The organism is Paenibacillus sp. NPDC058071 (assembly GCF_042885235.1).
In the GTDB taxonomy this organism is placed as follows: domain Bacteria; phylum Bacillota; class Bacilli; order Paenibacillales; family Paenibacillaceae; genus Pristimantibacillus.
On the sequence record NZ_JBHVSK010000019.1, the window covers coordinates 1 to 57,671 of the forward strand.

General features: G+C 46.6%; 56 protein-coding genes and 2 tRNA genes (1 of these 58 running past the window's edge). 10 read left to right on the plus strand and 48 right to left on the minus strand.

Annotated features, from left to right (window positions below):
* Positions 1-1,584: 1,584 nt before the first annotated feature.
* The 4 genes from ACFVTB_RS23125 to ACFVTB_RS23140 form a co-directional block, all read right to left on the minus strand.
* Positions 1,585-2,898 carry an SEC-C metal-binding domain-containing protein gene (locus tag ACFVTB_RS23125; RefSeq protein WP_387754598.1) on the minus strand — a complete coding sequence of 438 codons (1,314 nt, stop codon included), beginning with the start codon at positions 2,896-2,898 and terminating at the stop codon, positions 1,585-1,587.
* A 63-nt stretch (positions 2,899-2,961) separates the two neighbouring features.
* Entirely contained in the window at positions 2,962-3,957 is a 996-nt protein-coding gene (locus tag ACFVTB_RS23130) for a hypothetical protein (protein ID WP_387754601.1), read from the minus strand.
* 793 nt (positions 3,958-4,750) lie between these two features.
* A tRNA-Ala gene (locus ACFVTB_RS23135) sits at positions 4,751-4,824 on the minus strand.
* A 129-nt stretch (positions 4,825-4,953) separates the two neighbouring features.
* Positions 4,954-5,298: a winged helix-turn-helix transcriptional regulator gene (locus tag ACFVTB_RS23140; protein ID WP_387754603.1), complete on the minus strand. Its 345-nt coding sequence runs from the start codon at positions 5,296-5,298 to the stop codon at positions 4,954-4,956.
* A 167-nt stretch (positions 5,299-5,465) separates the two neighbouring features.
* Between ACFVTB_RS23140 and ACFVTB_RS23145 the strand changes: the two genes are divergently transcribed.
* Both ACFVTB_RS23145 and ACFVTB_RS23150 read left to right on the plus strand, forming a co-directional pair.
* Complete coding sequence (locus tag ACFVTB_RS23145) at positions 5,466-6,053, plus strand: NAD(P)H oxidoreductase (protein WP_387754606.1); 588 nt, start codon at positions 5,466-5,468, stop codon at positions 6,051-6,053.
* A 689-nt stretch (positions 6,054-6,742) separates the two neighbouring features.
* Positions 6,743-7,450 carry a sterol desaturase family protein gene (locus ACFVTB_RS23150; RefSeq protein WP_387754609.1) on the plus strand — a complete coding sequence of 236 codons (708 nt, stop codon included), beginning with the start codon at positions 6,743-6,745 and terminating at the stop codon, positions 7,448-7,450.
* 2 nt (positions 7,451-7,452) lie between these two features.
* Here the strand turns inward: ACFVTB_RS23150 and ACFVTB_RS23155 are convergent, their stop codons facing one another.
* The 13 genes from ACFVTB_RS23155 to lpdA form a co-directional block, all read right to left on the minus strand.
* A complete protein-coding gene (locus ACFVTB_RS23155; protein WP_387754611.1) occupies positions 7,453-8,346 on the minus strand; it encodes a DUF6999 family protein in 894 nt (297 codons plus the stop codon).
* Positions 8,343-10,211, minus strand: coding sequence for a beta-ketoacyl-ACP synthase III (locus ACFVTB_RS23160; protein WP_387754614.1), 1,869 nt, complete (start codon positions 10,209-10,211; stop codon positions 8,343-8,345). Before ACFVTB_RS23160 ends, ACFVTB_RS23155 begins: the two co-directional genes overlap by 4 nt.
* A gap of 404 nt (positions 10,212-10,615) precedes the next feature.
* Positions 10,616-10,691 (minus strand) — tRNA-Ala (locus ACFVTB_RS23165).
* Between the two features lie 335 nt (positions 10,692-11,026).
* On the minus strand, positions 11,027-12,172 hold the full coding sequence (locus ACFVTB_RS23170; protein WP_387754617.1) for an amidohydrolase family protein: 1,146 nt from the start codon (positions 12,170-12,172) through the stop codon (positions 11,027-11,029).
* A complete protein-coding gene (locus ACFVTB_RS23175; RefSeq protein WP_387754620.1) occupies positions 12,162-13,235 on the minus strand; it encodes a pyridoxal-phosphate-dependent aminotransferase family protein in 1,074 nt (357 codons plus the stop codon). The genes ACFVTB_RS23170 and ACFVTB_RS23175 overlap by 11 nt, the downstream gene beginning before the upstream one ends.
* Positions 13,232-14,005, minus strand: a complete 774-nt coding sequence (locus ACFVTB_RS23180; RefSeq protein ID WP_387754623.1) for an ABC transporter ATP-binding protein — start codon at positions 14,003-14,005, stop codon at positions 13,232-13,234. Before ACFVTB_RS23180 ends, ACFVTB_RS23175 begins: the two co-directional genes overlap by 4 nt.
* Positions 14,002-14,757 (minus strand): ABC transporter ATP-binding protein, encoded by a 756-nt coding sequence (locus ACFVTB_RS23185; RefSeq protein WP_387754625.1) that lies wholly within the window; start codon positions 14,755-14,757, stop codon positions 14,002-14,004. The genes ACFVTB_RS23180 and ACFVTB_RS23185 overlap by 4 nt, the downstream gene beginning before the upstream one ends.
* Positions 14,754-15,620 (minus strand): ABC transporter permease, encoded by an 867-nt coding sequence (locus ACFVTB_RS23190; protein WP_387754627.1) that lies wholly within the window; start codon positions 15,618-15,620, stop codon positions 14,754-14,756. Before ACFVTB_RS23190 ends, ACFVTB_RS23185 begins: the two co-directional genes overlap by 4 nt.
* Complete coding sequence (locus tag ACFVTB_RS23195; protein WP_387754630.1) at positions 15,617-16,606, minus strand: ABC transporter permease; 990 nt, start codon at positions 16,604-16,606, stop codon at positions 15,617-15,619. Before ACFVTB_RS23195 ends, ACFVTB_RS23190 begins: the two co-directional genes overlap by 4 nt.
* Entirely contained in the window at positions 16,603-18,222 is a 1,620-nt protein-coding gene (locus tag ACFVTB_RS23200; protein ID WP_387754633.1) for an ABC transporter substrate-binding protein, read from the minus strand. The genes ACFVTB_RS23195 and ACFVTB_RS23200 overlap by 4 nt, the downstream gene beginning before the upstream one ends.
* A 339-nt stretch (positions 18,223-18,561) precedes the next feature.
* A complete protein-coding gene (locus ACFVTB_RS23205) occupies positions 18,562-19,734 on the minus strand; it encodes an ABC transporter permease (RefSeq protein WP_387754636.1) in 1,173 nt (390 codons plus the stop codon).
* Positions 19,718-20,350, minus strand: coding sequence for an HlyD family secretion protein (locus tag ACFVTB_RS23210; protein WP_387754638.1), 633 nt, complete (start codon positions 20,348-20,350; stop codon positions 19,718-19,720). The genes ACFVTB_RS23205 and ACFVTB_RS23210 overlap by 17 nt, the downstream gene beginning before the upstream one ends.
* Positions 20,351-20,389: 39 nt before the next feature.
* Positions 20,390-21,781: a dihydrolipoyl dehydrogenase gene (gene lpdA / locus ACFVTB_RS23215; protein ID WP_387754641.1), complete on the minus strand. Its 1,392-nt coding sequence runs from the start codon at positions 21,779-21,781 to the stop codon at positions 20,390-20,392.
* Positions 21,782-21,968: 187 nt separating this feature from the next.
* Between lpdA and ACFVTB_RS23220 the strand changes: the two genes are divergently transcribed.
* The 4 genes from ACFVTB_RS23220 (at position 21,969) to ACFVTB_RS23235 (ending at position 24,719) form a co-directional block, all read left to right on the plus strand.
* Positions 21,969-22,532 carry a TetR/AcrR family transcriptional regulator gene (locus ACFVTB_RS23220; protein WP_387754644.1) on the plus strand — a complete coding sequence of 188 codons (564 nt, stop codon included), beginning with the start codon at positions 21,969-21,971 and terminating at the stop codon, positions 22,530-22,532.
* 23 nt (positions 22,533-22,555) lie between these two features.
* On the plus strand, positions 22,556-23,011 hold the full coding sequence (locus tag ACFVTB_RS23225; RefSeq protein ID WP_387754647.1) for a MarR family winged helix-turn-helix transcriptional regulator: 456 nt from the start codon (positions 22,556-22,558) through the stop codon (positions 23,009-23,011).
* A 64-nt stretch (positions 23,012-23,075) separates the two neighbouring features.
* Complete coding sequence (locus ACFVTB_RS23230; RefSeq protein ID WP_387754650.1) at positions 23,076-24,182, plus strand: saccharopine dehydrogenase family protein; 1,107 nt, start codon at positions 23,076-23,078, stop codon at positions 24,180-24,182.
* Positions 24,183-24,320: 138 nt separating this feature from the next.
* Positions 24,321-24,719 (plus strand): hypothetical protein, encoded by a 399-nt coding sequence (locus ACFVTB_RS23235; protein ID WP_387754652.1) that lies wholly within the window; start codon positions 24,321-24,323, stop codon positions 24,717-24,719.
* Between the two features lie 10 nt (positions 24,720-24,729).
* On the opposite strand, the gene ACFVTB_RS23240 is transcribed toward ACFVTB_RS23235, so the two are convergent.
* Positions 24,730-25,086, minus strand: coding sequence for a winged helix-turn-helix transcriptional regulator (locus ACFVTB_RS23240; RefSeq protein WP_387754655.1), 357 nt, complete (start codon positions 25,084-25,086; stop codon positions 24,730-24,732).
* Between the two features lie 104 nt (positions 25,087-25,190).
* Here ACFVTB_RS23240 and ACFVTB_RS23245 point away from each other — a divergent pair, with 104 nt between their 5' ends.
* The gene (locus ACFVTB_RS23245; protein WP_387754658.1) at positions 25,191-26,378 is read left to right on the plus strand and encodes an NADH-dependent flavin oxidoreductase; all 1,188 of its coding nucleotides are present in this window, start codon (positions 25,191-25,193) and stop codon (positions 26,376-26,378) included.
* 67 nt (positions 26,379-26,445) lie between these two features.
* On the opposite strand, the gene ACFVTB_RS23250 is transcribed toward ACFVTB_RS23245, so the two are convergent.
* The 14 genes from ACFVTB_RS23250 to ACFVTB_RS23320 all read right to left on the minus strand — a co-directional run bounded on the left by ACFVTB_RS23250 (position 26,446) and on the right by ACFVTB_RS23320 (position 41,230).
* A complete protein-coding gene (locus ACFVTB_RS23250; protein ID WP_387754660.1) occupies positions 26,446-27,663 on the minus strand; it encodes an MFS transporter in 1,218 nt (405 codons plus the stop codon).
* A gap of 9 nt (positions 27,664-27,672) precedes the next feature.
* Positions 27,673-28,308: a ThuA domain-containing protein gene (locus ACFVTB_RS23255; protein WP_387754663.1), complete on the minus strand. Its 636-nt coding sequence runs from the start codon at positions 28,306-28,308 to the stop codon at positions 27,673-27,675.
* A 49-nt stretch (positions 28,309-28,357) separates the two neighbouring features.
* Complete coding sequence (locus tag ACFVTB_RS23260; protein ID WP_387754666.1) at positions 28,358-29,080, minus strand: SDR family NAD(P)-dependent oxidoreductase; 723 nt, start codon at positions 29,078-29,080, stop codon at positions 28,358-28,360.
* 24 nt (positions 29,081-29,104) lie between these two features.
* Complete coding sequence (locus ACFVTB_RS23265) at positions 29,105-29,992, minus strand: carbohydrate ABC transporter permease (protein ID WP_387754669.1); 888 nt, start codon at positions 29,990-29,992, stop codon at positions 29,105-29,107.
* Positions 29,993-30,007: 15 nt separating this feature from the next.
* Positions 30,008-30,898 carry an ABC transporter permease gene (locus ACFVTB_RS23270; protein ID WP_387754672.1) on the minus strand — a complete coding sequence of 297 codons (891 nt, stop codon included), beginning with the start codon at positions 30,896-30,898 and terminating at the stop codon, positions 30,008-30,010.
* Positions 30,899-30,926: 28 nt separating this feature from the next.
* Positions 30,927-32,573, minus strand: coding sequence for an extracellular solute-binding protein (locus tag ACFVTB_RS23275; protein ID WP_387754674.1), 1,647 nt, complete (start codon positions 32,571-32,573; stop codon positions 30,927-30,929).
* A 158-nt stretch (positions 32,574-32,731) separates the two neighbouring features.
* Positions 32,732-33,511, minus strand: a complete 780-nt coding sequence (locus ACFVTB_RS23280) for a response regulator transcription factor (RefSeq protein WP_387754677.1) — start codon at positions 33,509-33,511, stop codon at positions 32,732-32,734.
* Positions 33,504-35,252 carry a sensor histidine kinase gene (locus tag ACFVTB_RS23285; RefSeq protein ID WP_387754680.1) on the minus strand — a complete coding sequence of 583 codons (1,749 nt, stop codon included), beginning with the start codon at positions 35,250-35,252 and terminating at the stop codon, positions 33,504-33,506. The genes ACFVTB_RS23280 and ACFVTB_RS23285 overlap by 8 nt, the downstream gene beginning before the upstream one ends.
* A gap of 338 nt (positions 35,253-35,590) precedes the next feature.
* Positions 35,591-36,679 (minus strand): Gfo/Idh/MocA family protein, encoded by a 1,089-nt coding sequence (locus ACFVTB_RS23295; protein WP_387754686.1) that lies wholly within the window; start codon positions 36,677-36,679, stop codon positions 35,591-35,593.
* Between the two features lie 263 nt (positions 36,680-36,942).
* Entirely contained in the window at positions 36,943-37,683 is a 741-nt protein-coding gene (locus ACFVTB_RS23300; protein ID WP_387754689.1) for an SDR family oxidoreductase, read from the minus strand.
* Positions 37,684-37,747: 64 nt separating this feature from the next.
* Entirely contained in the window at positions 37,748-38,365 is a 618-nt protein-coding gene (locus ACFVTB_RS23305) for a Crp/Fnr family transcriptional regulator (protein WP_387754692.1), read from the minus strand.
* A gap of 84 nt (positions 38,366-38,449) precedes the next feature.
* Positions 38,450-39,619: an iron-containing alcohol dehydrogenase gene (locus ACFVTB_RS23310; RefSeq protein ID WP_387754695.1), complete on the minus strand. Its 1,170-nt coding sequence runs from the start codon at positions 39,617-39,619 to the stop codon at positions 38,450-38,452.
* 12 nt (positions 39,620-39,631) lie between these two features.
* The gene (locus ACFVTB_RS23315; RefSeq protein ID WP_387754698.1) at positions 39,632-40,189 is read right to left on the minus strand and encodes a carboxymuconolactone decarboxylase family protein; all 558 of its coding nucleotides are present in this window, start codon (positions 40,187-40,189) and stop codon (positions 39,632-39,634) included.
* A 126-nt stretch (positions 40,190-40,315) separates the two neighbouring features.
* The gene (locus tag ACFVTB_RS23320) at positions 40,316-41,230 is read right to left on the minus strand and encodes a LysR family transcriptional regulator (protein WP_387754701.1); all 915 of its coding nucleotides are present in this window, start codon (positions 41,228-41,230) and stop codon (positions 40,316-40,318) included.
* Positions 41,231-41,517: 287 nt separating this feature from the next.
* Between ACFVTB_RS23320 and ACFVTB_RS23325 the strand changes: the two genes are divergently transcribed.
* On the plus strand, positions 41,518-42,393 hold the full coding sequence (locus tag ACFVTB_RS23325; RefSeq protein WP_387754704.1) for an AraC family transcriptional regulator: 876 nt from the start codon (positions 41,518-41,520) through the stop codon (positions 42,391-42,393).
* A 273-nt stretch (positions 42,394-42,666) separates the two neighbouring features.
* Complete coding sequence (locus ACFVTB_RS23330) at positions 42,667-43,245, plus strand: transcriptional regulator (RefSeq protein ID WP_387754706.1); 579 nt, start codon at positions 42,667-42,669, stop codon at positions 43,243-43,245.
* 342 nt (positions 43,246-43,587) lie between these two features.
* On the opposite strand, the gene ACFVTB_RS23335 is transcribed toward ACFVTB_RS23330, so the two are convergent.
* From ACFVTB_RS23335 to nrdR, 13 genes are all read right to left on the minus strand, one after another.
* Positions 43,588-43,887 (minus strand): hypothetical protein, encoded by a 300-nt coding sequence (locus ACFVTB_RS23335; protein WP_387754709.1) that lies wholly within the window; start codon positions 43,885-43,887, stop codon positions 43,588-43,590.
* 210 nt (positions 43,888-44,097) lie between these two features.
* On the minus strand, positions 44,098-45,078 hold the full coding sequence (locus tag ACFVTB_RS23340) for an aldo/keto reductase (protein WP_387754712.1): 981 nt from the start codon (positions 45,076-45,078) through the stop codon (positions 44,098-44,100).
* A gap of 17 nt (positions 45,079-45,095) precedes the next feature.
* Positions 45,096-45,695, minus strand: coding sequence for a glucose-6-phosphate isomerase (locus ACFVTB_RS23345; protein WP_387754715.1), 600 nt, complete (start codon positions 45,693-45,695; stop codon positions 45,096-45,098).
* Between the two features lie 29 nt (positions 45,696-45,724).
* On the minus strand, positions 45,725-46,669 hold the full coding sequence (locus ACFVTB_RS23350) for a shikimate dehydrogenase family protein (RefSeq protein WP_387754718.1): 945 nt from the start codon (positions 46,667-46,669) through the stop codon (positions 45,725-45,727).
* A gap of 29 nt (positions 46,670-46,698) precedes the next feature.
* Positions 46,699-47,652, minus strand: coding sequence for a phosphoglycerate dehydrogenase (locus tag ACFVTB_RS23355; RefSeq protein WP_387754721.1), 954 nt, complete (start codon positions 47,650-47,652; stop codon positions 46,699-46,701).
* A gap of 143 nt (positions 47,653-47,795) precedes the next feature.
* Positions 47,796-48,797, minus strand: coding sequence for an SMP-30/gluconolactonase/LRE family protein (locus ACFVTB_RS23360; protein WP_387754724.1), 1,002 nt, complete (start codon positions 48,795-48,797; stop codon positions 47,796-47,798).
* Positions 48,798-48,813: 16 nt separating this feature from the next.
* Complete coding sequence (locus tag ACFVTB_RS23365; RefSeq protein ID WP_387754727.1) at positions 48,814-49,863, minus strand: zinc-dependent alcohol dehydrogenase; 1,050 nt, start codon at positions 49,861-49,863, stop codon at positions 48,814-48,816.
* Between the two features lie 52 nt (positions 49,864-49,915).
* Positions 49,916-50,737, minus strand: a complete 822-nt coding sequence (locus tag ACFVTB_RS23370) for a carbohydrate ABC transporter permease (protein ID WP_387754730.1) — start codon at positions 50,735-50,737, stop codon at positions 49,916-49,918.
* A complete protein-coding gene (locus ACFVTB_RS23375; protein WP_387754733.1) occupies positions 50,734-51,654 on the minus strand; it encodes a carbohydrate ABC transporter permease in 921 nt (306 codons plus the stop codon). The genes ACFVTB_RS23370 and ACFVTB_RS23375 overlap by 4 nt, the downstream gene beginning before the upstream one ends.
* A gap of 122 nt (positions 51,655-51,776) precedes the next feature.
* Positions 51,777-53,120 carry an ABC transporter substrate-binding protein gene (locus tag ACFVTB_RS23380; RefSeq protein ID WP_387754736.1) on the minus strand — a complete coding sequence of 448 codons (1,344 nt, stop codon included), beginning with the start codon at positions 53,118-53,120 and terminating at the stop codon, positions 51,777-51,779.
* A 183-nt stretch (positions 53,121-53,303) separates the two neighbouring features.
* Positions 53,304-54,242 carry a glycoside hydrolase family 88 protein gene (locus tag ACFVTB_RS23385; RefSeq protein WP_387754739.1) on the minus strand — a complete coding sequence of 313 codons (939 nt, stop codon included), beginning with the start codon at positions 54,240-54,242 and terminating at the stop codon, positions 53,304-53,306.
* Positions 54,243-54,320: 78 nt separating this feature from the next.
* On the minus strand, positions 54,321-55,073 hold the full coding sequence (locus tag ACFVTB_RS23390; RefSeq protein ID WP_387754742.1) for a GntR family transcriptional regulator: 753 nt from the start codon (positions 55,071-55,073) through the stop codon (positions 54,321-54,323).
* Between the two features lie 280 nt (positions 55,074-55,353).
* A complete protein-coding gene (gene nrdR, locus ACFVTB_RS23395; protein ID WP_387754745.1) occupies positions 55,354-55,836 on the minus strand; it encodes a transcriptional regulator NrdR in 483 nt (160 codons plus the stop codon).
* A 105-nt stretch (positions 55,837-55,941) separates the two neighbouring features.
* On the opposite strand from nrdR, the gene ACFVTB_RS23400 reads away from it, so the two are divergent.
* Positions 55,942-56,160 carry an alpha/beta-type small acid-soluble spore protein gene (locus tag ACFVTB_RS23400; RefSeq protein ID WP_387754748.1) on the plus strand — a complete coding sequence of 73 codons (219 nt, stop codon included), beginning with the start codon at positions 55,942-55,944 and terminating at the stop codon, positions 56,158-56,160.
* A gap of 112 nt (positions 56,161-56,272) precedes the next feature.
* Here ACFVTB_RS23400 and ACFVTB_RS23405 read toward each other — a convergent pair whose 3' ends face one another.
* The 3 genes in view from ACFVTB_RS23405 to ACFVTB_RS23415 are tightly spaced (at most 16 nt apart) and all read right to left on the minus strand, a layout consistent with a single transcriptional unit that may run on beyond the window.
* Positions 56,273-56,839, minus strand: a complete 567-nt coding sequence (locus ACFVTB_RS23405) for a lytic transglycosylase domain-containing protein (RefSeq protein ID WP_387754751.1) — start codon at positions 56,837-56,839, stop codon at positions 56,273-56,275.
* Positions 56,836-57,432, minus strand: a complete 597-nt coding sequence (gene coaE, locus ACFVTB_RS23410) for a dephospho-CoA kinase (RefSeq protein ID WP_387754754.1) — start codon at positions 57,430-57,432, stop codon at positions 56,836-56,838. Before coaE ends, ACFVTB_RS23405 begins: the two co-directional genes overlap by 4 nt.
* A gap of 16 nt (positions 57,433-57,448) precedes the next feature.
* Positions 57,449-57,671: the 3' portion of an MntP/YtaF family protein gene (locus tag ACFVTB_RS23415; protein WP_387754756.1), read on the minus strand. 488 nt of this gene lie beyond the right edge of the window; only the last 223 of its 711 coding nucleotides appear in the window; its start codon lies off the right edge, out of view — the gene reads right to left on this strand; the stop codon is at positions 57,449-57,451.

A 57,671-nucleotide genomic window follows, 5' to 3' on the forward strand; every position in this document is an offset into this window, starting at 1 on the left:
AGCATCGAATTCATGGATCACTGGGGTACATGACACCTGTCCAGTATCGCCATGTAGCCCTTAAAAAAGCTGTCTAATTTAATGTTGACAATCCACTCTCCCACACATAACAGCACAAGCTAAGTAAGCACTACCTTTAAAGCATTTCTCTGCCTCATTCAAGGAAAAGCTTACCGTGTCAGGTAGATCCCAAGACAATTCTCTTCTAGGCTCAGGCCATAATCTAACACCATGGCTCCATTCATATTCTTCATTTCCTATCTGCCAGTATTCTGTTTGAGCTAGCAATGAGCTTTTGCAGATCGGACATTCCAAAAGGACTCGTTTGGATGGACAGTTTTCATAGTCGGCATACGTTTCATGCTCGCCTTTTACAACGCCATCTACTTTGGAATCACAGTATGGACACTCGATTATCACGTCTTACCTCAATCCTGGATAATGATCCATTTTAATAGTCCATCTACTTGAACTTCTGTCGTGCCACCTAATACAATTACGCACTTACGTCAGCATGTTTTAACTTCGGTGGTATTCGACATTAATTTGCATTTTTCCTGCACCATATAAGAAAAGCGCAGCGTGGGCGCTAAGTACACTAACTATTCCTCCTGATACTCTAATGGACGCATAGGATCCCACTTCTCATGAAACCGATCACCAAGTTCAATAATTTCCATTCCCTTAACAACATTCCCATCGAACAGATCACTGCTATCGTATGTAGCCATATTAAACATAATAATTCGGCTCTTACTCAATCGAATGTAAATTTCACCATAGGACATTCTCAGATTCTCTACTCCATACCAATCTACTAATTCAGCTAGCGTGTTTCTGACTCGATAGTCCGTACTCCCCACACGGATATTCTTTATCTTTCCATAGCCATCTGCATTAAACTCAATACCATTGTAGGTGTATTGGCGGCCGCTGAACTTGTCTTGAGCTATTTCCAATTTGATGATCGAAGCGTACATCAGAAAAAGACAAAAGAAAAAACCCTTATTTATCGATTCCGAGGGCTCTTCGTTTTGTTCGGTTCTATTTTTTCTACAGATAATTTCGGTATTGATGGGGTCAAGGGGGATTAGGTTCGCTCTAACTTGCCTATCGATCTTGGGACGCTCGAACCTTGGTTAAACTTGCTAACGAAGCTACTCAATGAAGTAGATCGCTAAGGTTGATTCAGACGCCGTGCTCCTCCGTTTTATGCAAACTCTTCGATGTCTCTCGGTCACTCCCTGCGCGCGGGCGTACCTATAGGGGTTCATCGCTGCCAGTAGAGCGATAGGGATTTGTATGTTAGAGGAATTGCGAGAGAAGGCCTTGTGGGACAAGGCTCTTTCAGTCGCACTTCAATATAACATTAACTTACCATTATTTTCTTCTAACAATTCTCTCCTGACTTAAATATAATTATAACTCTTTGATATCAATGGGTTAAAGGGGTTTAACATAACGTTCCCGCAGTTTCCGACGTTCCTTCCCTTTAACACCTTATAGGAAAAAGTGGCGCATCCTTGCTTCGCAAGGACTGTGTCATCGGAAGGAGTGTAGGAAACTGTCGTGTTATCTGATGTTCTAATTCCTTAGTATATACTTCTTACAACACTTCTTGTATTTTTTCCCGCTACCACAAGGGCAAGGTGAATTAACCGTAACGTTCTTGTACAAGTTCTTACCTTCCTCTGAATAATTAATGAAAAGTTCCATTTCATTAATTTCTCCTGATAAGTATTCAAAGCAATGTGCTACATTCATCATTTCTTTCGATATTTTCTTGAATTCAAGATCTAAGTTAATAGTGGGGTTAGAATTGTACTCTATAATTACATTTATTGCGGCATTAATATTTTTGAAAATTTGACTTACATGGCGAATTAACCTTGGCTCAAACGAATGCTCTAAGTATTTTCCTGCAATCATTTCAACATATTTTATTTGATCAATTATCCAACCAAATTCAATAGTACAAACTTTTCCAGTTCGAATAATTCTTTTTTTCTCATTATCAATTTCTTTTAATGTAGGAAATATGAGTTGAATAATACTTGATATAAATTTATCATCGTTCTTATTCTCTACTTCATCAGACTCATATATACTTTCAATTTTAGTAGAGAGCATATACATTAAAACCCAAAAATCTTTTTTGATTCCGTTTTCATTAAATGAGTTTATAATATAGTCCGTTCTGACTTTAATATGCCCAAACTTTTCTCCTTTATTATCACTCAATTCTAGTTTAACATCGGTTAAATGAGGTTTTGCCTGAACTAATGGTGCAAAAATTGCTCGGATCGACTCAAAAGAGAACTGTTCAACTTCTCCAATGTACACACCAGATAACTCCATTGCGCTGTCATTCTCATTCTCTTGATCTATCAAAATACCATATAAACTCAATAGAGCGTATACTCCAAGTGATTTGTTTGTCACCTCATCTTCTTCAAAATAAGAATCTACATTATCAATTTGATACTTGTTGTTAATTAGGAATACCGTAAACGCTGCAATCGATGAAAACACTGTCTCAGCTAGTAGATTCATCTGGTCGAAGAAATCATCAAATCTATACTCTTTAGTCGAGATAGTTTTAGTTTTCTTTTGTCTGTTCCTTAGTATTACCATTTGCATGTCGATATCTATATCATAGTCTACATGAGCTTCGGAATGACGTATGATACTATCTACACCTTCAACAAAGTAATTAAGCTTAGACTTTGTTTGCGATGCAAGCTGACCACAAATATCACCAAATCCGGTCCATTCAATTAATTCATCGATATCAAAACTCTTGTCTCTATCTATGTAATTTGCCAATAATAGAAAAATCATGGAATCACGATATATTCCCTCACATAGATCTTTATACCATTTCAGTCCGTTTGTCATAAGAACATGATCAGAAGGATTATTACCATAAACAAATCCAATCGCTATTGAAAGGTCACTTAACTATTTGGACATATACTTGTATTTTTCAGTATATCGATTAAGGAACTCCCTAACTAAACTATTATTCTTTTCGAAAGCTTTCTCATAAGTTTTGTATGCAGTACTCACCTTTCTAAAGAAACTTTCATCATCAAATGCTATAGTACCAACATACTTATAGATAGACAGCTGCAATAGATCATCATTTGAATAGTGCATTTTATCTCTAGATAAAATTGATCGAAAATAGTAACTGGTTTGCTTGCACACATCACTAATTCTCTCTTCAATCGTTCCATTATTGGATGTTTGCCATACCATTCCTAGTATAGCTGAGTGATTCAATTCACCATTCTGAAACAAATCAGTTAAATTTCCGATATTATGAGCAGTAAATATACTTCCAAGTATTGTTACTTCTTGTTCTGAATTATCCAACTTTACTTTTGAGGTATCTTTCAATTTCATAGCATCGTCAACGTTCATAGCAATTGTTGCCATAATTAGTTCAACAACAGACTCCTTGTACGCAATAACTGTAAGTAAAAGCCTTTTGTGAATATTTCTAAATACTTTAGTAGGCTCAAATAAAGTAACTTCACATAATAGATCATATAATTTAATCATGAATGTCTCTATTTTATTAATAATTTCAGCCGTTTCAACTAACTTAATTCCCTCTTGAGTTATATTAATTGAGTAGAAAATGTCAAAGCTTAATTCATTACTTAGTATACTAATATACTCAGAAGTTTTTCCTATTTCATTCTCGTGGAAATTCTTAATTCTTATACCTTTTCTAATTTCTTTTTTTAAGTTTTTATATTCTAATTCTCTAATTTCAATGCTTGATAATACGTTCCCCAATAACAATTTACGAGATTCAACATACGGATCAACATCTTGTCGTTGATTCTCAAGCGATATACCACATTCCTTGCATACATAATATATACATTCATTTAGGTGCCCATTTGCACATTCTACAGCAAAATAGTCTAAGTCTATATTTACCACAACTATCACCTCTTAACATGGAATAGAATTCGAATTTCATATAACGTCCTCAATATTCACGATTCCTAGAGGCTTAAAGAGCGCCTAGCGACTGGGTCGAAGACTTAGCTCGCAGGATTGTCTGCTAATTCACTTCTTCGAATCACATATTGCAGTCTAAGGATCTTTTACGAATTCGCAAATCCTCCTCCCATAAGATTAATAATTATCCAATCATCCTAATGTCACTAAGTAGGCTTATCCAACTGGAGAACCACTTCATTATACATATTCTATCAATATTAAACATTTTTACTACCAAATAAACATTCTGAGATTGTACTTATAGCATTTTCAACAAAATAATCATATATCATTTCCATGATACCTAAACAGATAGGTAGACCTGTCGAGAGGTAATCAAATGCTGGGCACCTTAAAAGCGTTATTCCCATACTGTGACCACGAAGGTTTTTCAACCGGTTTCTAAAGCCTACAGAAAATTAAAAAGCATCGGGAAATCGCCGTGCAACAAGGTTTATTTTTGATGGAGCCGAGGATGATTAGGCTCGCTCTAACTCGCCTATCGATCTTGGGATGTTCAAATCTTGATTAAATTTGCTTTCGAGGCCAACTCAATGAAGTAGATCGCTAAGGTAGATTCAGACGCCGTGCTCGTCCGTTTGATGCAAGCTCTTCGAAGCATCTCGGTCACTCCCTGCGCGCGGGCGAACCTATAGGGGCTCATCTCCCCCTTGGCAATTCACCAAATAAAAAAACGCAACCCTTTACAGGTTGCGTTGAATGTCTTATTTGGTGGAGCCAAGGGGGATCGAACCCCTCACCTCATCGCTGCCAGCGATGCGCTCTCCCAGCTGAGCTAATTCCCCACGATATTTAATTCATCATTTTGCTGGGTGTGTGAATGCTACATGGCGCTCTCCCAGCTGAGCTAATTTCACACTACACAATTCAACGAAGATATCCACCTCCCGTTGTTGTCCACACTACCTTAACTCAAAACAGCTTCTCACTTTTTCGAGCATTGATGTAATGCTCCCCCCACTCACCCAATTGGTCTAATATCGACTTCAAAGACTTCCCTAATTCACTCAACTCATAGACAACTTTTAACGGTACTTCATTATATACCGTTCGGTTGATGATGCCCGTTTCTTCCATCTCCCGAAGATGCTGGGTTAAAATTTTTTGAGATATATCAGGAATTTCCTTCCTGAACTCGCTCGATCGCATCGGCCCGCAATTTAGATAGCATAAAATTAACAGCTTCCACTTGCCCCCGATTACCTCTAGCGTCGCTTCTGCAGGGATATTATATTCCTTTATCGGTTGGTTTTGCATCGGCTAACATTCCTTTAAAAAGTATTGTAGTTACCTTTCGGTACCTAAAGAACCTTATGGTTCTATAAGAACAAAAAAGTGCGTTATTGCTGACTTTTACACCATACTGCATAATTCAATTGTATCATAATCCAATATAAAAAGTAGAGATTGGAAGGTGCTGTATCATGAAAGTATTGACTGTCGTATCACATCCAAGGGCGGATTCCTTAACCTTTGCTGTTGCCAATAAATTCACGCAAGGCCTAACTGATGCAGGCCATGAGACCGAAGTGCTGGATTTGCATCGCATCGGATTTAATCCTGTGTTAGGTCCAGCAGATGAGCCCGATTGGTCATCCATTAAAACTTTCTCCCCTGAAGTTGAGACTGAAATAGCACGTATGAAGAAACATGATGCTCTTGCATTTGTATTCCCAGTTTGGTGGTTCAGTGTACCCGCAATGCTGAAGGGATATATTGATCGGGTGTGGAACAAAGATTTTGCATACGGCTCAAACAAACTGCATCATCGTCAAGTGCTTTGGCTTGGTCTAGCGGCAGATACCAAAGAAGGCCTTGCGAAGAGGCAATATGATAATATGATATACCATCATTTAAATGTAGGAATAGCCAATTATTGCGGCATTTCAAACAGTAAGGTTGAATTACTATATAACACTTTGGATCCAAACCCAGAAGTTCAAGAGCAACTGCTGGAGCAAGCTTATCAACTCGGACTGAATTACAACAACACAATAGCTGACATCGTTTAATTTCGTAGGGTTGTCTAATATCCAATTGCATAGCTGACGAAGCTCCGCCAAACAACAAATAAATCAACCACACCCAGATTGCGTGGTTGATTTTATTTGTTTGGTGACGCCCAGGGAGATAAGTCTCGAGGGTAACTTCACTTTCCAATATAGTTTGACTCAGAGATGCGAGAAGAACACCAATATCCTTATAATGCCAATCAATATTCCGGTCCATGCATTAGCGCTGCCACACTGAATGTTAATGAAAAAACAGCAATATCTGCCGTTTGTATCTAAGATGTTGGTGGAGCCAAGGGGGATTAGGCTCGCTCTAACTCGCCTATCCATCTTGGGATGTCCGAATCTTGATTAAATTTGCTAGCACAGCCAACTCAATGAAGTAGATCGCTAAGGTTGATTCAGACACCGTGCTCGTCCGTTTGATGCAAACTCTTCGAAGCATCTCGGTCACTCCCTGCGCGCGGGCGAACCCCTGACCTCATCGCTGCCAGCGATGCGCTCTCCCACGTTGGTTGGTTTCACTACCATATCACATTCTCATTTGTCGTGAAAAATTCTAAATAATGGCTATCAACCTGTCAGTTTGAGAGGGAAATTAAACCAGATTGCTCTGTAAGAATTGATATGAATTTGATATACTTTCCATGAGTATGTGATGTAAGCATGACATACCGTGGGGGTAGCATATGGAAATGAATTATGCGTTCGTGTTTGTCTTGACTGTTGCCGGGTTTCTTGTTTTATATTTTGGCGGGGCGTGGATGGGCCATCGGTTAACCCAGTTGGCTAAAGGTAAAGTTATTGATAGTCGGCCGTTAAAGATAAAACAGCAAAAAAGAGAAATTGTGTTCTCGCTAATATCCATAGTAATGTTCGGTCTTATCACTCTTTTTACCGTATATTTGATTAATCATGGAATTCTTCATGTGACTTGGACTTTCAATTGGTGGAAATTGCCTATAGAGATTATCGCGCTATTTCTATGGAATGAGATTCACTTTTATCTATGTCACCGATTGTTGCATACCAAATGGCTGTATAAGCATGTCCATTATTTGCATCACCAATCCGTCACGCCCACTTCGTACTCCACATACAGTTTTCACTTTGCCGAGGCATTGCTGCTAGGCAGCGTGATGACCACGGCGCTAATATTGTATTCGTTTTCCTTTCTATCACTGCTGACACTGCCTTTGATGAGCATGATATTGAATGTTCTCGGTCATTATAATTTCGATCTTTTCCCAGAGCGCACGATGAGGAGCCTGCTAAGCTTTACTAGGCGTCACAGCTATCATCACAGCAAAAATACAGGAAACTATGGGTTTTTCCTCCCGTATTTCGACTTGTTGTTCTCCACTCACATTCAGGAAAAGGAGAGGAAGTTATCTTAAACCTAAATTGACTGTGTAAGTTTGCTATCCTGTGCATGCTTTAACTCGACTAACAACGCATGGAGCTGCTCCGTTGCAAGACCATGAAGCACTAATCGGAATCCGGCGCGAAGAGTCGTAAGCGGGACCATTGGATGCTTGTTGTTGATCAGTGCGAGTCTGTCGTTGGTACCAATGATTTTGGATGCTAAAATTCCTACTGTTTCATCAAGTTGCAGCGAATTTGTGGCACGCCAAAAATCGTTGTCCGTTAAGAAGATCTGGTAGGCCGGTGTAAAACACTCGATGGCCGTTGTGAGATCGAGAAAATTGGTCCACCGGTTGGGCATTGGCTCTATCGGGATCGGACTTGTCGTAATCGCGTCAAAATTGAGGTGATCTTGCTTGACGACGTCAATATTTTTTGCGATGAGCTCTTTATTTAGATTGATGATGAAATTATACAAGTTCAGGTCGTGGTTCAGAAACAAATCATCCTTTATGGGGTCAAGATTCGTCGGTTTTAGCGGATTCATCTCTACCTGAATGCCCGGCACATTATCGCGTATGAACTGAAGCACTTCGGAACCGAGATAGAAATGACGAAGGATCATATAGTTCGCATCTGCACTAACGAATGTTTTCATACCCCAATACAAAAATTGATGAAGTCTCTTGGATGAAGTAAATGCTTTGGGCAACACGATTTTATAAATTTGAATCAGAATGATAGACAATCGGGCCAGCGGCCTTAATAACGGCAAAAGGAACTGCCTCGACCTGCTTGAGCAGTCTTTCAGATAAGCGGCTTTCGCCTCCTCGTTGAAGGGAATGCTGCGATCCAGAAAGATCGCCAGAAACGGGTTGGGGTCCCGTTTGTCATGAGACATCTTGGTGAAATATTCTGTTTGGCTCATACGTTTCCCAGCTCCTCCAATTGTAATAAATATAACCTTGCTGTTGTTTTAGCAGTCTTCACGATCCGCGCAGCTATGTCCGAGGTTAGCATCGGATGCTGAATACCCGCCTCTAGACGCTCAAAATGCTTCTCGTCAGAATCGCTGTGATATAGTAGGAAAGACACTTGTTCATTCGTTAAGCCCAACTGATCCCGGATCATTTCCCCCCAATATCTCGCCATTCGGCATCCGAGACCTTCAATAATCCACATCGCCCCCATCAAGTCGAACGGATTCTCCTTGCTTGCACGTTGAAACAAATAGGCGGAGAGTGCTTCGCTGCCGATGTTTTTCTCGCCTAACTGTATAACGGTAAGGTCTCCTCCAACGGCTGTGTAATTTCGTTCCAGGATCTGATAATCGCGGTGCTCATCGCGGGCATGAGCGATAAACATCGATCTTAAATCGATATGATCAATTGAAATGTAGGAAGCGGCGCGCGCGATCCACTGCGATCCATCGATTACCTGCTGACGTATATTTTCCATAAGCAGTTTATAATCTTCTATAGTAAATTTCCCTCGATACAGTTTATGGATAATTGGAACGTGAGCTAGCTTCTGCTCGAAATCGATCCAGATATTGATTAATTGACGGACTAGAGACGTTTGGAGCCAGTTCGTTTCATCATATTTCAGATGGGGTGCCTCCGGCTGCCGCTCCTGAAGTTGTGCGTTGGCTGCGTGATCAGAACCGACGACCGTCAACAGCATGTACGAGGTCTGAAATCTGCCGCTCTCCGGCACCATGCATAGCACCTTTTCACCCGGCTTGAGATGACCCTCATTCAGCAATTCCTCCAGCATGATATAGATCGAAGCGGCACCGGTATTCCCTTTGGTGTATAGGTTCGTAAACCATTTGTGTTCTGGAATGGTCATTCCTCCGAGTTCCATCAGCCGAAAAATTTCGTCCCGAAAAAAATGCGAAGAGTAGTGGCACACCATCCAATCAATGTCCGATGGGTGAACTTTACCTTCTTCAACAAGCTCAAAAAATCGTTTTACGCCGACCTTTGGCATTTCATTGACAAGGCGGATATCCTGCTTTAGGTTGACAGCCCCAATGTCGGCCGCTTCGTGAATTGAAGAGTAATCGAGCCAACTAGCTAGATGACCGTTCGAATCTTCTTTATTTATGCCGGCATACATGCATACGTCATACAGATTCGCGTAAGATTTGTTGTCGATCCATTCTATTTTGAAAGATAACCCTTTACTGCTCGGTTTAGGTTGAAGTACAGTTGCTCCCGCGCCGTCAGAGAGCATAAACCGAAGGAAATCCGTATCGAAAGGAATAGGGTGCTCCATGAACTTGGCTTGTGCTTCAAAGCGGGTATGTTTGAATACACGGCTTGGAAATTCGCTGGCACAGGAAATGGCCGCTCGCTTCTCTCCGGATTGAATTTGCAGGTACGCATTTTTGAGTGCTTGCATGCCGCTGGCGCAAACGCCATGGTGAGTTGCAATTTCCATTACAGGCAATCCGGTTTCGGCATGAACCATGCTGGCAAACCCGGGAACGAGCAGGTCCCCTTGGGTTGTGCCTACCGCTAAAAAGTCAATTTGATCGAATAGTTCCTCTTTATTTTTATCTAAAGCATCGCGTATCGCTAAATGAGCCATTTCCGCATTGCTAAACAAGCTGCTTTGGTTTTTATCTATGGCGTAGTGCCGATATCGGATTTTGTTTTGCTCCAGAATGCGGCGCATCGACTTCGATCCTTTGCCGCCGACTTTACCCAGAAACTCTTCTATTTCATCGTTGCTTACGGGGTCTCCCGGCAAAAATTTACCAATGCTTGTTATGTATACAGGATTCATGATATCCTCCATCTCAAAATTGAACATAAATTATTAAATAAGGATATTCGACTTCTTTCAGCAATTTCCTTTAGTTGGTATATGATAAAATGCAATGAATGACATAGTCAAGTAATGCAAAGAAATGAAAAAGCCTCTAAACACCATTGTGTTTAAAGGCTTTTTACATTATGGAACCTTGGGGATTATGCTCGTTTAACTCACTAGTCCATCTTGGGATGTCCGAATCTTGATTGTTACCGACGAAGCCCATTCCCCGATGACGACCGCTACGGTAGATTCAGACGCCGTGCTCCTTCTCATTCGCTTCGTCCGCGCGGACTGAACCCCGGGGTTCGCCCCCTTAATGGGCTCCACCAAACACAAAAAAACACGCCAGATTTGGCGTGTTATAATTTCGTGTTTGGTGGAGCCAAGGGGGATCGAACCCCTGACCTCATCGCTGCCAGCGATGCGCTCTCCCAGCTGAGCTATGGCCCCATAGGACTTGTCTAATTGTCACCTTAATTCCTTCAAGTAACTTTTATATCTTACAAAAATAATCCCCCACTGTCAACACTTTCTGTAAAAATTTTGAACATTTACAATGGGCGGATAGTCCCTATAGCCTCCGTCTTCTTGCACCACTGTAAATACGGGTCCGCATGGCGATTCCCAAGCATTCAAACATCTCAGAATAACGAGAAAGCAAACGATTCAGCCCGTTTGCCCCCAGCTGACCGCACTCAAAAAAGCCATGAAATCAACTGATTCCATGGCTTCCCGCAATACTCTTCCATTAGCAGCAGCAGAAAAACACCTCTTCCTCTCTACCGCTACTTCTCCACTCCACCCTTAATCACCGAAACAATACTCTCCTGCAATGCCTTGGCGTTCTCCGCCTGATAAGGGTCTCCGTCAAAGATAATCGCATCGGCTATGAAGCCCTCGGCGATTCGCCCGAGGCTGTCTCCGTAACCTAAAATATCGGCAGCCGCCGCTGTAGCGGCGTGCCAAGCTTCTGCGCGTGTCAACCCGCAGTCGATTAGGGCTTCCCACTCGTCCAAGTTGGTGCCATGCAGCATTGGGGTGGCATAGTCGGTGCCGAAGCCAATGCGAACGCCTGCTTTCCTCGCATAGCTTACAGCCTTCGGGTGAGCTTCGGCGGCACGGGCTGCCCGTTCACATAGAACCGGATTCAACGCCAGCACACTGGATGGGTCAGCGGCGATCCGGTAGATGGACACTGTAGGCACAAATGCTGTTGCAGACTGAGCCAGCCGGTAAGCCTGATCCTCTGTCATAAACATGCCATGCTCGATAGAGGCGACCCCATATTTAATCGACCAATCCAGCGCCGCTCCGCCCCAGGCATGCACCAGAACCTTCACACCTAAGTCATGCGCAGCGCGCACAATGGCTGCAAATTCTTCCTCCGTAAAGACAGGATTCAACACGGCTTCTGACGGCGAGCCCAGCCCTCCGGTTGCAAGAATTTTGATCCAGGTCGCCCCGGAAGCTACAATCTCTTGAACTCGCTGTTGTAAAAATTCAGGCCCCCGCGCATCTCCCGCTCCTAGCATATCACCGCAGGTGTGGACACTTAGAGGCTGTCCATAATGTTGGCGGATATGCTCCACAGTTGCAGGCGCAAGTCCACCGGCATCACGTACGCTAGTCACCCCTGTCCGCAGCGTTGCTTCAAAAGCTTGTGCTTGCAGCCCTTCAATCTCCTGCGAATCACGCTTCAACTGGTCGTCATGATCGAAGTCCGTCCAAGCCAGATGGGTATGCAAATCAATGACGCCGGGAGCAATCCACAGATCTCTGCCAGAATCGGAGGGCTGCAAAGGTGAGGCAATACTCGACTCAACTATAGATGAAAAAACACCGTTTTTTATCGTGATATCAAATCGTTTATCTGCAATGCCTGCAATAAAAATATGGCTGAAGGTCTGTTCGTGTTGGGAATTAATGCTCATCGGCACCCTCCCAGATCGACCGCGCGGCGGCAATGGCCGCTGCTGGATCTTGGCCTGTAAGCTCGGCAAGAGTTGTGAGCGCTTGTTCAACACTGTGCCGACTAGCATTGGTGCCGTAATGGTTAATTCGCAGCAATTGGTGGAGCATCGCTCCATCTCCAGGCGCGACGATGCCGATCGGCTGAGCGATATCCAGGGCACTATCTTTGGAAATACGAACAGTCGTATTCAACGGAGCATAGTTGCCCTCATTGACCTGCCATGGCTCAAGCCCAAGTGCTTCCAAACCGGCGACTGTTGCCGATGAAGCGAAACGGTGCCGACGGTGAACGGCTTCCAACCCTTCTTCTTCAATACGCTCCAGCGCTTCAATGAGCGCCCTTGCCTCCAGCACCGGAATGTTAGCCGGAACACGGAAGGAGGAATCCTTCGTATCGGATGAGCGTCTCAGATCAAGCAAGGAAAGGATTGAGTTCCGCGGTGCGCGTTCATTGGAGGCGATGAAGTCCCAGCCACGCGGGGAGATTCCTACAGCACTGACGCCGTTCGGACCGGCTAGCGCTTTTTGCGCCCCAATTGTTACAAAATCGATGCCCCACTCGTCAAGCAACACAGGCTCCGCCCCAATCGCAGAAACCGAATCTACGATGGTTATGAGGTTGGCGCTGCGAGCAGCCTTCAGAATCTCTTCCGTAGGGTTTGTCCCTCCAGTAACCGATTCAGCATGCACGAAGGACAAAGCAACGGGCTTATATTGTTCAATGGCTGCTGCCACGGTTTCCACTGTCGCAACTTCATCGAACGAAACTTTGATTTCAATAACCTCGGCGCCGCCGCGCTCCAGCCACTGTCCGAAAATATCGCCATACGGCCCTGTCACAACATTCAAAATCCTCCGCCCAGGCGCAGAGATGCCAGCAGCAATGGCCTCAATGCCGAGAATGGCTTCACCCGGAATAATGACCGCTGCCTCTTTCGTAGACAGTAGTCTGGCCAGCAATTCCGTGAGACGGTCATGCTCCGATAGAGTAAGTGGTACGAATCCTTGACGCTGTTGACTCATGAGAACCCTCCTGAGATATGGGATGTTGGCATTTTAGGAACGGCAGATAATAATTCATGGCTATAGGAAGACGATGGTCGGGTAAAAAATTGCTCCTTTGTGTTCACCTCAACCAGTCGTCCCTGGCGCATAACGGCAACGTTATCGCTGATTGCATGGATGACGCCAAGATCATGGGAGATGAACAACATCGTCAGATTAAGCTCCGATTTTAGCTTGTTAAAAAGCTCAAGAATACTCAGTTGGACCGAAACGTCCAACGCGCTTGTAGGTTCATCGGCGATCAGTATGCTCGGCTCAACGCTCAGAGCACGGGCAATCGCAATACGCTGACGCTGCCCCCCAGAAAATTCATGCGGATATCGGTCAAGCGCACTTTCATCCATACGGACGCTCGCGAGCAGCTCCTTGCATCTTTTGTCCACTTGTGAACGGTCCACAATTTTATGGAACAACAGCGCTTCGGCAAGAATTTGCCGGATCGTATGCTTGGGATTGAAAGAAGAGTCTGGGTTCTGAAAGATCATCTGGATCTTCTTATGCTGCTCCCGGCTTCGCTTCTTCCCTAATACATGCGAGCCAAGCAGCACCTGTCCCTGTACAGGAGAGATCAATCCGGCGATCACCCGTGCAAGCGTAGACTTGCCCGAACCGGATTCGCCGACAAGACCTAGCGTCGTATGCGGCTGAATTTCCAAGCTTATTTTATCGAGTGCAGTAAAATGATCATAATGAACGGTCAAATCTTCGATACGCAGTCCCGTACTCATACGCTTGCACTCCCTTCAAGCTCGGGTAAAGGCAGTACGGACTCAATCAGCATTTGGGTATATGGATGCTGCGGATGCTGTAAAAGGCTCAAGGCTTCCCCGCGCTCTACAATACTGCCTTGTTTCATGACGCAAAGCTTGGAACATAGGGTCGCGGCAATCGCAAGGTTATGGGTAACGAATACCATCGCAAAATCCAGCTCTTGCTGCAAGCGGGTAATCGTCTCTAAAATCTGCTGCTGCACTGTAACGTCAAGGGCTGTCGTCGGCTCATCGCAGAGCAGAATTCCAGGCTTGCATGCCAAAGCGATCGCGATAACAATACGCTGACATTGACCGCCTGACAGTTGGCTTGGATAGCGATCCGTTTTTTTCAAGGAATCCGGAAGCCCCAGCATTTCCAACAGCTCCAGCGCAATGGTACGTGCAGCTTTACGGCTTACTCGCTGCCTGTAATAGACAACCTCCTCCACTTGGCGAACAACCGGACAAAGTGGATCAAGCGATTTGCGCGGATCTTGAAAAATCATCGCCGCACGAACCTCATTTCTAATGGTTCCGCCCACTTGTTCCACACCACGAGGAAGCAGCCCCAATATGGCACGCAGCGTAAGCGATTTGCCTGAACCGGACTCTCCGACAAGCCCCAGGCTCTCGCCTCTGTCCAGCGTAAGGCTTACACCCGATACTAATGTTTTGGACCCTGCGGCAACAGACAGTTCTTCCACTTCCAAGATAGGACTAGCACTCATTTTCTCCTCCACAAATCCGCCAGGCCATCACCCGTAAGGGACAAAGCAATTCCCGTGTAGACGACTGCGAACCCAGGAACGGCCGAAAGCCACCATGCTGTAGTAATAAAGGATTGTCCGTCTGCGATCATCGTTCCCCAGTCCGGAGTCGGAGGCGCAATACCAATGCCCAGATAACCAAGAGTAACAATGGCTACGAGCAGCCCCACCATATCCGTCATCAGTACAACAACCGCCTGCGGCAAGACGTTAGGCAGCAAATGGCGCAAAATAATTCTCACGCCGGAAAGCCCGAGCGTTTGTGCCGAAGCGATCCATTCCTGCTTGCGGAAAGAGGCGCTGAGCCCTCTCGTCACCCGAGCGAACACAATCCATCCGACTAAAATAAAAGTAATGTAAATCCCCCTCTGTCCAGCGCCACTGGCAAAGGCAACGATAATCACGATCAAATAGAACGGAAAAGCAATGAAGGTATCGGTCACCAGAGAGATGACGCTGTCCACCCATTTGCCGTAGTACCCCGCTAACATCCCCAGAAATACACCTGTGCAAAAAGGGATGATCTCAGCCAGCACCATGATCTTCAGATCACTCCGGGCGGCATAAATCAGCCTTGAAAATACGTCCCGCCCAAGCTGATCGGTTCCTAACCAGTGCTCGGCCGACGGCGGCTTCAGAATCGCGTACAGATTTTGCTCGCTAGGCTGATAAGGGCTGATGACAGGCGCCAATACAGCTAAGCCGACCAGTAAAAGAAGCATAATGCCTCCCGCGACAAGCGAGGGCGTGCTTAGTATTCTTTGAAACGTGCTTTTGCGCTGAATATCCGAATGCAACGGCAGGTCTAATGTAGTAGATTTCATTGTTTTCCTTTCGTCCGGGGGTCAAGCCGCCAGGAAGCCAGTTCGACCAATAGGCTGATGATCACGACAGCGATCGCACAATAAAGCGCGATGCCTTGGATGACCGGAAAGTCCCGTTTCGAAATCGATGAGAACAGCAAGCTACCGATTCCCTTGATCCCGAATACTTGTTCAACAACCAGCGTTCCGCCGATCAGATAAGAGATATTTACCCCAAGCAGCATCAAGGTTGGCAGCGCGGAATTGCGCAGCACATGCTTCAGCAGGATCACCCTTCTCGGAATGCCCGCAGCCTTTAAGGTCACGAGAAAATCGGACTCCAATACCTCCAGCATTTGTGCCCGAAGGGACCTGACCAGCGTAGGAATTTGTGTAAAAGCTACCGTTATAGCTGGCAGTGCGAGACTATGCAGCATTCCCGTCCAGCCCTCACCCACGCCTCCTACAGGAAACCAGCGCAGATGAACGCCAAACAGCAGAATGAGCAGCAATCCTACCCAAAACACCGGCATCCCCAGCGTAATGGTTGGAAAAATGCGGATCAAATGATCCAGCAGCTTATCCTTGTTGGTTGCCGCGAGTATAGCCAGCACAAGTGAAAGAAGGATGGCCAGAAGACTGGCCATCACAATTAGCAGCAATGTAACAGGAGCACGATCCGCAATCAGCTCTCTGGCAGAAGTGCCGGAAATAATCGAAGCTCCGGTGTCCCCGTGAGTCACTAAATTTTTCACAAACCGAACATACTGTTCACCGACTGGAAGATCAAGTCCGAGCGTGTGATGCATATTGGCAATAGCCTCGGGCGTGCTGTATTCTCCCAAGATCATCTTGGCAGGATCTCCGGGTACGATTCTGATTAGAAAAAAGACGGCTGTCACCACGCAGATAACGACAAGCGCTGCTCGAAGCAGCGCCTGGGTCAGCCATCTGCGCGATGAATCCCCTTTAACGGATGGCTTTATCTCTGTATTTGATTTAATCATTTTTTGAGTTGAACATCTTCAAAGCGAAGACTGCCGTTCGGAAGAACCACCAGGCCATCCACGGAAGAACGGGCGCCAATCAGAATATCAGGATAGTACAAAGGAATGTAAGGCACTTCATCTGCAAGAATCTGCTGCAGCTTGGCGTAAATCTCGCCGCGGCCCGCGCCATCCGACGTTTTCTGGCCTTCATACAGAAGCTTAGTTACTTCCTCATTCGTATAGTGCGTCCAGTACGATTTGCTAAACCCATTCGGATCAGTCTGGAAGGCCAGAATCGAATTGGCTTCCGGGGAATCCGCCTGTCCGCTGTTCAACATCGCAGCAAAGTCATATTTGAAGAAACGCTCACGGAATGTCGCCAGCTCTACCTGTTCAATCTCAATGTTGATACCGATGCTTTTTGCCGCATTTTGAATAATTTGCGCCTCTTGAGCACGGGCGCTGTTGCCGGAAGCAATCAGCAGCTTCGTGCTGAACCCGCTCGGGAACTTCGATTTAGCCAGCTCAGCCTTGGCTGCCTCGACATCAAGGTTTAACGCTTTAATCGAATCGTTCGTGTTGTATGGAATTGCCGGCGGCAGCAAGGAATTGGCCGGTTTCGCAAAACCAAACGTAAGCGCTTGGGTCAAGCCGTTGCGGTCAATCGCCAGCGCCAGCGCTCGGCGAACGTGAACATCAGAGAAATGCTGATCCAGTGTGTTAAAGAACAGCTGCTCCGTTACCCAGCTTCCGTTCGTAAGCACAGCGGTATCGGTTCCTGCTTTCACTTCGTTCGCATTTTGCAGCGCTAACGTTTCAATGGCGTCTACTTCTCCAGCTTTAAGCTGATTGATCGCTTGGCTGTCGTCTTCAATAAGCTTGTAGACCAGTTTGTCGATATACGGCTTGCCTTCCTGCCAGTAGTTCGTATTCTTAGTGAAGGTCACATCGCCGGCTGGGTCCCATTTCTCAACGACAAACGGACCAGTACCGACAGGCTTCTTGAAAAATTCTTCTTCAGAAACGCCGCCGAAGTTGTTCGGGATGATGCCATTAGAGAAATTGCTCAGCTCTGAAATGAACGGCGTGTAAGGCTCTTTGAGAGTGATTACTAATGTTTTGGCGTCTTGCGCTTTGGCCGAAGCAACCTGTGCCGAAATAGCCAGCGGTCCGCCTACCTTCAGGTGACGCTCAAGCGAGAACACCGCGTCCTCGGCTGTCACTTCAGTGCCGTTCGAGAATTTCAAGCCATCGCGAAGCACAAACGTATACGTCAGACCATCCTCGCTGATGCTATGCGATTTAGCCAGCCAGTCGACGATCTCGCCTTTGTTATCAAAGGCAACAAGCGGTTCAAATACTTTATCAATCGCAAACGCGTTATTCGATGTAATCTGATTATGCAGATCAAAGGAATTAACGGCCGCCGGACGTCCGTAGGTAAAGGTGCCGCCGATCGCAGGTTTGCCCCCATCCGTACTTTGATTGTTGCCTGTATTTGCACTTGGGCTCTCCGTAGAATTTGGACTTGAGCCCGTATTCGAACCGGAGCAGCCTGCTACAATAATCAATAAAGCAAGAACTAACGGCCCGACCAGAAACGACTTTCTCAGTGATGAAAATAATGTAGACACTCCAAATCCTCCTTTAGTAAACAAATCATATGTGATTAGTATGGATTACATTATGGATCACACTTTTTCTCCTGTCAAATAAAAATTTTTTTGAGTCCAAAACCTTCCAAAGGCCCGATTTTATGCGGCTTCTCGCCTTTCAGGAAGCTCATCCTTCTTGATCCAACCTCCCTTTAATTTTCCAAGGTAATTGAGTAATTATACGGAAAATAGAAAACAAAAAAACGGCATTTCTGCCGTTCTCTGCATTCCATATTGGTAATCAGCGTTCACCGATTTTTATTATAGATAGGTGCCCGAAGGCATTTTGTTTAGTCTTATGTCAGGGTTTCGCTTCCTTTAACTAGTAACTGGCAATGCTCCCAGATCTATATGCTGTTCGGCTAAGGAATTTGATTTTTTCGCTTCCCGCATTACCATAAGTCCGATCAATAACGATGCGGCCCCAATAATAATGAGCAATGCCCCTAGCTCTAAGCTATAAGCCGTCAGAGCCCCATCCCGAAACGCCATTCCGCGAATCAATCGGTTCAGCCAGTTCATCGGCAGCGCCCATGCCGTGACTTGGAAGAAAGCCGGCAGCGCAAGCGGAGTCAATTGAATACCGGTAACAAGGAACGACGGGTACAGAAGGACGCTCATCCGCGAGCCGACTTTGGACACATCCTTAGCTGTGTAACCGAGCGCCATCCCGAGCAGGGATAAGGCAAAGGAGTACAGCAGCAAAGGAATAATAAATACATAAGGCTTCGCCTCAAATCGCAAGCCGCCTACTTGCTTCAGCAAACCATAGCTTAAGAGCAAGGAGATGGTGCTAAGCACGGCGTAAGGCACGCTGCGAACCCACAGCTGAGCAGGCGAGGTGCCATTCGCGAACAACTTCCCTTCTTTGCGAAGACGAGGGGCGACGGAACCTGCAGCGCCAGTCAATATCATTAATACGACAATATTAACAAATCCGATCACCATCGTACCGATAAAGCTGGTCGTCGGGTTATACAGCATTCGCTGGACGAGCGATAAGGGAGAGACAATGCCCCTGGCCGTTTCGGCGTCCATCCCTTGTTGAGCGAGTCCGGTCATGGATATCGTCATATTTTCCGTCGTAATGATTTCTTGAATAGCCGTTCTAATGCCAGTAAGCCCAGAGGGCATCGTGTTATCCATTAAGACACCGATATTGGATGACTTTCCTTGCGCTCTGCGCAGCTCCAATTGGTCAGGAAGGATAATAACGGCTACGGCCTTCTCGTTAGCCAGCAGCGTATCGGGATTCATCCGACTGGAAAATACATTCGTGACCTTCATATATTGCGATGCATTTATTTTAGCGGTTAACTGCCGTGAGTAAGAGCTGTGATCCTCATCGATGACAATAACCGGGGTTTCATTGATTTGATTTTTCGAAAACATTAATCCGAAGAACAAAGCCGAAATTAGCGGGGCTACAAAAATAATGATCAGAAACTTGCTGCCCGCTACGTACTTCCACTCCTCAGCCAGCGATTTCATCGAAATCCACCTCCGCCGTCATACCCGGAAGAAGATCAGCATTCGAAGGTACGGAAATACGGACTAAAAACATGCTCACGTCTGCTTGCCCTTTCTCTCTAGTCATGCGCAAGCTGGCAAACTGAGGAGCGGCCGCAATCGAAGCGACAGTTCCGTCCACCTCGATCTTACGGTCCAGATAAGGGAAATGAATCTTGACGGTTTGGTTCAGTTTAAGCTTTTCAATTTGGCTTTCCTGTACGTAGAGGTCCGTATAGTATTCGGTCTTTTGCACAACGGCAATGGGCATTCCCGGCATAAGCTGCTCTCCGGATTTGACAGCAACTCGGTAAATCAGTCCGTCTTCTGGGGATAGAACCTCTTCCTCGCTGCCTTCCGCAGACTTCACTTTGAACAGCACATCGCCTTTTTTAACAAGATCGCCTGTCGCCGCATTCGCCTGCTCTATGGTGCCTGGCTTATTATTATAAAAGATCGTTTTCGATTCGGCATCCAGTACGCCCTGCTTTCGATTCTCGGCCCTGCTCACCGCATCTGTTCCTTTTGCCACAAGCAGCGAACCTCCTGCAACCAATACAAGCGCAAGCACAACATATAAAATCCATTTTTGCTTCATGTAATGTCTCTCCCTCTCCCTGAAAGAACCCATATATTTTTAATTTTTATGGTTGATCGTCATTTTTCTAACCGCGTTCTCCGCAGCCTCCATCATCACTTCACCCAAAGTAGGATGAGGATGAATGGTCATCGCCATATCTTCGACTGTCGCTCCCATCTCGATGGCCAATGCCAGCTCCGATATAAGCGATGACGCTTCTACTCCAACGATTTGTGCGCCCAATATAACGCCGGAAGATTGATCCGCTACAATTTTCACAAATCCTTCCGTCTCTTTCAGCGCAAGGGCTCTTCCGTTAATGCCGAATGTGGATTTGCCCGTAATCGCTGGAATGCCTTTCTCCTTGCTCTCTGTCTCCGTTAGTCCAACGCTAGACAGCTCCGGTTCGGAGAAAACGACAAGCGGAATGGCTTTGTAATCAATAATGGAAGGTTTCCCTGCAATGGCTTCCGCCGCAACCTTCGCTTCATACGAAGCTTTATGGGCAAGAGCCGGACCAGTTCGAATATCCCCGATCGCGTAAACATGTGGAACCTGCGTTCTGCACTGTTCGTCCGTCTCAATCAGTCCTCTGGCCGCAACCTGCAAGCCAATGCGTTCAAGACCTAACTCCCCATCCGTATTCGGTCTTCTGCCCACTGTCACTAATGCATACTCTGCTCGAACGGAATGCTGCTCCTGCCCTTTCGTGTAATGGAGCGTTAGGCCGTCCGCATCCTGTTCGACTTTTGCTGCCTTAGCATCCGTAATAACTGTTACGCCGTCTTTGCTCAACTGCCGGACTACGGGTGCGACCAGATCCGCCTCAAATCCGGGAAGCACTTGCTCGCCTCCTTCGAGAATGGTCACTTTCGTGCCGAATTTGGCATACATCTGACCGAGTTCAATACCGATGTAACCTCCACCAACAACGACCAGGCTTTCTGGAAGCTTAGAAAGCGACAATGCTTCCGTCGACGACAGAATGCGCCCGCCATACGGCAGCGCCGCAAGCTCAATTGGGCGGGAACCCGTGGCCAAAATAACATTTTTAAATGAAATTCGTTGTTCAGTGTCCTGCTGTTTGACCGCCACCGTATGCGCATCAATGAAGCTTGCGTCACCTTGGAGGAACGTAACTCCGGCTGTTTTCAACAGAAATTGAACGCCGCCCGACTGCTTGTTCACTACCGCTTGCTTGAAGGACTGCGCCTCGTCGAAAGTAGCTGCCCCCACCGCACTGTTCCATTGTCTGTGTGTTTGGAAGCGATGACTTTCCGCTATCAGTGCTTTGGAAGGGATGCAGCCAACATGGGTACACACTCCGCCGACCTGGCTGCGTTCGACAACCGCCGTCTTCATCCCAAGCTGTGCGGATCGCTGCGCTGCCACGTAACCTCCCGGGCCTGATCCGATGACCAAAGTATCAACCGATTCTAATTGGATCATTTTTTGTATGCCTCCCACCTAAAATATTATGAACGTAATATATTATAATCATCATATTTTAAAATCGTCAATAGCCTCTCTTATTCTGTCTTGCTAGGAACCGTTTTAATTAATGAAAATTGACACCCTTAATTATGATATCTATAATATTTTAAAGATTAGATTTGTATGAAGGAGCGTGTACGGAATGCCCTATCCTGAAGGTCATAAGTTAAAAGTTCGCGGCCGAATTATCGAAAGTGCTGCCAAAGCTTTTCGCACGAACGGAATTCGTGAGATCAGCGTCCCGGTCATTATGAAGGGGGCAGGTCTAACGCATGGGGGATTTTATTCGCACTTTGACAATAAAGAGCAGCTGGTCTCGGAAACTTGCCGGTATGCGATAAGCGATACCATAGCACTGCTGCAGAAGGCAGCAGATCAGGCGGGAGAAAATCCGAAGATCGATGCTGTGATTAACTTTTATTTAAGTTCGTATCATCGGGATCAAACAGAGATTGGCTGCATCCTCCCCTCCCTTTCCGGTGAAATACCGCGGGCTTCGGAAGAAGTGCGTGAAGTGTTCACGCAAGAGCTGCAGCGAATGATCGATTTTATTTGCGATCTGGCGAAAATCGATCAGGCTACAGGCAATGCTGTCATCAGCCTCATGGTCGGAACAATTGTACTGGCTAGGTCGGTGAGTGATTCCGAGCTAAGCGACGGACTGTTAGCCGCTGGCAAGGTGAATGCTATGGGGTTGATTAAATAAAGTTTATATACTAAACTACCTTTATGACAAAAGAAACGAGTTATCCCAACGATGAAAGCAACCAAGGAAGTAAAAACTTAGGCCGATTGATCATGCAGCTTAGGCGTTTAGAGCGCCAGCCTCATACATTTGGCAGCGTGGGCAAGTTAACGCCTAGTGAGATTCATACCATTGATGCTATCGGCTATGACGGTGCCGTACTCATGAGCGAACTAGCGGCGCGGCTTGGCGTGACGAAGGGAGCAATCACACAGCTTATCGACCGTTTAGAAGCGAAATCGCTGGTGATGCGTTCCCCCCATCCACAAGATTCAAGAAGCTCCCTCTTGTCTCTCACTGAGAACGGAAAAGAGGCTTATAAAGCCCACGAAGCGGTTCACAGCGCTTTCTATGATCAGCTAAGATCGCAGCTCAGCGAGCAAGAAATAAAAATTTTCGAGAAAAGTATAAACATTTTAAATCATATGCTGAGCAAATAAATTTTTTTGGATATTTAGTTTAGTTTCTAAACTATATGGAATGACACCATTTGGAGGAAACAACATGCTGAAAGATAAAATCATCGTTATTGGCGGTTACGGTCATGTAGGACAAACGATCTGCAAGGAGCTAGCCCGGAGCTATCCAGGCAAAGTATACGCTGCAGGAAAAACGTTAGTGCGAGCAGAAGCGTTCAGCCAGGCCACAGAGGGCAAGGTTCAGCCTATGCGAATGGACATTCATGAGGCTCCTGATGCACAGCTGTTATCTAATGTAAAAGTTGTGATCATGTGTCTGGATCAGCAAAACACAGCTTTTGTTCAAGCATGTTTATTGCAAGGCATTCGGTACATCGACATCTCAGCGGATTATCGTTTTTTGTCTCAAGTCGAGCAGCTTCATCCGCTAGCAGCCGCCAATGGTTCAACTGCGGTGCTTAGTGTCGGTCTCGCACCTGGCTTAACGAACCTGTTATCGCTCCGTGCCTCTCAGCTTCTGGATGGTACTGAGGAAATTAACATCTCCCTCATGCTGGGATTGGGCGATTCACACGGCAAAGCAGCCATTGAATGGACGATTGATAACATGCGATTCAACTTTCATAAGATCAATCAAGGGAAAGAAGTGCGCGTCGCAAGCTTTGCCGATGGGCGAAAAACAGATTTCGGCAGCACACTGGGCACTCGCACAGCCTATCGCTTTAACTTTGCAGATCAGCATATCTTGCCTCGCACCCTTCGAGTCCCAAGCGTTTCAACACGGCTTTGCTTTGATCATGCCGCTCTGACCTGGGGAATGAGCTTTCTGAAAAGGCTTGGAGCTTTTAAACTGCTGAATATATCATGGCTACGAGATTTAACCGTAAAACAGTTCGGTGCGATAAAAATAGGAGAGCCCATGTTCGCCTTAAAAGTGGATGCGATCGGCAAGAAACAGGGGCAGCTGGCGCATGCGGAATGCTTCATGCAAGGTATTCACGAGGCTGAGGTCACTGCAAAAGTAGCCGCATTTTTGGCAAAGCAGCTTTACACGTCCGAAGTGCCGCACGGTGTTTTTCATATTGAGCAGTTGTTCGACTATGGATTTTTCGAAGAGGCCTTGCACGATATAACCCTTACGTCATCTCAGGTAATACTTGACCCCAGCTTGCCTAGATCTAAAGGAATATGAGCATGTGAAAAGCAGTCCACCAAAACAAAAAACGCAACCCCTATTCAGTTGCGCTGTGCTTATTTTTTGCATTGAGTATGCCTAATCGGCGTGTTAAAATCTGGATGATTTTAGAAAACGATCCGTGGAGGAAATCAAATGAAAAAACTCATCAGCGCAAGATTGTCAGGGCAGTTGCTCATCAGTTTTTTAATATTGCTGACTGTTTTTCATGTACTCATTTTATTGAGAGTCGTCCCTTATGAAATCGTTTGGGGCGGGCAAATCAACGATTTTTCATCGTTTGTCATCTTAGAGGCAGTATCTTTATTATTAACACTCGTATTTATATGGGTAATCTCTCTAAGGATCAATATTGTCAAAACGAATAAATTCAAAAGAACGATTCAGGTCAGCGTATGGTTCATCTTCGTCTATTTTCTTCTGAACACAATTGGAAATTTTGCTTCTAATGTTTCTGCTGAACAATGGATATTTGCGCCAATCACGATTGTCGCGACACTGCTAGCATTCAGAATAGCCATTGAGAAAGATTAATTTCTTGGAGTCACCCTCTCTCCTCAACGTCCACACTATGCTCCTTCCCCCATGCACACAACATTTCCAGCACAGGCATCAACGTGAAGCCTTTCGATGACAATGCGTATTCTACCTTTGGCGGAACTTGCGGATATTCTGTACGAATAAGCAGGTTATCCGCTTCTAGTTCTTTCAACTGGGTACTCAGCATTTTATGGGAGACGTTTCCAAGCGCCCGCTTCAGCTCGCCGTAGCGAAGAATTTCTTTTTTCCATATCCAGAATAAAATATGCATCTTCCATTTGCCATCAATTAATGAAATTGCATAAGAAAATGGCGCAACATTTACTTCTTCCAAACTTCCTTCCTGATTGTTCAGCTCCACTCTCTCCTTTTAGATAGTATCTATCTTTAAAGTGCGTACTATACAGAAAGTATAGTCCTTTCTACAATAAAATACGAACTCTAAATGAAGGGGAGAGATACAAGATGAACTGGAATTTCCTACAGCCCTACACCTTCGCCAAAGGGATTACACTAAAGAATAGAGTCGTCATGGCGCCGATGACAACCATGTCCAGCTTCTTCGACGGTTCGATAACGGGCGACGAGGTCGATTATTACGCGGAAAGAGCGGGCGGCCCAGGCATGATCATTACTGGCGTTGCGTATGTTGCCGAGAACGGAAAAGGCTTTGAAGGCGAGTTGTCCATTGCTAAGGATGCCGATATCAAGGGACTCTCGAGAATTGCCGACGCTATTCATAAAGACGGTACAAAAGCCATTATCCAAATATTCCATGCCGGACGCAAATCCAATTCAAAGATTCTCAGAGGCGTTCAACCGGTAAGCGCAAGTCCTATCGCAGCTACACATCCAGCGGATTCGGCAACGCCGCGTGAGTTGAGCCATGAGGAAATCGAAAGTATCATTCAAGATTTTGGCAAGGCCACATTACGGGCAATCCAAGCTGGATTTGACGGCGTGGAACTGCATGGGGCTAACACCTACCTCCTGCAGCAGTTTGTTTCTCCGCATTCCAATCGACGGTCGGATGAATGGGGCGGCAGCTTCGAGAAACGGATGCGGTTCCCATTAGCGGTTATTCATGAGGTTGCGTCTGTCATCGCTGCACATGCAGAGAAGCCGTTTTTGCTTGGCTACCGTCTTTCTCCAGAGGAGATCGACACACCGGGCATTCGGTTAGAAGATTCTTTGGCTTTTGCTGATAAGCTGGGGGATACTTCGATAGATTACCTTCATCTTTCATTGGCCAGCTATAAACGGACACCTCTTCATCATCCTTCCGATCAAGAGCCGGTTCTTGACAAGTTTGTTCAGGTTATATCAAACAAGAAGCCGCTTGTAGGAATAGGCTCAGTCGAACGGCCGGAAGATGCGGAAGCCGTTATTCATGGAGGCGCGGCTTTGGTAGCAATCGGGCGGGAACTGATCCGTGAGCCGAAATGGGTGCAGAAAGTGGAAACAGGCGATCTGGGCAGCATTCGCTACCGCCTTTCGGCATCAGAGATGGATGAATTGCGCATTCCGCTGGCGATGCAAGCTTACCTCGAAGGGTCATTTAGGAAGGTTATGCACTTTACCACGGATGAACTCAATGAGGATAACTACCGAAATTCGCTCGCACCGATGGAAGGCTTTGAGAAGAAGATGTAAGGAAACCGAAAAGCCAGTCCTCTCGCCTAAACGATTGGACTGGCTTTCTTATGGTTTATTTCATTGCTTATACAGCTGCTGACTTTCTCTTATTGAGCTTATCTGGAGGAAGCAAGAAGCCAATTACCCCCAACAGCGGCATGTAGGAGCACGCAATAATAACGGCTTGAATGCTCGTTAAGTCGATAATGATTCCGAGCACCATAGAACCAAGCGCACCCATGCCAAACGCCAGACCCGTAATGAGTCCTGACACCATGCCGACTTTACCTGGCACCATCTCCTGAACATACACGACTGTTACCGAGAAGCTGCTGTGGTTAATAAGACCAAGCAAGAACAACAGCGGATAAGCTGCAGTAAGTCCAGCAAACGGCAACGCTATTGCAAATGGAACGGCTCCTAGCAAGGAGAGCAGAATGACATTTCTGCGACCGTATTTGTCAGATAATGGACCGCCAAGGAAGGTCCCGATAATACCTGCTGCCATATACGTAAAGATGTACATTTGAGCATTAGGTATGGATAAACCGAACTTATCCATCAGGAAGAATACAAAATAAGTACCCAGACTTGCACTAAACCAAGAACGAGCAAAAACAAGTATGATAACGTAAAAGATCGATTTTTTGACAGCCTTGCTATTCGCTGCGTCGACCGTTTTCTTTGCTTTCTTCTTCTCTAATGGAGGCATTAGTTTCAACTGGCTGCTATACCATCGTGCAACAAAGGCTTGAATAACAAAGCCAGCGCCGGCTAGGACGATGAACCAATACGCACCCTTTTGTCCAAAGGGGTAGAAAATATAGGCGGTCATAATCGGTGCAAGCGCACTTCCCATATTTCCGCCCACCTGAAAAATAGATTGTGCCAGCCCGCGTCTCGAGCCGGCTGCCATGTAGGCAATTCTAGCTCCTTCCGGGTGAAACATGGCGGAGGCGACGCCGACAAGCAATACAGCTCCTAGCACGGACCAATATCCGGGGGCAATTCCCATACCGAACATGCCAAGCGCCGCCATAAGCATTCCGATTGGCAAGATAAGCGGTGTAGGCCTTGCATCCGCAATGGCGCCCACAAAAGGCTGAATGACAGATGAAGAGAAATATAAAACAAATGTAATAAATCCTAGCTGTGTAAACGATAGTCCCAGCGCCCCTTGCAGAACGGGATAAGAGGCGGTAACGACGGCTTGCAAGGAATCATTAAGTAAATGAGCTATGCTGACAAGGCCGAGTATCGGGAATATCGTTTTTGCCTGCTGCTTCGTAGCTTCTAGTGACAAGTTAATCGCCTACCAAACCTTAGCTGCCCATAGGCCAGCCTGCTTGATCAGTTGGCGGAATGGCTTAACCGAGAAGCACGACAGCTGATGGCCATTCGCAAGATAGACGACTCTTCCCAAACCATACTCATGAGCCCAAGCTGCAGGCCACAGCTTCCCCTCATGCTCATAATGAGCCAGGATCGTCGTATCATAATAAGGGATCATATCAAAGCGATACGGTTCATCATCGATTTCGTAAGGCTCGATGCCTTTCATAATCGGATGATCAGGCAATGAATTTTGCACCGGCAGTGTCGTAAACTCCGGATGCCCTGTAAACTTCGCACCGATCATGGACATTAATTCTCTATTTTTTTGCAATGAAATGCCGTTGTGAATAACGAGCAAACCGCCGCCGTTTGCTACATAATCTAGCAATGCGGCTACCGGCTCCTGTGCCAGAGGCTGGTCAGCGAATTCTGTGTAGGAAATAAACAAGTCATAATCTTTGAGTGTTTCCTTATTCAGAACGCTGTAGTCGCCTGTGCTCGTTACTTCGGCAACCTCTTCCAGACTGCCTTCAATCTCGCGATCTACCTTTTCGAACGGATGGTATTTTACTCCCGTATAGTTGCCTAATGCTAGTGCTTTGAATTTACTCATTTCCATATTCCCTCCAATATCTCTATCGTATTTGTACTATCCTATCCTATTACCATGGCCAAACTTGACCGTCCATGTCAAGGAAGATGGGGTCATCGCTTAAATATTGCTGATGATTGTCGATTAAACCAATAATTTTCTCAGCTGATTCATCTGGAGATGTCGGAGCAACCGTGCTTAATGTACCGCTCATATAGGTTTGCAGCCAGCCTGGATAGAATACCATGACTTGACCGCCTAATTTTCTTAAGTGCTGATGCACGATAGCAGATTGCATATTAAGCGCCGATTTGGACATGCAGTAGCCATAGCCGCTAATCCGATGGTTGCGGGCAACGCTTCCTGCTTCAGAAGAAATGTTAATGACAAGCTTATCTTCGCTTTGCAGCAGCAATCCCATCACGCTGTTGGTTACACGAAGGGAGCCGAGCGTATTGACATTATAGAGCTTCTTCATCAGTTCGAAATCCAAGTCAACTAGCATATTGGAATGATCATTCCCTGAGCCAATTCCCGCGTTATTGATCACCATATCCAAATGCTCTGTTTTGGAAGCGATGCGACGCGCTGCATTCTTAACGCTCTGATCATCGCCAATATCTAGCGGAATAATTTCCAGCGTATCTGGATATTGCTTCTTAAGCTCGCTAAGGAAATCCCAATCCTCGATAAATTGCCCTGCGAATACTTTGTATTGCTTTTCAAGCAATATTTTTGTGAATGAGAAGCCGAGGCCTCTGTCTGCTCCAGTTACTAATGCTGTTTTGGTCATGTTATCATTCACCTCATTTATTTGCTATTCCTTCACAGAGCCTAATGTAATACCCGTTACGAAGTACCTTTGCAGGAATGGATACACGACTATGATCGGAAGCATCGTTACAACTATTTTTGCTGCATTAAAGGTTTTCTCTGACAGCTTCAAAATATCTTCTAAGTTTCCAGATGTCATATCCGCTAATGCCGGCAATACAACTAGTGATCGAATATAGGTTTGCAGCGGCTGCCCTGCTGGATTATTAATGAGAATCATGCCGTCAAAGAACGCATTCCAATGGTGAACAATGCTAAACAACGTAACCGTTGCAATCGCTGGCAAAGACATTGGAATAAACACTTTCCACATCGTTGTAAATACGCCCGCTCCATCCATTTTAGCCGCTTCTCCGACTTCCTTTGGAATGGCGCGAAAGAAATTCATAAGCAATACTACGTTGAACACTGGAACTGCTCCTGGCAATACTAGCGCCCAAATGCTGTCCATTACCCCAGTCATTTTGATGGTCATGTACCACGGAATCAAGCCTCCGTTAAACATCATCGTAAAGATAAAGATCCACATCAGCTTGTTACGGGCAGGAAACTCTGATGTTTCCTTCGATAAAGGGTAGGCAGCCAGTACGGTCATGATAAAGTTGATTGCGCCTCCAAGAAGTACCCGTTGAAGCGAAACGCCGAAAGCTTGGAAAAAGCGCTGGTCATTTAAAATATATTCATAGGGCGTTAATGTAAATCCGACTGGAATAAAGCTGACTTGGCCTGCTGATACAGCCGAATTGTCACTCAACGATACCGCTACCATATGCCAAATAGGGGCCAAGCAAGCCAGTGTAATTAACAGTAATATGATGAGAAGAAGTACATAGTTCACTTTCTCGCCAATGGTTTGTTGTTTGCTAAACATGGATACTCCCCCTCATCAAAAGATACGATAATTGGCCCATTTGTCCGCCAGCTTCCAAGAAAGCACGACTAAGATGAAACCGATTACGGACTTCAAGGTGCCTACGGCAGTGGCCAAACCATACTGATGCTGGGTGAGACCAATTCGGTATACATAGGTGTCGATAATATCCCCGGACGCATATACAGCTGGGTTATAGAGATTGAAAATTTGCTCAAAGCCTGCATTCATAATTTTACCTACGCCAAGACAGGCAAGCAGGACAATCGTTGGTGCAATTCCAGGTATCGTTACATAGCGTAACTGCTGAAATTTGGATGCTCCATCAATTTTCGCTGCCTCATACAGGCTCGGATTGATAGCGGTGAGCGCTGCCAAGAAAATAACGGCATTAAACCCGAACTCCTTCCATACATCGCTGCCGATAATAACGACTGGAAACCATGTATTGCTGCCTAGGAAGAAGATAGGATCAAAACCAAGCGCTGCAATCACATTGTTGAAAATCCCATCCGAAGCCAATAAGTTAGTCAAAACGCCAGCTAGTATGACCCACGACATAAAGTGAGGCAAATAAACAATGGTCTGAATCCAGCGCTTTAATCTAACTTGCATAACCTCATTGAGCATGAGCGCAAAGATTAACGGAACAACCAGATTCAACACAATTTTGCTGATTGCAATAAAAATCGTATTGTAAAAGATCTGAGAGCTTTCCTTCAGTTGAAACATATAAATAAAGTTATCCCATCCGATAAAAGCAGAGCCAAACATTCCCTTGCCCGGTACAAAATCCTGAAACGCAATGATTAGACCGAACAAAGGGAATATTTCATAGATCAGCACTAGCAATATCGGTGGAGTGAGCATTAAGTAATAGCCCCATACATGACGTGATGTTCTCATATCGCCACTCCAATCCGCTCTGTACTAATTACTTGACTGCATTATTCACTTCGCTTGTGATCTCATCCCCGCCTTGTTTTTTCCAATCGGCTACGAATTGATCAAAGGCGTCAATTGGTTTATCGCCCATAATGATTTGAATAAAAGTTTCGTCTTCAAGCTTTTTCAGGTTAACCCACTTCCGATTCATCGTAGGCGTTTTTCCGTAAAAGGCTCCTGATACCTTCACCACGTTGTCTTGAATCATCTCTCTTGTTGTCGCAACAGTCAGCGTACCGGCCCATGCCAGCAAATCTTTTTTCGGATTTTCTTTGTTATAAACGATGCGGTCATATTGAATCTTCTCATGAGCCAGTAATTCGTTATAATCTCTAGTGCCAGCGAGCACCTCATCAACCTTAGCAACCGCAATTTCCTTCTCATCGAACGGCGCCATCATATGGCCAAACGGTAAATTAACACGGTTGTATCTCACTTCTTTATCGATGTAAAATTCATTGCCGCGCGTTTGGTCAATAATGTATTCGTGGTTCAAAATACGGATGACCGCTTCAGGGTTTTTCATTTTTTTGCTAACCGCGAGGTAGCTGTTTGTCGGTGACATCGTATGCGTTTTGAACTTTCCTTCTTTATCCAATGGAGCTGCAACAGTTACCCACTCTGCCTTTGGATCAAGCTTCAGATTATCGATCATAATCCATTGCGGCATCCAGAATGGACCGAAGAACATGCCTGCACGGCCTGCGATAACCTTTTCACGACCGCTTGAGCCGGTTTCAGCTACAAACTCTCTATGAATAATACCGTCTGCGTACATATCGCGAAGCTTCTCAAGAGCAACCTTTGTTTCCGGCTGGATGGAGCCGTATTCTACGCTGCCGTCATCTTTCTTCACCCATAGCTCTGGATAAGCGTCAAAGTAACTGAAGATGGTATCGAAGCCGAAAATGCTGTTGCCCACATTGACAATATCCTGTTGGCCAATTAAGCCAATCGTTTGATTATTGCCGCCGCCTAGCTTGTTATCGATAAAGGCTTTGGCTGCTGCTTCGATATCTTCCAATGTTTTTGGCACAGGAAGATTCACGGCATCAAGCCAGTCTTTACGAATGTACAAGGCATTCATGGCATCCGCGCCAGGAGAGGAGTTAGGAATAGCCATTAGCTTGCCGTCAAATGTTGCAGATGCTAAGCTCAAATCCTTCGTAGATTCGAATACGGCTCGAAGCTCTGGCGAAATATTAGCCTCATAGAGGTCCGTCAAATCTAAAATGAGATCCGCATCAACGAGCAGTTTCAATTGTGCTTCATCAACGAGCATCACGTCTGGTGTCGTGCCGCTTACGATGACGAGATCCATCTTCTGTTTGTAAGGATCGCCATCGGCTGTCTGCCAGTCATAATTGAATTTCACGTTAAGCTCATTTTCTATGAAACGAACATACTCATTGTTCTCTTGCGTTTCGCCAGAAGGCAAATCAACATCTACCGACATCGCCTTTCCTAGACTAACGGATACCGTTTCATCGAAGCGGCCAAATGGATCCGCCGCCACAACGGGAGGCTTCTCAGTTTCCGTATTGTTTTCTTTCCCGCTTCCCCCGCTTGAACAAGCAGCTAAGGACATACACAAAGTTGTCAATAAAAGTGCTTTCATTTTTCTTCCGATCATCATGACTTTGTCCCCTTCCGAGTGTGTAAGTTTGATTGATTCTCGTTAAGTATAGCGTCTTGAGCCCGAAAACCGACTTAGATTTCTGACCGAGAAGCGTATTATTCCTGTAAGCAAACAAATGCCGAAGCGGACAAAATTCACCGTTTCGGCAACATTTTTCATCGGTTTCTCGATTGTTGATTACGAAAATCAGAGGGCAGCACCCCTACCTCTAACAAAAATAGGCGGCTAAAGTATTTCTCATCCTTAAATCCCGTTTGCTCTGCAATATCATAGATCGGACGATTCGTCGTTAACAGCAATTGTTTTGACCTCGCCAACCGCATATCTTTCACAAACTTATGAAAATTCATACCCATAATATCTTTAAAGCATTGACTGAAATAGCCTCTGCTCATATTGGCTACTTTCGCGATCTGCTCTTGCGTAAAGCTCATCTCCGTTTGCTCCTGCATGTGAGAAACGGCATTTACGATGGCCTTTACAATTTCATCTGGATATTTGCCCTTCTTCACCATATTCGAATCGACAAGCTTAGGCTGCGATACGGCCGAAAGTCGCTCATAATAGCGAGTTACAATCTGCTGAAGCATATCCTCCATCAAGTCATTTTCGAGCTGTGTTTTCAATATATAATCAATCGCCCCCAGTCTAAGCGCTTCCTGCACGTATTCAAATTCGGGATGACAGGTAAGGATAACAATTTGCACGTTAGGATGCTGTTCCTTTACCGCGCGAATCAACTGCATGCCATCCATCTCCGGCATATTCAAGTCTGTAAAAAGCAGATCAATTGGCTGCTCTGACATCACCTCCAGCGCCCGAACGCCATTAGAGGCCTCGGCTACCACCTCAATCGAAAACTTATCCCATGGCATAACCGTAATAATTCCTTTGCGAACGAGCTTCTCATCATCGACGACGCAAGCTTTAATCATGCTGTTCACCCTCCCTGTTCATCGGCAATGTCACCTGAATGGACGTACCTTCGCCCTTCTTGCTTGTAATAATGAGCTCTCCTGCTGCGCCATAATGGCTTTTCACCGTTTTATAAACATAATTAAGACCAATTCCAAAACCGGATTGATTCATTCCGCCTGTAAGCAATTGATTGATTTTTTCCTGATCAATGCCCGCTCCATTATCCCGTACAATAATGTTCAAGCTGCCCGGATGGGCTTGCTCTATAATGACCTCTATCGTCCCTCCTACATCCCCAAGTCCATGATACAAAGAATTTTCGACTAAAGGCTGCATGAGAAACCGTGGAACAGAGACATCCAGCATCGTATCATCCACATGAAGACGAATATCATACTGATGGTCGTACCGAACCTGCTGAAGGGTGATATAGTCCTTTAACGCTCCCAGCTCTTGACGAATAGTGACCATGATGCCATCCTTGCCCAGATTGTAGCTAAGCACATTCGTAAAGCTTGCAATAAAATGATCAATTTCCTTTTGCCCATTCATTCTGGCTAGCCATTGAACCGTGTTGAGCGTATTGTACAGAAAATGCGGATTAATTTGCGCCATTAGCTTGGCAACCTCAGTCTCCCTTTTCATCTTTTCTTCTAACTCAAGCTGCGTAATCAGTTCTTGAATTTTAATGCTCATATTATTAAACTGATCGATCAAGTAATCGAATTCGATTAGGCCGCTATGCTGTAATCTCTTATTGAAATTGTTTACCGATACTAAACTCATCCCGTTTTTAATGTTAATAATAGGACGATATACATAATTGCGAATAATAATAGCAAACAGAATACTCACCGTGAGAGAAAGTACGATAACAATGAGAAAAGACCACACCCATTTGACAAATTCGCTGTTATAATCGGCACGATCCACGAATACGACGAGTCTTAGATTTTGCTGGTCGGTATCTTCAAAGGCTACATACTTTGCAAGCATGTCGCTATGATAAGGCGTACCTAGCGGAAGCAGCTCAGGGTTTTGAGAAAATACAACATCGCCTTGTTTATCGACAAGTACATGAAAAGCATCCATTCCATATTGGGCCGAATTCAATATTCTTTCGAATACTTTGAAATTCGTTTCCACATAAATGGCGACATTTGATGTTTCTGGCGATTGCGCGCCCAAATCAAACTTTCTAATCATAGAGACAACCATATTCGATTGATCATACTTGTAATTGGAATAATGCGGACCATAATAACTGGCGCCTGCAATGCTCGTTAGCACGGACAAGTCATTCGGATTGAATTCCTTCACAAGCTGATTCGACATGATAACGCTTCCATTTTCTCGGTCATAATACATCGTAAGTCCGACTGTGGGGTTAGTGAAATTATATAGATTAATCTTTTTCTGAATGCTGCTCGCCAAAGTTAAATTATCATGCAAATCCTCTACCTCAAGCCACTCGGCAAGCTCGCTCCCAATTAGGCCATTAATCGTGAATTGCTGTGAGGAATACTCCAAATTGTTCAGCATCATGATTAAATTCCCTCTAACCTGCTCGAGGTGATTCGATAAGCCTTTATCGATTTTGTTATCCAAAATAGAAGAGATGGAATAAAAAGATAAGCTGCCAATTAATATAATCGGAATCGTTGTGCAAATGATCATTAGCAAATATAACCTTGATTTTAGCGAAGAAGTGAATAGCAACGCTTTTAGCCTTCTGAAAATTCCTAATCGTAGTTTCATAGCTCACTCCTTAGCGATAGTTGACATTAAGGTATAACCAAGCCCTACCAAACAACTACCGGCGACAATAGCTTGGATACTGAATATTGATGAAAATACAGCTGATGCCGATGCCAAGCAGCAACGCAGTGATACGTATTTTAACATTTCCCCACCCAGAATGCGACGGCAAACTTGTCTTGCTTGGATTATTCACTACTATAATCACGAGCGTATCCCGTTGAAGCTAAATAAGCTGGCTCCGATAGACTATCGGGGCCAGCTTATTGATTAGTGCTTTTTATCTATGTGTGTAAAACGGCGTTTTGACCAATTTTTAGTTTCTGATTCGTCCTAGCTTAACGGAAATCAGGCAATTCGACCGATACTTCGCGGCGGGCTTCCGCCGAACGCAGCACCCCGTCGATGATCGCTTGCTGAATGAGAATTTGATCGCCTGGAATTGGAGCCTCTCTGCCATCTCTAACCGCTTCGGCGAAATCATGTACTTTCCGATCAAACAGATTCAATTGATGCTCAATGATCGGAATCGGCGTTGAGGTTTGGGTGCCGAATTCATCATGATACAACGTGATGGAACCAACTGATCCATCCCATACGCCCGACCAGGGGCCAGTTCCCGCTGGCGTTACTTTCAGGCCTGCATCCGTGCCGAGAAACATCGTCGCACCGAGCGTGTCCATATGCATGGCCCAAGATATTTTGAACTGCAGCACGAGATCATTTTCGAAACGAACCATAGCTACGCCGAAATCTTCGACTTCAAACTTGCTCGCTTCCGAATGGTACAAAGGATTGGTCCCGAAATGGTTGGTCGTGAACGCCGATACGGACACCGGACGAGGATATCCAAGCGTGTTCAGCGCCATATCCAGCGAGTAACAGCCAATATCGGCCATAGCTCCGGCACCTGCGAGTTTTTTGCTGATGAATGTGCCCCCTGGCATGCCGCGACGGCGTCCGCCGCCTGTCTCCACGTAGTATACGTTGCCGAGACGTCCAGATTGCACGATCGTTTGTAGAAGCTTCATATTCGGATCGTAGCGCGGCTGGAAGCCCAGTGTCAGCATTTTCCCGCTTTCCTTCGCTGCCTGCGTCATTTCGATTCCTTCTTGCAAAGTGATGGACATCGGCTTCTCAAGCAGCACGTTTTTGCCCATGCGCAAGGAATCGACCGTTGTCCGATGGTGGGAAATGTTTGGCGTACAGATACTGACGCCATCAAGCTCCATACGGAGCAGATCGGTATGGCTGTCAAATGAAGCCGCTTCCGTCAAGCCCTGCGCCTGCGCGAAAGCGGCGGCTTTATCTGGAATGACGTCGGCGACGCCTACGATCTCTACATATGGCAGCTTTTTATACGCGGCAACGTGGGCATTAGCTATGCCCCCTGTTCCAATGATTCCAATACGCAATTTTTTGCTCATTATTCAGTCCTTCTTTCAATGAATGTTTATGAACTGACAATAGCACAGAGCGGCTAGAAAGTTTACTATGAATTGATGTCTTGAATGTGTGAAATTACGACACTGCTCTCCAGAAAAACAAAAAACGCTTGGAATGCCAAGCGTTGGTTATTTTATGGTGGAGCATAGCTCCTAATCCCACACTAGTCAGCTTCACGGCCTCAAGAAGCCAGTGATGGGTGGATCAAGACTGGAAAAGTACGCTTTTTCCTTGTCACATTAGACTAGCTGTTTTTCAAGATAGCTTCGGCAACCCTAGGAGTAAACCGATTGAGCCAATGCAGCATCTTGACCTTGCCTATTGAGATCTCCAGTCGGTCGCAGCGATAGGCACGCCAAAATTCTGCAGCCAATTGTTCGGCGGAAATCTTTCCTCTCCCCCGTCCTTTCGTCATATCCGTGTCCACGAGCGGCGGAATCACCTCAAACACCTGGATAGGAGTCGATTCCAATTGATACCGGAGCGCTTTCGTAAACAAGTGTAGACCGGCTTTCGTCGCGCAATATACCGGGGCAGACTTCTTGGGCACGATGCCTAATGCAGATGAAATATTGACGATAGCAGCCTGCGGATGACGGGAAAGCAGCGGCAGCAGTTGGGCGATCAGCATGATCGGCGTGATCAAGTTGATATCTGTTTCTTCCTTAATTTTTCTCTCCGCCTCCTGGATATTCTCACCCGTGAAAGCGTAGTTGTATTGAATTCCCGCATTGTTGACCAGTACACTTAGATCGGAATGCTCATCGTTGAGCCATTTCACAAGCCTGCTCCTGTCGCTGTCCCGGCTGATATCGCATAAAATGACCTGGACATCCGGGTAGCGCGCTTTCAACTCGGACAGCTTGCTTTCGTTACGGCCTGCGACGATCACCTTATTCCCATTCCTGATGAATTGCTCGGTCAAAGCTAAGCCGATCCCGGAAGCCCCTCCGGTAATCAATACGGTATGCCCTGATGTATTCATAATAAATCCCCCTTTTCATAAGTCCAGTGTAGAACTTGAAGGGGGAGTTTTCCTTATACTAGGTTTAGTTGCGCCATTTTTTTCGAATTCGGCTCAGAGCGACAGGGGTTATGCCCAGATAAGAGGCAACATGATATAAAGGAATCTGCTCGGACAACGAATCAAAGCGCTGCAAAAACAGCCGGTACCGCTCCTCTGCAGAATACAGCAGCAATTCCCTTTCACGGGTTTCTTTTTGAAGGTATAGCCTCTCGGCAATGACTCGCCCTAATCTTTCCCAGCAAGCATGACGATTGTACAACTGTTTGAAATCCTCATAATTGAATATAATCAATTCGCTGTCGGCCATTGCCTGGATTGAAAAATAGGAAGGAACCTGCTGTAACAAGGAGCTGTACATGGTGATAAAGTCACCGCTCGTGCAAAAGTTTTTATTGTACTCGGCGCCATCAGCCATTGTGTAATACAAGCGGAACAAACCGTGGGTACAAAAAGCAATCTCGCTGTTCTCCTCTCCAGCGCGAACAAAATGGTCGTGCTGCCGCAAGTTTCGGCGTGACGTTCTTGCTGCGAAGTACTCCCACTCCTCCGTAGGAATCGATACCATTGGATTGATATGCACACGCATGGCGTTCAATGCTTTGGAATCATCTGACGTATGGGTGCCACTCAACTTATCCATCTGTCGGCGTCCCTCCTCTGAGAACGTCATTCCCGAATAAAATCACCACCGAGACTGGACTAGAAGTAAGAACCTTTCAAGGATTCAGGCCAGCGCCATGCTGAGAATTTCTAAAATTTTTGCCCGATCAAGCTCCATGTAATGCCCGACTCTCTGTGTGTCATTTTTCGTGGCGCGATTCGCCATCTCTTCAAAATGATCGGTTCCAATTCCAAGCTCCGTAAGGGTCGTCTTCAAATTCAGCATTTTGAAAAACCGTCTCAATTCCTCAGAAAGCTTTAAAGCCATCTGTTTTTCAGAAAAACTATGGTAGTCGATACCATATAACCGATTGGCTAGCTGTGCCAATTTTCGGGGCTTCTGGTTAGCCGCGTACTTTGTCCATGCAACCAACACAACAGCCATGCCCTCCCCGTGAGTAACACCATACTGAGCGCTAAGCTCATGCTCAATTCTGTGCGAACCCCAATCCGATATTCTTCCGGTATCCAGTATATTGTTATGGGCAACGGAAGCTAGCCACTGAATTTCTGCTCTAGCATTATAATTGGCGGGATTGTCTATTAATCGTTCGCCGTTGATCAGCAGTGCTTTCATTGCCCCTTCAAGCATAAAATCAGTGACATCTGTATGCTCGACATCAGAAAAATACCGCTCCAACAGATGCGATAATATATCTGCAATCCCGCAAGAGGTTTGATAAGCAGGTAAACCTAGCGTAAATTCCGGATTCATAATGGCAAACTGCGGAATAATTAAATCGTGCTCAAATCCTAATTTGTATAACCCATTTGAAATAATCGTACAATTGGAGGTTTCAGAGCCACTTGCTGGCAGCGTTGTAATGACGCCAATGGGCAGAGCCTCCGTTAGTTCAATTCCTTTGGTGAAAAAATCCCATACGTCATCCTCATAGGGGACTCCTATTGCTACAGCTTTTGCCGTGTCAATGGCACTTCCTCCGCCTGCAGCCAGCACAAAATCTATTTTATTTTGTTTGCTCTGTTCAACGAGGGAATAGACAAGTTCAATTTTTGGATTAGGTACAACTTGACCATTCTCATAGAATGTAATCCCTAAATTTGCACAAATGTTTTTTACAGTGTCAAATATGCCGAGTGTTTTAACGAAATCTCCGCTGTAGACCAGCAATAATGAGGTTGTACCTTGCTGCCGCAATAACTCTTCCAGATGCTGTTCCGATCCTCGACCGAAAATTATTTTAGCGGGATTATAATAAGTAAAGCCCTTCATTGTATCACCGCCTTATTCGCTAGTTTTAGTTCTCCATACAGCCGGTTTAAAGTCGCCTTGAAGCGGTAGCAGGCTTTGATCGATATCAATTTTCAAAATTGAATTGAAATTGTTGGTCGCAATCATTTGCCCGGCGAATCCGATAATGGCTACAATTTCGTTATCTGTATGATGCTTCTTTAACTTGGCAAATAACTGTTCGGATACATTTGTTGGATCTTTGACAATCTGTTGCCCTAGCTCAGACAGAAGCTGTTCCTTCTCGTCAAACACAAGGTTAGCCGGATCGATGCCGAGTGTCCTCAGATCGCGGACGAAAAATAAAGAACACAGCATGCAATTGTTGGTAGTGGAGATAGAATGAGCGTAGATTGTTGCAGCTCTTTTTCCTACAATTTCACCAAGTCGGGTCCATGACGTATACCAACCCATGTATGCTTCATAGGTAGCGTAGTCCTGAAGCAATACTTTCTTCATGTTTGTCAGGCTATTGTTCTTCTCATGCTGCTCATAAGCCTCTTTGCCCTCACCTGTGATGTTTTCATATTTTACTGATTCTACTCTGGTCATAGAAAGTTCCTCTTTCCTGTTAGAGACGTTCTTGCTCCATCATAGCCTGACATTCAGCTATATAAAAACACGAAAAAACTATGGTTAGACATAGGTTTAGACTATATCAACGTTAATGAACCGAATTTAAAAATGGCTTAAATTGTTGGCAATACGGCGTAACGCAGACAAATAGATTTCTCCTAATCTGGAAGGGATATAATCTTTATGAGTAATAGTTCCTACTTGAATGATTTCATCGACTTCCAGCGGCACAGCTGTAATATCATCTCCATGCAGAAGTGAAGGGAATACCCCTGTAGCTATGATATACGCATTCACCCCAATGAGCAGATTGTTGACCGCAGCGCGATCCGTTACTTTTATACTTTTTTTATGCTCGAGAGTGCTCAATATTTCTTCAGAAAAATAGAAGGAGTTTTGCTCTCCTTGTTCAAAGCTCAGGCAAGGGAATTCCTCCAAATCCTTTAAAGAAACGGAACTTTTGAGAGCCAAGGGATTTTGCTTGCTAATAAAGATATGAGGGCGTACGGAAAAAAGCTCCGAAAAAACAAGATTGCTTTCTTTTAAAAACTTGCGAATAATGGGCTCATTAAATGTGCTTAAATAAATAACGCCCAATTCGCTTTTCAGGTTTTTTACATCTTCAATAATTTCGAAGGTTTTCGTTTCGCGTAAAGTAAAATCATATTCATCAGCACCGTATTCCTTAATCAGATCTACGAATGCATTAACTGTAAAGGTGTAATGCTGCGTTGAAACTGCGAAACGCTGTTTAGAGGGAGTAGAGACCAGATACTTCTCTTCTACCAGTTCGGTTTGTTGAATGATTTGCCGAGCATGTCCTAGAAACTCTGCACCCGCATTGGTAACGATGATCCCTCTGTTCGTTCTTACAAAAATATTTATTCTTAGTTCTTCCTCCAATTCCTTTATGGCTGCAGAAAGGCTAGGCTGCGAAATAAACAAGCTTTTAGCTGCATCAGTAATTGACCCCTTGTTCGCCACTTCTATCACATATTTCAATTGGGTCAGTGTCAATTTTGTCTCCCTCCTCATGAATGTTTGTTGTCGTTTGCTTGATCATATTAAATCATTAGGCCTGCTGATTAATCAATATAACATCATGATTCGAGGAAGCAACGCTTTGTTCATTGATTGGATGAACGCTTCTATAGGCAACCCCGAGGCCGATATGGCCGAATATATCATTATGATTCGTTATGCCATCTTGCTCTGTTTGTCAGGAAATCCGATAAATTCCGTATACTATATATCGAGTAAATAATAAGCTTTATCGATAAACTAGTTGTAAAGGAGGGAAATGAATGTTACAACAATTCAACCAATTAATGGACTACATTGAAGAAAATCTGACGGAAGAAATTTCAGGAAAAGATATCTCCAAAATTGTTGGTCTATCTGATTATCATTTTAAAAGAATGTTCTCGTATATGGCTAGAATGTCGTTAAACGAGTACATCAAAAACAGGAGATTATCCGTTGCAAATGTTGAATTAATTAACGGAGCAAAAGTAACGGATATTGCTTATAAATATGGTTATCAATCCCTAGAGGGATTTTCGAGATCCTTTCGGGAATGGAGCGGTTTTTTACCTTCAGAAGTCATTAAAAACAAAATTCAAAAGTCATTTCCCAAATTTTCATTTTTTATAGATATAAGAGGAGGAATATCAATGGAATTTAAAATTGAAGAGAAGTCGAAATTCAATATTATTGGAGTATCGAGACGAGTGCCCATTCAATTCGAAGGTGAAAATCATTCTATCGTAGAGCTAGCCCAGTCCATTACCGAACAACAAAGAAATAAAATGCATCAAATAGCTAACTTACATCCTCATCAAGTCTTGAATGTATCTTATGATTTTGATGATGGTTTCTTGGAGGAAAAAGGATATCTGACTCATATGATTGGTTTTGCAACTACTAAGGAAAATGAATACGATGATTTAGAGCAACTTTCGATTGAAGAAAGCTTATGGGCGATTTTCCCCAATCAAGGACCGTTTCCGGTTACACTTCAAGCAACGACAGCTCAAATTTATTCGCAATGGCTGCCTTCTTCTGGTTATGAAATAGCGGATATGCCTGCCATCTCTTTTACAAACCACACGGGAAATTACGAAAATGTATATAGCGAAATTTGGATGCCTGTAAAAAAAGTTGGCGCTAAGCTCGAATAATCATTTTTATTTTACGTTCGCGCAGGTCCAATTTGAAACGGCTAGAAAATTATTGCCAGTTCTGAACTCATGAAATATACTAGTGTAACATTATGTATTGGCGTGAAGCACATGCCGCTTTGATTATAAGGAATCTCTTGGGATTCCGAATCAAGGCGGCATTTTTATTTTCCAAACCGAGGGAAGGTGTACCAATGAGCACTTTTGAGACGAAGATGAATCAATGGATTCATGATCAACTTGCTGTAGAAAAAAAATCCGAGAAGACGTGAAATGCTCCATAAGGAAATTGGACACGGCACGAAAGAGTTTTTGAGAACGATATGGTATCCTGCCGTAGGTAACTTTAATCATTTGTATGCGGAATGGGAAGTTCGGGATTATGGCAATCGATATCGTTATCTGGATCTTGCCTATATGCCCGGCGAAGCCAAAGGTTGTATCGAAATCCACGGTTACCAATCTCACGCCAGAGATATCGAAGCATGGCGATTCAGGGACTTGTGCAAGAAACAAGCATACCTAGCATTGGCAGATTGGTTATTCCTGCCTGTTGCTTACTTATCGATCGAGGAAGAACCGGAGGTTATCAAGCAGATGGCTTTGTCTTTTGTCGGTAAGTTTGTGTCTATGTCAACAAATCATTCGCTTAGTTGGATTGAAGCAGAGGCTTTGCGGTTTGCGCGCGGAATCATTCGACCTTTTCGCTCAGAAGAACTTTCCTTGCATCTGAATCGATCCAATAGACAGACAAGACGTATATTAGACAAGCTTGTAGTAATGAATGTATTAATTGTCCAGAATGGACAACAGCGTTATCGGACCTACCATGTGGTCAATCATAACCGTTAGAACACAAATAAGGCACATTCAATGTATTTATGGACACTCATGTTTACGGACACCGCTGACCGTTAGAACACAAATAAGGTACATCCGCTGTATTTATGGACATCAATGACCATTAGAAGGAATATTTCACGGTTTTCACTGACATTTTCCTCTCTAATGGACACTAATGACCACAGGAATGCCAAAATTACAGATAATCGATGCTAACGGTCACAAATGTCCGAATCAGAAGCTTGAGGGGTTCTTGGTTCTCTCCCCTGTTCCCATAACAAGAAAAAGCATGCCATCACAACCAATGGATTGCAGTGCTTCTTCTTGTTATGGAGCCTAGAGGAGTTACGGTTATTCCACGCCTTCTTTGAAGTTACTCTTGTAGTGTTTGTCACCCTTATGCTCAAGATCATCAATCGTTTTTTCGAGGGTTGCGATGATGGTTTCCTTGATTTGTGTCAATGTATCATAAAAAACTGCCTCTTCTGAACCTATAATTTTCACGCCGCTAATCGCTTGCATGGACTGAAAACGACGATGTTCATCAGCAAGGTCATTAATCGCAGCCAAAGTATGTGTCGTTTGCAAGAACAAATCTTTATGATGTTGCGCGACCAACCTGCGTTCCAGTTGTTCCATTCTTAAGTTCATGGGTGTTGTCTCCTTCATAATAAATGATATGAGGCTTTTACATGCAACATCTTGGATTTCATTGTACAATTATTTGCTCCCGAAAAACAACTGATGTACAAGCTGCTGCCTCGTTTTGAATATATTTTTTTCGCAAATATCTGCACAAAAATACCCCGCGCCATTCAACGAATAGCGCGGGGTTTCTTCCGTTCACGTATTAACTTTCAATTACCACGAGTAAGCTTCCGGCGCTTCGCCGCCAGGACCCGGGAAGATCTCATCCAGCTCCGCCATAACGGAGGCGTCCAAAGAGATTTCTACGGCGCGCAGCGAATCGCGCAGCTGCTCGATCGTGCGCGGGCCGATGATCGGCGCGGTCAGTACCGGATTCGCAAGTACCCATGCGAGCGCAACGTTCGCTTCCTTCTCGCCGAGCTTCTCGCACAGCGCGGAGAAACGCTCAAGCTGGCTGCGGTGCTTCTCGATCAGCGCTTGCTGCCGCTCTGTACGGCCGCTGCCATTGCCTTTCAGCGCGCGTCCGCCGAGCAGACCGCCTTCCAGCGGGCTCCATGCAACGACGCCGATGCCGAGATCTCGTGCTGCCGGCAGCACTTCCAGCTCTGGAATACGGTTCAGCAAACCGTATTTGTGCTGCTCGACCGTAATGCCCATGAACTTGCGCTCTTTCGCGGCAGCCTGCGCCTTCACCAGCTGCCAGCCCGCAAAGTTGCTGGAGCCGATGTAGTCGGCTTTGCCTGTGCGAACGATGTTCTCGAACGCTTCCCACAGCTCTTCCCAAGGGGTGCGGCGGTCGATGTGGTGCATTTTATAAAGCTCGACATGATCGGTTTGCAGACGGCGCAGCGAGCCTTCCAGATGGCGTCTAATTTTGTACAGCGACAGACCCTTCACATCATTCGGACCGTCTACCGGATTGCAAATCGGCTCGTATACTTTCGTCGCCAGTACGACGCGCTCGCGGCGCTGGCCACCTTGTGCGAACCATTTGCCGATAATCGTCTCAGTAGTGCCGGAGTTTTCACCCCAACCGTAAATGTTTGCTGTATCAAAAAAGGTAATGCCAGCGTCAAGCGCCTCATCCATAATGCGGAACGATTCCTTCTCGTCCGTATCGACGCCGAAGTTCATCGTGCCGAGGCAAAGTCGGCTGACGCGCAGCCCTGTACGTCCCAAATAAGTGTATTCCATAATGATGCCCGTACCTCCTAAGCTTTCCAGCGAGTATTATCAATCACTTCAGGCTTGCCGTCGCGTTCTACAATCAGCTTACGGTAGCCCTTCGTCTCAATTGTACCATAATCGTGGCCTGCGTCGGCCCGGTATACGAAGAAGGTGACAAGCGGCACGTTGCCGCTGTTAATGCTGCGATGCGCGTAGCGCGGCGGTACGTAAACGGCGTTACCGGGGCTGAACTTCTCGATGCGAACGTCGCCTTCCGGATTTTCCATCAGCATAAAACCTTCTCCCGACAAGCAGTAGTACACTTCGCCGGTGTCCAGAATGGTATGAAAATGGCCCTTCGTCATGTGATACTCTTCTCCGACCTTGCCCGGATACAAAATGCTTGTGCCGAACAGCAGCTCGCCCGGATGCTCAGGCAGCGTCAGCTCGTAAAATTCGTAGACAAGCGGGTCGCCTGCAGCGACTGCTTGCTCGAACGCTGCATCATCCGCATACATGCCCTTCATGCGGGACAGATGACGCTTCGTTGATTCACTAGTCGTAGACAGACCTGTCTTCAGATCAAAAAATTCGGTAAACGGCAATGTTCCGTTTCCTGCGGTTTGTTTATCGTTTTGGCTCATTATGCGCATTCTCCTCTCGATTCCTGGTGCTAGCTCCGGGTCGCTGCCGACAGCTTCTCGATGCGGTCAAATCTTTCCTGCGTCATGTCCAGATGGAACACTTCGGCGATCACTTGCGTCCAGCCGTGCAGGAAGTAAATCCAACCGTCTTCCACCGTCAAATCGCGCTCAGTTGCGACAGCGTTCGCTTGCTTCATGAAGTCGAGCTCGCCACGGTAATTCAGCTCCCAGACAAGGCTGCCTTGCGGGAATTTCGAGTCATCCGTCAATGGCGAGCCTGGACGGTCTTTGCCAAGACCGGTCGCGTTCACGATCAGCGAGTTTGGCTTAACGCCAAGCATAGCTGCATCGTTATCAGTTGCGTCAGGCGTCAGATAGAAATCGGCCGGAACATCTGGACGAAGCGTGCGCACGATGCGCTCGATTTCCTTCAGACGCGGCTCGCTGCGGTTCGTCACGACGATGCGGGACGGAATGTCCTTGCCGTGCTTCTCCTCGAGCAGCGTCGAGCAGATCGCGATCGCGCTGCCGCCAGCGCCCATGACGAACAGTTCGCCGCCGTTTTTCTCCCAGTAGCCTTCTGGAACAAACGCTTCCATCGCCAGCCCGCTCGTAATCGGATCTTTCGCATGGCCGATCAGTTTGCCGTCGAGCTTCGAGATCGAGGACAATTCGCCGAACATCGTCGCGTAAGGATCAAGCTCGTCGAACAAGTCTTTGGCAGCGTCGTACAGGTCGATTTTATGCGTCGTTACGAGCGCGCCCATCGACAGCTCGTCGTCGCGGATAAACTCGACAACGCGGCGGTATTCCGCAGGGTCAGCGTGAATAGCGATGTCGATGCCTTTAATAACGGCGCCGTCCAGGCCGAGCACTTTAGCCCATTCGGGGAACAGCTTCATAATGGACGACTTGCCGGTCGTCACGCCAATGAAATACATCGTTGGCTCGGTTGCTTTTTCAGGCAGTATCATGATCGGTTCTCTCCTTTAATAGGGTCTTTTTATTCGTTCTTTCCGTTTGTCTCGAGCATTTCAATTAAGTTTTCGGTCGAACGCAAGACCATTTTCTCTATGGCTTCGTGTGTAAAAGCGCCTGTATGCGGCGTCAGTATGAAATTAGATAGTTCGGTCAGCTTGCTTCCTGGAAGCGGAGGCTCGCTGGAAAATACATCGGAAGCCGCGCCGGCCAATCGGCCGTTCGAAAGCGCGTCGTACAACGCCTCCTCGTCGACAAGCTCGCCTCTCGACGTATTAATCAAGTAAGCGGTCGATTTCATCAGCGACAGCGTACGAGCGTTAATTAGATGATTCGTATCTTTCGTCGCCGGAAGATGCAGCGAGATATAATCGGATTCCGCCAGCAGCGCATCCAAATTCCGCTCCAGCCGCAAGCCTTGGCGATTGGCAAAGGCGTCGTCAGATAGAAACGGATCGTATACCGCAACCTCCATCATCAGACCGAGCGCCCGCCGGGCAACCTCCATGCCGATTTGTCCGCCGCCGACGATGCCGATCTTCTTGCCCGTCACTTCGCGGCCCAGTACGCGGCCCCATCCGCCGTTTTTCACCTCAAGAGCCATTTCCGGAATATGCCGCGAGATGGTGAAAATTAAACCGATGGCCAGTTCCGCAACGGATACGTTGTTCGTCCCTTTCGCTGCTTGCACTTGAATGCCGAGCTCCGCAGCGCGTCCAACGTCAATGTTGTCGACGCCCATGCCGTACTTGGAAACCGCCCGCACATCGCGCAGACGCTCCAGCACGCCGGCCGGCATTGGATCAACGCCGACAATGACGCCAACGACGCCTTCACCTGCAAGCTCGACGATTTCTTCTTCCGTCAGCGTCCGGCCCGTCGTATTCTCGATTGGCTCGTAGCCCTTCTCGCGAAGCATCCGGTAAGCCTCTTCTTTATAATGATGGTAGGATTTCGGGGTAATCAGCACTTTCTCCATAGGTGTCGCCTATCCTTCCTGTAATAATGTCAATTTGTTATGACATATTAATATATATGAAGGCCTAATCGGAACGCATCGCGGCACGAAGCGGAGAACGCGATGAACGCCGTCATCCCGTTCCGTGCCGATGATTCCTTTCCTTATGCGAGCTCCGACAAATCGAGGAATGACAGCGTCGCAGGCAGCTCATGCTTCGTATTCACTTTGTCAGGACCGGTTACAAGATCGAAGCAGGAAGCGACCAGTATGCCGTTCCATACGATCGGCTCGCCCGGTTGATCGAGCTCGCCGTTCAAGCCATCGCTATCCGGGCTTTGCGCAAGACGGATCACTTTACGATCCGGCGTCACCATGCCGATTGCGTTTGCCGAGAAATCGGCGATATACAAGTTGCCTTTTTCGTCGAAAATCATGCCGTCCGTGCTTTGCAATTGCTCAGGATCCTGCGCCCATACCTCGTTGCTGACAACGTTGCCGTTCTCGTCCTGTACGATTTTGTAGACAGCTCCATCGCCAAAGTTACCGACGTACAGATTGCCTTCTTTATCGAACACGATGCCGTCGGCGCCGTACTGACATTCAAGATTATACGTCAGGAAAGTCGTCCAAATGTTAGCGTCTTCCAATGTATTCGTCACTTCGATGTTTTCATCATCAAGCGCGAATTTGTACACGCAGCTAACGAGCAAACCGCTTGGGTCTTTTACGTTTTCCAACGTGCTTTGCGTTGCGTACATATAGCCGTCGCGAATGCGGATGCCGTTCGGATGCTCCATGCCGGAAGCGACGACCGTCGTTTTCACGACTTCACCTTCTTCGGAAATGCGCAGACGCAAAATGCGGCCTTTGAACTTCAGTTCCGGCGCGCCGGACCAGCCTTGGTTATCACAAATGTACAGATCGCCGTCCGGACCGAAAGCAATGCCCATCGGATGGGACTTGCCGGTCTCGGGGTGAAGCGGAACGTCCGCCCATTTTTGCGGCACGCGGTCGATATCGAAGCGGAGCAGCGTACCTTGCTTCGACGGATCGGCGTAGTTCGGACAGGACAAGATGAGACGTCCTTTCGAGTCGATAGCCATCGCGTCTGGCGTGACAGCAATATCTTCAGGCAGCTTGGCAAACAAACGAGGCGTTAACATAAGTAATTCTCCTTTTTTATCCGCCGAAGCGGACGATCATTTTTTTTGTAATTTTTCCTTTGCCGAGATAATCGCCCAGCGAACCGATATTATCGAAGTCGAGAACATCGGAAATATAATCAGAAGGGACCAGTTCGCCCGAACGAATCCACGACACGATTTGATCGTGACACTCGGATTCTTCCAGCTTGGACGGCCACTGAACGAATAGCAGCGACCAGTTATACGGTGCTTTGCTCCAGTCCAGCTCCATTTTCAGCTCCGACGAAACGCCGTAGCAGCAAATTTTTCCTCCAGCACTAATCAGCTCCATCGATTGCGCAAGCACCTCGTTGTGGCCAATTGCATCGACGGTATAATCAGCGCCGTCCGGCAGCAGCGTGCGAACTTCTTGAATAATATCTGTCTTGCTGCTGTTAAACGCATAGTCGGCTCCTGCATCCAGCGCTTCTGCAATTTTCTCGTCGCGGTTGACGGAGACGATGATCGGTCCCATGCCAAGCAGCTTGGCAAACTTCGCGAACGTCAGACCGACAGGGCCGGCTCCGAAAATAACGACGCTTTGCCCCGCTGTGAAGCCGAAGCGCCGGCAAGCGGCGAGCACTTCGCGGAACGTCACGATCATGGCCGCATCAACGACCGGAATATCGTTAGGTACAACCTGCTGAGCATAATAGGCTTCCGAGAAAAGCGGATGTCCTGGACCTTTGTCTCCCGCGATAAGCGCCTTGGCATCACCGACGACAGCATATTCCGAGAAGGCGCCCCAGCCGGAATGGTACGCATCGTCTTGCGTGCCTTCGAGGAAAGGCAGAAGCACAAGATCTCCGATCTCGAAGCTCGTCACCTTGTCCCCTTTCTCGACGACGCGGCCGACGCCTTCATGCCCGAGCACGGCCGGGTACGTATCGAAGCCTTTGAATTTGCCTTGAATGAGCTTCGTGTCCGTGCCGCGGCACAGACCGCAGCTTTCCAGCTTCACCAGCGCTTGATATTCGTTGTAAATGGGACGGGAAAGCTCGACGACCTCGAGCCCTCCTTTTCCGTCCGTAACTAAACTTTTCATATTACGTCCTCCTAACCAAAGCTTCTGTGGCGATACCGGCAAATCCGATATATTAGCCTTTGACCGCTGAAGAAGCCAAACCTTCCATCAAGTTTTTCGAGAAGAACCCGAAGAAGATCAATACTGGAATCGTTCCGACGGTCAGACCCAGTATTTGCGCCGCGTTGTCGGCACGGAACTGGCCGGCAAGTCCCCGAATACCGAGCGGAATCGTGTAGAGCGAGTCACTGCTCAATACGATCAGCGGTACGAAGAAGTTGTTCCACGACCACAGGAAGAATAGCAAGCCTAGCGTTACGAATGCCGGACGGAGAAACGGAATGACAATTTTGAAGAAAATGCCGGTTTCTCCGCAGCCGTCGATGCGCGCGCTTTCCAACACTTCGGTCGGAATGGTGCTGCGTGCAAACTGCGTCATCCAGAACACGCCGAGCGCATTCGCCGCAGGCGGGATAATGAGCGGCAGCAGCGTATCGAGCCAGCCCAGCCAGCGCATTTCCAGTACGAAAGCGACGATGCCGAATTGCATCGGAATCATCATCGTCACCAATACGGAGACGAACAAAATGTTTTTAAAGCGGAATTCGTATTTGCCGAAGGCGAAGCCGGCAGCCGCGCTGACCAGCACCCCGAGTACGGTCGTGGAGATCGCCACGATCAAACTATTTTTATAGTAGCCTAAGAAATCGATCGAAAAAAGAGTTTTAAAGTTTTCAGCCAAATAATTGCCAGGGTATAGCTTGATGCCCGTGTACAATTCATTCGAATTGTACGTACTCATCATGATCATCGAATAGAACGGGTAGAATGCGAGCAGCGAGATGACCAACATGATGAGAAAGCCGACCCAGCCGCCTACGCCTAATTTCCTCATGCCTCTTCCCCCTTGTTCATAAGTCGGAACATGACGAACGATACCATGCTGATGAAAAGGAAGAGCACGTATGCGATTGCAGATCCGTAGCCGAAGCGCGCCAAGCTGCCGAACACATTATCGTAGATGAGCCAGGTGCCCGTTAAAGCCGATCCTTCCGGACCGCCGACAACCGATGCGCCCATCCCGGTGAACAACATATAAGGCTCGTCGAAAATTTGGAAACAGCCAATCAGTGTCGTAATGGTCACAAACAGCATGACCGGACGTAGCATCGGCAGCGTGATATGGAAAAATTGCTGCATTTTCGAAGCACCGTCCAAATCGGCCGCTTCGTACAACTGCTTGCTGATGCCGGTAATGCCGACCAGGAACATAACGGCCGTGTAGCCGAAGTATTTCCAGATCGTAACGAAGGCGACGACAAATCGCGAAGGCCAAGGCTGGCCGAGCCAGTTGATGTTTTCTTGAACAATGCCGAGCTTGCCCAGCAGCACGTTCACGCTGCCGAAATTCCAGTCGAACAAGATTCCGAAAATAAGGCCTACCGCAACCGATGTCGTAATATACGGCAAGAAATTGATTAGCCGGAAAGCTCCCACGAAAGGCACTCTGCCGTTGGTCAACAGCACGCTGATGAACAAGGCGATAATGATTTGGGGAGGAATAATCATAATCATAAATAAGATCGTGTTGAGCAGCGCGTCATAAAACCGGCTGTCTTGGAATACTTCAGCATAATTGGCGAAGCCAATAAAATTAGGCGATCCGTCCAATGTCCAGTTCGTAAGGCTGATGTAAAAAGTAAACAGAATCGGGAAAAGCGAGAATGCTCCGAATATTAGGAAAAACGGCGATATGAATACGTAAGGCGCCATTCGTTGCGCTTTGCGCGCTTTCATTATAGAACTGCTCAATGAACTCACCTGCTCTCTATCCGCTATACTTCCGCAAGGCTAGCACACGGGAAGGGGCGATAATTCGCCGCTCTTCCCGCGGCCAAATGCTCGTGCGATGCTATAATCTGATGTTGTCGTTATTACTTCAGTTCAGGCAATTTTTTCAGAACGTCTTTGACGAGCGTGTCGTACGCTTCTTCAGCGGACGTACCTTGCATCATCATTTTCAGAACGAGCGTGTTGGAATCCAGGATCGCTCTGTCATAACGCGTAATTGGGCGAACTTTCGTTTCTTTACCCAGCTCTGTAAATTTCGCCATGATGTCTTGACCTGCGAAGTACGGGTCTTTGTCGGTGTAGAAGCCTTCTTTTTCGAATGCCGGTTTGTACAGCGTAGCTGTGCTGTTCAAGTTTTTGAACGCCGTTGCGCCGCCTTCGGAAAGCGTTACCCACTTCACGAATTGCCATGCCAGCTCTTTGTTTTTCGCTTCTTTCGGGATCGACATACTCGTACCGCCCCATGAATAGCCACCGATTGGCGCACGGATCAGACCGTAGTTGCCAGTGCTTTTCGGATCGTTAGGCTTGATACCGAATGGTACGAACCAAGCAGGTGTTGCGTACATGATAACCGTGCCGTTCGTGAAGCTCGCGTTCCAAGGTGCGGACCAAGTTTCGTATTTGCCGACCGTGTTGCTCGCAACCATTTTCGCAAGCGTTTCGTAAGTCGGTTTGAACGTCGATTCGATATTCAGCTTGCCGTCTTTTACGAACGGTTCTGTGTATTCGCCGCTGACCAGCTTGAAGCCGCCCTCGAGAATGCCATCCATCAAAGTAACTTTGCCGCCGCTTTTCTCATACACTTCTTTGCCTTTAGCGATGAAGTCATCCCAGTTGGAGAACATTTTTTCAACTTCATCTGGATCGTCAGTGCCGAGGTATTGTTTCGCCAGATCGCGTTTGTAAGCGATACCGCCCATTGTCGCGTCTTCTTGCAGCGTTACGATTTCGCCTTTTTCGTTCTCGTTCAGCGGAATTGCGAAATCAACGATGTCCGCGCGGTTTACGTTGTATGGAGCAAGCTCAAAGTTTTCCCAAGCGTCCAGTGTCATGAATTGGCCGCGTCCGCTCGCTTCGAGCAGCGCTACGTCAGGCATCGTGCCTTTAGCAGCGATTGTTGTTTGCAGCTTTTTGCCGTAGTCAGCGTTAGGTACGACAACAACATTTACTTTAATGTTTGGATATACTTTGTTGAACTCAGGAATAACCTTGCTTTCAAAGTCGCCCCAAGCCCAGAATGTAATTTCGCCTTTATACTCTTCCGGCGCTTTTTCTTCCCAATTGGTCGTTTCCGCCGGGCTGTTGTTGGAAGGCTCGTTCGCCGGAGCGTTTTTGTTGGTGTTTCCGCCTCCGCAGCCTGCAAGCACGATGGACATACTAAGGATAAGAGCTGAAAATTTCGTCAAAAGACCTTTCGTTTTCAAGTGAACCCCTCCTGAAAATGATAATTACAGCTTGAGCGTTCGTTCGTTTTGAACCTGACGCTCGGTAATCCGACCGCATCGTATCGGCGAAATCACCTCCTTATAATAATTCACTTTCCCGGAAAATAATCGCAAAACCTGAGAAACTCAAAACGTAATAATGTCATTACATATTATCAAAAACTAAAATGCTACCGCTTCCATCAAAATGAAAAACGCTTGGCCTTCCGTTGCCGTACCGGAACGATCGAACATAGGGGAGCCGCATACGCCTGTAACGAAGCCTTGCTCGTCGACCTTTGCGTTCGCCGCGCTGCGCATCCGATTGGCGTTAGCCAAGTAACGCTCATCCAGCCATCCTTCTTTCACGCCAGTGTAGATCGTGTAAGCGAACATTTGAGCTGCATTCGTCTCAACGAACGTTTCCGGGTTGTCGAGCACATCATGGAACAATCCGTCCTCGCGTTGGTAGCGCATACAAACTTCAAGCAGGTCTCGGACGTAACCGATGATGCGCTCTTTGTCAGCGTTCATCGATTCCGGCAGCGTACGGATGACTCGAGCCATACCTGCTGCTGCCCAGCCGTTTCCGACGCCCCAGCAATCGGCGCGATGAAACTTTTTCTCTCCATCGTCCCAAATATGAGCGTGCATGCCCTTTTCTGTAATGAGCATCAGCTCGCGGAACCGCTCGACTTGTGCAACCGCTTCCTCGAAATGGCCGGCGGAAGCAAGGAATGGAGGCGCCATGTAGAAGGAATCAACCCACACCTGGCTTTGATGATTGACGTGCGAAAGTGCGCCATTCTCCGTACGCGGAGCAACGTTTAGCAAATAATTGGCCATTTGCTCGGCAGCCTCTTTATATTTCACATCGCCTGTTTGCTTGTAAGCGAACAATACCGGTTCGCCGTTAGCCGCCGCGTCTGTAACCGCTCTCTCATTGTTGATTACGCCGAGACGGCCGGTTTCGTCCTGACGGACAACCGAGTCATGAGCCAACAGAACCGCATCCTCCACGTAACCGCTTTCAATGAACGCCTGCGCTGCTACGCCTTGTTCCCATGATTGGCGCTGCATGCCGAGCATCGCGCGTTTTACTCTTTCGACTGTTGCATTCATTTTTCGACACCATCCTGTTTATTACGTTATTATGTCCTTACATATGTGAGCCAAAATGTCGGTAAGCGATACTCTCGCTTACCGAATGCCCAGCTCAAAAGTAAACTGGCTGCGATCGCCCCTATAGCGGGCGAGAGAATACTCGATTGGCGATTCGTCGGTCAAGTAGGTGACGCTCTTAATGAATTGAATCGGAGCGCCTTTCTCGATGCCGAGCAGCTTCGCCTCGTATTCACTAGCGAGAACCGCTTCTAGGTTGCGTACCGCTTTCATAAGCGAGAATCCGCATACTTCCCGTAAAATGCCGTAAAGTGATTCAAACTCCAAATCCTTATCCAAAATCGGCAAGCACCGATCGTAAGGCAAGTAAGTCACGACGTATACGACCGATTCACCATTCGCGGAGCGAAGGCGGCGCAGCTGAATCACTTTGCTTCCCGTAGGAATGTTCAGCGCTTCTCCGATCTTGTCGTCGCATTCGATCACGTCGAGCCCCAGCACCTTCGTCGAAGGAACAAGTCCCTTCTTCTCCATCTCGCTGTTAAAGCTGTCGAGCACTTGCAGGAACGACTGACTGATCTTCGGCTTTGTGATGAACGTGCCTTTTCCTTTTTGTCTAATCAGATACCCTTCGACGACAAGCTCGTTAATGGCTTGCCTGACAGTAGGACGGCTAATATTGAAGTGCGCGCTAATTTCGACCTCGGTCGGAATAGGGCGATCCCGGTCCTCATGATGGTTCGTAATATAATCCATCAAAATTTCTTTCAACTGGTAGTAATAAGGGATCGGCACCTCTTTATTTAAGGTTTTGCTAAAAAGGTCCCCCATATCCATACTCCTTTAACTTGCGTTGTCTATAGGAAGTCATTATGTCATTACATATTAACTTCTTTCTCTATAATATTCATTAGGCTCATTCCCGTCAAGCGCTTTCATAAAAATTAATTAAACTTTGATAAAAGAACGTCGGTCGCAACGCCTAGAAGACTGCGACTCACGATTCATTCCTTTTCAAGCTTTGCACTCTGCGAAAAGGAAAAAAGGCACAGCCCCTTCTAGGACTGCGCCCTTTCTTAAGTAAATACCGATGCACAACGCACACCATCTGCTACTGGGAGCCAGATCCTCCGCTTGCCCCATCCTTCGAAAGCAGGCTGTTCAGCTCTTTCATAAACATATCGATATCCTTGAATTGACGGTATACCGATGCAAAACGAACATAGGCCACCTCATCGACCGGATACAGCTGTCCCATTACGATCTCGCCTATGTCACGGCTCTCCACCTCGGCCAGCGCTGTCGTCCGCAGTTCCTTCTCCACTTCGGAGACGATGACCTCCAACCGCTCCACCGATACCGGCCGCTTCTCGCAAGCACGAATCAGCCCGCGCAATATTTTGTCGCGGCTGAATTCTTCGCGGCTGCCGTCCTTCTTGATGACAATGAGCGGCGTTTCCTCAATCATCTCGAACGTCGTAAATCTCCGGCTGCATTTCTCACATTCCCGTCTGCGTCGGATCGATTTGTTTTCGTTGGCCGGACGGGAATCAAGCACCTTTGTTCCGGCGTAATCGCAATAAGGGCATTTCATTTTCGTCACTTCCTCTCAAGCGGGATTAATTGCCATACCTTCCCTGTAATGAAGTTCAAAATTTCGCACATAATACTGTTACCAACCGCAAGGAGGTGAAAATCAATGGCTAACAACAATCAATTGGTAGTGCCACAAGCAAACGCAGCGCTTGACCAACTGAAATACGAAGTGGCTCAAGAACTCGGCATTGCTTTCCCGCAAGACGGTTACGGCGGTAACCTTCTGACGAAGGATGCTGGCTACATCGGCGGCAACATCACTCGCCGTCTAGTACAGATCGCCGAACAATCCCTTGCTGGTTCTGCCGGAACTAGCCGATAACGATTTTATCAGTCATGTATAACAAGAAGCTTTGGCTTGTCCGTCCCGAAGCGGCGGACAGCCGGAGCTTCTTTTATTTTCTCATTAACACTTCCGGTAACATCCATTTTTTCTAAAATTCTGGGTATAATTCTTTATACTTATTATAGTAATAAATAACGCGTTGTACATAGTGCCTCGTTTCACCGTACGGAATTTGGCTCGTTGTCTCGAGCTCTCCGTCCCATACGCCTGAATCGAGCCATTTGCGCACTTTGCCAGGCCCGGCGTTATAAGCGGCGATCACCGCGATTTGATTTTGATCAAATTGCTTATGCAGCGACTTCAAGTACCAAGAGCCGATCTCGATACTGACATCGGGACGATGCTGCAGCATATCGTCCGTGACTTGCTTGAAACCCGCCTGCTTAACGATCCAGTTGGCCGTATCGGGCATAATTTGCATAAGTCCCAGGGCGCCTTTCTTAGAAACGCGGCCCGTCGAATAATTGCTCTCCGTTCGAATAATCGCAGCCACTAAATGCGGTTCGATCTCATAGACGGCAGCGCTTGCCCGGATGTCTTCTTTAAACTTGACAGGATACATCCATCTGCCGACCACGTCTGATTTCAAAAACAAGAAGGCTATAAAACCAAGGAGCAGCAGCAGGAATACTCTCTTCTTCGCCAGCCGCTTCATGTCAGCCCCTGGCTTGTCCAGAACGCACCGATTTGTGCGCTCGTATTTTCTAATGTGCCGCTGTTGTCGATTACCCAATCCGCCAACCGCTTCTTCTGCTCAATATCCATCTGCAGTTCAATGCGGCGATTGGCTTCTTCCGCGTCAAGATCGTTGCGTGCCATTAGCCGCTGCTGTTGGACGCTTCTAGGGACATAACTGACCATAACGCCATCATACAACGATTGCTGCTCCGTTTCATAAAGCAGCGGAATATCGGCCACGATAAGTTTTCCCGGGAAATCTTCTTCGTATTGCCGGATGATTTCGTGCATCCAGGTTCGAATGGCCGGATGCAAAATGCCTTCCAACTCTTTCAGAAGCCCCTTATCGTGAAATACGATCTCGCCAAGCGCCTTGCGATTCAACGTTCCGTCGCTATGTATAACGGCTTGTCCGAACTTGGAGGCGACGGCCTCCAACGCCGGCTGGCCCGGCATGACAACCTCTCTGGCCGCCCGATCGGCATCGACCAGCAAGGCGCCGCGCTCGACAAGCATGTCGGCGACGGTGCTCTTCCCAGTTGCAATACCGCCGGTTAATGCGATCTTCATACGCTCCCCCCTCGTCCTAAAGCAACTTTAATAGGCCTATTATAATTAAAAGAACGCCTGGAAGTACAGACAATGCCTGCATGCCTTTCCAATTCGAGAAGCGAAAACCGAAACCGATTCCGCCCAGCAGGAACAAAGCGCTTGATGCGGCTATCGCAATCGCTGTCGCGAGCGCTGGAAGTCCAATCATCGCGGCTCCGAAACCGGCTCCGAAGGCGTCTAATGACAGTGCGACGCCC

Excerpts from the sequence above, each read along its gene's own strand:
- ACFVTB_RS23365 (WP_387754727.1), bottom strand. The coding sequence starts at position 49,863 with ATGAAAAGTTTAGTTACGGACGGAAAAGGAGGGCTCGAGGTCGTCGAG.
- coaE (WP_387754754.1), bottom strand. The coding sequence starts at position 57,432 with ATGAAGATCGCATTAACCGGCGGTATTGCAACTGGGAAGAGCACCGTC.
- ACFVTB_RS23330 (WP_387754706.1), top strand. The coding sequence starts at position 42,667 with ATGCTCCATAAGGAAATTGGACACGGCACGAAAGAGTTTTTGAGAACG.
- ACFVTB_RS23355 (WP_387754721.1), bottom strand. The coding sequence starts at position 47,652 with ATGGAGAAAGTGCTGATTACCCCGAAATCCTACCATCATTATAAAGAA.
- ACFVTB_RS23210 (WP_387754638.1), bottom strand. The coding sequence starts at position 20,350 with ATGAAGCAAAAATGGATTTTATATGTTGTGCTTGCGCTTGTATTGGTT.
- ACFVTB_RS23370 (WP_387754730.1), bottom strand. The coding sequence starts at position 50,737 with ATGAGGAAATTAGGCGTAGGCGGCTGGGTCGGCTTTCTCATCATGTTG.
- ACFVTB_RS23345 (WP_387754715.1), bottom strand. The coding sequence starts at position 45,695 with ATGAGCCAAAACGATAAACAAACCGCAGGAAACGGAACATTGCCGTTT.
- ACFVTB_RS23255 (WP_387754663.1), bottom strand. The coding sequence starts at position 28,308 with ATGAGTAAATTCAAAGCACTAGCATTAGGCAACTATACGGGAGTAAAA.
- ACFVTB_RS23220 (WP_387754644.1), top strand. The coding sequence starts at position 21,969 with ATGCCCTATCCTGAAGGTCATAAGTTAAAAGTTCGCGGCCGAATTATC.
- ACFVTB_RS23325 (WP_387754704.1), top strand. The coding sequence starts at position 41,518 with ATGTTACAACAATTCAACCAATTAATGGACTACATTGAAGAAAATCTG.
- ACFVTB_RS23245 (WP_387754658.1), top strand. The coding sequence starts at position 25,191 with ATGAACTGGAATTTCCTACAGCCCTACACCTTCGCCAAAGGGATTACA.
- ACFVTB_RS23195 (WP_387754630.1), bottom strand. The coding sequence starts at position 16,606 with ATGATTAAATCAAATACAGAGATAAAGCCATCCGTTAAAGGGGATTCA.
- ACFVTB_RS23175 (WP_387754620.1), bottom strand. The coding sequence starts at position 13,235 with ATGAGTCAACAGCGTCAAGGATTCGTACCACTTACTCTATCGGAGCAT.
- ACFVTB_RS23140 (WP_387754603.1), bottom strand. The coding sequence starts at position 5,298 with ATGCAAAACCAACCGATAAAGGAATATAATATCCCTGCAGAAGCGACG.
- ACFVTB_RS23235 (WP_387754652.1), top strand. The coding sequence starts at position 24,321 with ATGAAAAAACTCATCAGCGCAAGATTGTCAGGGCAGTTGCTCATCAGT.
- ACFVTB_RS23155 (WP_387754611.1), bottom strand. The coding sequence starts at position 8,346 with ATGAGCCAAACAGAATATTTCACCAAGATGTCTCATGACAAACGGGAC.
- ACFVTB_RS23315 (WP_387754698.1), bottom strand. The coding sequence starts at position 40,189 with ATGACCAGAGTAGAATCAGTAAAATATGAAAACATCACAGGTGAGGGC.
- ACFVTB_RS23405 (WP_387754751.1), bottom strand. The coding sequence starts at position 56,839 with ATGAAGCGGCTGGCGAAGAAGAGAGTATTCCTGCTGCTGCTCCTTGGT.
- ACFVTB_RS23335 (WP_387754709.1), bottom strand. The coding sequence starts at position 43,887 with ATGAACTTAAGAATGGAACAACTGGAACGCAGGTTGGTCGCGCAACAT.
- ACFVTB_RS23400 (WP_387754748.1), top strand. The coding sequence starts at position 55,942 with ATGGCTAACAACAATCAATTGGTAGTGCCACAAGCAAACGCAGCGCTT.
- ACFVTB_RS23145 (WP_387754606.1), top strand. The coding sequence starts at position 5,466 with ATGAAAGTATTGACTGTCGTATCACATCCAAGGGCGGATTCCTTAACC.
- ACFVTB_RS23360 (WP_387754724.1), bottom strand. The coding sequence starts at position 48,797 with ATGTTAACGCCTCGTTTGTTTGCCAAGCTGCCTGAAGATATTGCTGTC.
- ACFVTB_RS23170 (WP_387754617.1), bottom strand. The coding sequence starts at position 12,172 with ATGAGCATTAATTCCCAACACGAACAGACCTTCAGCCATATTTTTATT.
- ACFVTB_RS23230 (WP_387754650.1), top strand. The coding sequence starts at position 23,076 with ATGCTGAAAGATAAAATCATCGTTATTGGCGGTTACGGTCATGTAGGA.
- ACFVTB_RS23225 (WP_387754647.1), top strand. The coding sequence starts at position 22,556 with ATGACAAAAGAAACGAGTTATCCCAACGATGAAAGCAACCAAGGAAGT.
- ACFVTB_RS23205 (WP_387754636.1), bottom strand. The coding sequence starts at position 19,734 with ATGAAATCGCTGGCTGAGGAGTGGAAGTACGTAGCGGGCAGCAAGTTT.
- ACFVTB_RS23300 (WP_387754689.1), bottom strand. The coding sequence starts at position 37,683 with ATGAATACATCAGGGCATACCGTATTGATTACCGGAGGGGCTTCCGGG.
- ACFVTB_RS23180 (WP_387754623.1), bottom strand. The coding sequence starts at position 14,005 with ATGAGTACGGGACTGCGTATCGAAGATTTGACCGTTCATTATGATCAT.
- ACFVTB_RS23265 (WP_387754669.1), bottom strand. The coding sequence starts at position 29,992 with ATGTTTAGCAAACAACAAACCATTGGCGAGAAAGTGAACTATGTACTT.
- ACFVTB_RS23390 (WP_387754742.1), bottom strand. The coding sequence starts at position 55,073 with ATGGGGGACCTTTTTAGCAAAACCTTAAATAAAGAGGTGCCGATCCCT.
- ACFVTB_RS23385 (WP_387754739.1), bottom strand. The coding sequence starts at position 54,242 with ATGAATGCAACAGTCGAAAGAGTAAAACGCGCGATGCTCGGCATGCAG.
- lpdA (WP_387754641.1), bottom strand. The coding sequence starts at position 21,781 with ATGATCCAATTAGAATCGGTTGATACTTTGGTCATCGGATCAGGCCCG.
- ACFVTB_RS23350 (WP_387754718.1), bottom strand. The coding sequence starts at position 46,669 with ATGATACTGCCTGAAAAAGCAACCGAGCCAACGATGTATTTCATTGGC.
- ACFVTB_RS23295 (WP_387754686.1), bottom strand. The coding sequence starts at position 36,679 with ATGAGCAAAAAATTGCGTATTGGAATCATTGGAACAGGGGGCATAGCT.
- ACFVTB_RS23260 (WP_387754666.1), bottom strand. The coding sequence starts at position 29,080 with ATGACCAAAACAGCATTAGTAACTGGAGCAGACAGAGGCCTCGGCTTC.
- ACFVTB_RS23190 (WP_387754627.1), bottom strand. The coding sequence starts at position 15,620 with ATGAAATCTACTACATTAGACCTGCCGTTGCATTCGGATATTCAGCGC.
- nrdR (WP_387754745.1), bottom strand. The coding sequence starts at position 55,836 with ATGAAATGCCCTTATTGCGATTACGCCGGAACAAAGGTGCTTGATTCC.
- ACFVTB_RS23125 (WP_387754598.1), bottom strand. The coding sequence starts at position 2,898 with ATGACAAACGGACTGAAATGGTATAAAGATCTATGTGAGGGAATATAT.
- ACFVTB_RS23270 (WP_387754672.1), bottom strand. The coding sequence starts at position 30,898 with ATGAGAACATCACGTCATGTATGGGGCTATTACTTAATGCTCACTCCA.
- ACFVTB_RS23275 (WP_387754674.1), bottom strand. The coding sequence starts at position 32,573 with ATGATGATCGGAAGAAAAATGAAAGCACTTTTATTGACAACTTTGTGT.
- ACFVTB_RS23340 (WP_387754712.1), bottom strand. The coding sequence starts at position 45,078 with ATGGAATACACTTATTTGGGACGTACAGGGCTGCGCGTCAGCCGACTT.
- ACFVTB_RS23160 (WP_387754614.1), bottom strand. The coding sequence starts at position 10,211 with ATGAATCCTGTATACATAACAAGCATTGGTAAATTTTTGCCGGGAGAC.
- ACFVTB_RS23280 (WP_387754677.1), bottom strand. The coding sequence starts at position 33,511 with ATGATTAAAGCTTGCGTCGTCGATGATGAGAAGCTCGTTCGCAAAGGA.
- ACFVTB_RS23310 (WP_387754695.1), bottom strand. The coding sequence starts at position 39,619 with ATGAAGGGCTTTACTTATTATAATCCCGCTAAAATAATTTTCGGTCGA.
- ACFVTB_RS23150 (WP_387754609.1), top strand. The coding sequence starts at position 6,743 with ATGGAAATGAATTATGCGTTCGTGTTTGTCTTGACTGTTGCCGGGTTT.
- ACFVTB_RS23305 (WP_387754692.1), bottom strand. The coding sequence starts at position 38,365 with ATGGATAAGTTGAGTGGCACCCATACGTCAGATGATTCCAAAGCATTG.
- ACFVTB_RS23285 (WP_387754680.1), bottom strand. The coding sequence starts at position 35,252 with ATGAAACTACGATTAGGAATTTTCAGAAGGCTAAAAGCGTTGCTATTC.
- ACFVTB_RS23185 (WP_387754625.1), bottom strand. The coding sequence starts at position 14,757 with ATGAGTGCTAGTCCTATCTTGGAAGTGGAAGAACTGTCTGTTGCCGCA.